The organism is Lujinxingia vulgaris (assembly GCF_007997015.1).
Lineage (GTDB): Bacteria > Myxococcota_A > Bradymonadia > Bradymonadales > Bradymonadaceae > Lujinxingia > Lujinxingia vulgaris.
This window is the reverse complement of the sequence record NZ_VOSM01000006.1, coordinates 57,672-115,342: the sequence shown is the minus strand read 5'-3', so window position 1 is coordinate 115,342 and position 57,671 is coordinate 57,672. Positions and strand designations below refer to the sequence as shown.

The 57,671-nt window shown below is 65.6% G+C and carries 41 protein-coding genes (2 of these 41 cut by a window edge); 19 read left to right on the top strand and 22 right to left on the bottom strand.

All coding sequences use genetic code 11. From position 1 onward, the window contains the following. The 3 genes in view from FRC98_RS13355 to FRC98_RS13345 are tightly spaced (at most 22 nt apart) and all read right to left on the bottom strand, a layout consistent with a single transcriptional unit that may run on beyond the window. Positions 1 to 634 carry the 5' end (the start) of a hypothetical protein gene (locus tag FRC98_RS13355; RefSeq protein WP_146981943.1) on the bottom strand. It extends 1,568 nt beyond the left edge of the window, so 634 of the gene's 2,202 nt are visible here — the first part of the coding sequence; the start codon lies at positions 632 to 634; its stop codon lies off the left edge, out of view. A gap of 22 nt (positions 635 to 656) precedes the next feature. Next, entirely contained in the window at positions 657 to 1,340 is a 684-nt protein-coding gene (locus FRC98_RS13350) for a hypothetical protein (RefSeq protein WP_146981942.1), read from the bottom strand. Beyond that, positions 1,337 to 1,954 (bottom strand): hypothetical protein, encoded by a 618-nt coding sequence (locus FRC98_RS13345; RefSeq protein WP_146981941.1) that lies wholly within the window; start codon positions 1,952 to 1,954, stop codon positions 1,337 to 1,339. Before FRC98_RS13345 ends, FRC98_RS13350 begins: the two co-directional genes overlap by 4 nt. Before the next feature lie 68 nt (positions 1,955 to 2,022). On the opposite strand from FRC98_RS13345, the gene FRC98_RS13340 reads away from it, so the two are divergent. After that, complete coding sequence (locus tag FRC98_RS13340) at positions 2,023 to 3,135, top strand: LuxE/PaaK family acyltransferase (protein ID WP_146981940.1); 1,113 nt, start codon at positions 2,023 to 2,025, stop codon at positions 3,133 to 3,135. 17 nt (positions 3,136 to 3,152) lie between these two features. Here the strand turns inward: FRC98_RS13340 and FRC98_RS13335 are convergent, their stop codons facing one another. After that, positions 3,153 to 4,250, bottom strand: coding sequence for an acyl-CoA reductase (locus FRC98_RS13335; RefSeq protein WP_146981939.1), 1,098 nt, complete (start codon positions 4,248 to 4,250; stop codon positions 3,153 to 3,155). Then, entirely contained in the window at positions 4,247 to 5,914 is a 1,668-nt protein-coding gene (locus tag FRC98_RS13330) for a hypothetical protein (RefSeq protein WP_146981938.1), read from the bottom strand. The genes FRC98_RS13335 and FRC98_RS13330 overlap by 4 nt, the downstream gene beginning before the upstream one ends. Before the next feature lie 142 nt (positions 5,915 to 6,056). On the opposite strand from FRC98_RS13330, the gene FRC98_RS13325 reads away from it, so the two are divergent. Then, positions 6,057 to 7,433 carry a serine/threonine-protein kinase gene (locus FRC98_RS13325; protein ID WP_146981937.1) on the top strand — a complete coding sequence of 459 codons (1,377 nt, stop codon included), beginning with the start codon at positions 6,057 to 6,059 and terminating at the stop codon, positions 7,431 to 7,433. Between the two features lie 25 nt (positions 7,434 to 7,458). Here the strand turns inward: FRC98_RS13325 and orn are convergent, their stop codons facing one another. Next, positions 7,459 to 8,037, bottom strand: a complete 579-nt coding sequence (gene orn / locus FRC98_RS13320) for an oligoribonuclease (protein ID WP_146981936.1) — start codon at positions 8,035 to 8,037, stop codon at positions 7,459 to 7,461. Between the two features lie 179 nt (positions 8,038 to 8,216). On the opposite strand from orn, the gene FRC98_RS13315 reads away from it, so the two are divergent. Continuing rightward, a complete protein-coding gene (locus tag FRC98_RS13315) occupies positions 8,217 to 11,759 on the top strand; it encodes a serine/threonine-protein kinase (protein ID WP_146981935.1) in 3,543 nt (1,180 codons plus the stop codon). A 3-nt stretch (positions 11,760 to 11,762) separates the two neighbouring features. On the opposite strand, the gene FRC98_RS13310 is transcribed toward FRC98_RS13315, so the two are convergent. Then, complete coding sequence (locus FRC98_RS13310; protein WP_230467594.1) at positions 11,763 to 13,367, bottom strand: hypothetical protein; 1,605 nt, start codon at positions 13,365 to 13,367, stop codon at positions 11,763 to 11,765. Between the two features lie 201 nt (positions 13,368 to 13,568). Between FRC98_RS13310 and FRC98_RS13305 the strand changes: the two genes are divergently transcribed. Both FRC98_RS13305 and FRC98_RS13300 read left to right on the top strand, forming a co-directional pair. Further along, the gene (locus tag FRC98_RS13305) at positions 13,569 to 14,039 is read left to right on the top strand and encodes a peptidase associated/transthyretin-like domain-containing protein (RefSeq protein ID WP_146981933.1); all 471 of its coding nucleotides are present in this window, start codon (positions 13,569 to 13,571) and stop codon (positions 14,037 to 14,039) included. Next, the gene (locus FRC98_RS13300) at positions 14,036 to 15,301 is read left to right on the top strand and encodes a hypothetical protein (protein WP_146981932.1); all 1,266 of its coding nucleotides are present in this window, start codon (positions 14,036 to 14,038) and stop codon (positions 15,299 to 15,301) included. The genes FRC98_RS13305 and FRC98_RS13300 overlap by 4 nt, the downstream gene beginning before the upstream one ends. 78 nt (positions 15,302 to 15,379) lie before the next feature. On the opposite strand, the gene FRC98_RS13295 is transcribed toward FRC98_RS13300, so the two are convergent. The 4 genes from FRC98_RS13295 to FRC98_RS13280 form a co-directional block, all read right to left on the bottom strand. Beyond that, positions 15,380 to 16,795: a FliM/FliN family flagellar motor switch protein gene (locus FRC98_RS13295; RefSeq protein WP_146981931.1), complete on the bottom strand. Its 1,416-nt coding sequence runs from the start codon at positions 16,793 to 16,795 to the stop codon at positions 15,380 to 15,382. A 72-nt stretch (positions 16,796 to 16,867) separates the two neighbouring features. Further along, positions 16,868 to 17,650: a hypothetical protein gene (locus tag FRC98_RS13290; protein ID WP_146981930.1), complete on the bottom strand. Its 783-nt coding sequence runs from the start codon at positions 17,648 to 17,650 to the stop codon at positions 16,868 to 16,870. Positions 17,651 to 17,802: 152 nt separating this feature from the next. After that, positions 17,803 to 19,137 carry a DUF1015 domain-containing protein gene (locus tag FRC98_RS13285; RefSeq protein WP_146981929.1) on the bottom strand — a complete coding sequence of 445 codons (1,335 nt, stop codon included), beginning with the start codon at positions 19,135 to 19,137 and terminating at the stop codon, positions 17,803 to 17,805. A gap of 361 nt (positions 19,138 to 19,498) precedes the next feature. Then, positions 19,499 to 21,049, bottom strand: a complete 1,551-nt coding sequence (locus FRC98_RS13280) for an RCC1 domain-containing protein (RefSeq protein ID WP_146981928.1) — start codon at positions 21,047 to 21,049, stop codon at positions 19,499 to 19,501. A 1,554-nt stretch (positions 21,050 to 22,603) separates the two neighbouring features. Here FRC98_RS13280 and FRC98_RS13275 point away from each other — a divergent pair. The 4 genes from FRC98_RS13275 (at position 22,604) to FRC98_RS13260 (ending at position 27,547) form a co-directional block, all read left to right on the top strand. Beyond that, on the top strand, positions 22,604 to 23,311 hold the full coding sequence (locus tag FRC98_RS13275) for a rhomboid family intramembrane serine protease (protein WP_146981927.1): 708 nt from the start codon (positions 22,604 to 22,606) through the stop codon (positions 23,309 to 23,311). A 197-nt stretch (positions 23,312 to 23,508) separates the two neighbouring features. Then, positions 23,509 to 24,741, top strand: a complete 1,233-nt coding sequence (gene add / locus FRC98_RS13270; RefSeq protein WP_230467593.1) for an adenosine deaminase — start codon at positions 23,509 to 23,511, stop codon at positions 24,739 to 24,741. A 95-nt stretch (positions 24,742 to 24,836) separates the two neighbouring features. After that, positions 24,837 to 26,237: a bifunctional UDP-N-acetylglucosamine diphosphorylase/glucosamine-1-phosphate N-acetyltransferase GlmU gene (gene glmU / locus FRC98_RS13265; RefSeq protein WP_146981926.1), complete on the top strand. Its 1,401-nt coding sequence runs from the start codon at positions 24,837 to 24,839 to the stop codon at positions 26,235 to 26,237. A 263-nt stretch (positions 26,238 to 26,500) separates the two neighbouring features. Next, entirely contained in the window at positions 26,501 to 27,547 is a 1,047-nt protein-coding gene (locus tag FRC98_RS13260; RefSeq protein ID WP_146981925.1) for a tetratricopeptide repeat protein, read from the top strand. A 430-nt stretch (positions 27,548 to 27,977) separates the two neighbouring features. Here the strand turns inward: FRC98_RS13260 and pyrC are convergent, their stop codons facing one another. Then, positions 27,978 to 29,339: a dihydroorotase gene (gene pyrC, locus FRC98_RS13255; RefSeq protein WP_146981924.1), complete on the bottom strand. Its 1,362-nt coding sequence runs from the start codon at positions 29,337 to 29,339 to the stop codon at positions 27,978 to 27,980. A 12-nt stretch (positions 29,340 to 29,351) separates the two neighbouring features. After that, positions 29,352 to 30,674, bottom strand: a complete 1,323-nt coding sequence (locus FRC98_RS13250) for an EAL domain-containing protein (RefSeq protein ID WP_146981923.1) — start codon at positions 30,672 to 30,674, stop codon at positions 29,352 to 29,354. Positions 30,675 to 30,879: 205 nt separating this feature from the next. Between FRC98_RS13250 and deoC the strand changes: the two genes are divergently transcribed. The 3 genes from deoC (at position 30,880) to FRC98_RS13235 (ending at position 34,245) form a co-directional block, all read left to right on the top strand. Next, positions 30,880 to 31,773 (top strand): deoxyribose-phosphate aldolase, encoded by an 894-nt coding sequence (deoC, locus tag FRC98_RS13245; protein ID WP_146981922.1) that lies wholly within the window; start codon positions 30,880 to 30,882, stop codon positions 31,771 to 31,773. A gap of 85 nt (positions 31,774 to 31,858) precedes the next feature. Next, complete coding sequence (locus FRC98_RS13240; protein ID WP_146981921.1) at positions 31,859 to 33,334, top strand: aldehyde dehydrogenase family protein; 1,476 nt, start codon at positions 31,859 to 31,861, stop codon at positions 33,332 to 33,334. Further along, the gene (locus tag FRC98_RS13235) at positions 33,334 to 34,245 is read left to right on the top strand and encodes an aldehyde dehydrogenase family protein (protein ID WP_146981920.1); all 912 of its coding nucleotides are present in this window, start codon (positions 33,334 to 33,336) and stop codon (positions 34,243 to 34,245) included. Before FRC98_RS13240 ends, FRC98_RS13235 begins: the two co-directional genes overlap by 1 nt. Before the next feature lie 686 nt (positions 34,246 to 34,931). Here the strand turns inward: FRC98_RS13235 and FRC98_RS13230 are convergent. Then, positions 34,932 to 36,002, bottom strand: coding sequence for a hypothetical protein (locus FRC98_RS13230; RefSeq protein ID WP_146981919.1), 1,071 nt, complete (start codon positions 36,000 to 36,002; stop codon positions 34,932 to 34,934). A gap of 198 nt (positions 36,003 to 36,200) precedes the next feature. Here FRC98_RS13230 and FRC98_RS13225 point away from each other — a divergent pair, with 198 nt between their 5' ends. Then, positions 36,201 to 37,280 carry a hypothetical protein gene (locus tag FRC98_RS13225; RefSeq protein WP_146981918.1) on the top strand — a complete coding sequence of 360 codons (1,080 nt, stop codon included), beginning with the start codon at positions 36,201 to 36,203 and terminating at the stop codon, positions 37,278 to 37,280. Between the two features lie 11 nt (positions 37,281 to 37,291). Here the strand turns inward: FRC98_RS13225 and FRC98_RS13220 are convergent, their stop codons facing one another. Then, entirely contained in the window at positions 37,292 to 38,530 is a 1,239-nt protein-coding gene (locus FRC98_RS13220; protein ID WP_146981917.1) for an SUMF1/EgtB/PvdO family nonheme iron enzyme, read from the bottom strand. 169 nt (positions 38,531 to 38,699) lie between these two features. Between FRC98_RS13220 and FRC98_RS13215 the strand changes: the two genes are divergently transcribed. Together FRC98_RS13215 and FRC98_RS13210 are read left to right on the top strand one after the other, a co-directional pair. Further along, positions 38,700 to 39,341 (top strand): hypothetical protein, encoded by a 642-nt coding sequence (locus FRC98_RS13215; protein ID WP_146981916.1) that lies wholly within the window; start codon positions 38,700 to 38,702, stop codon positions 39,339 to 39,341. A 62-nt stretch (positions 39,342 to 39,403) separates the two neighbouring features. Continuing rightward, positions 39,404 to 39,850, top strand: a complete 447-nt coding sequence (locus FRC98_RS13210) for a GatB/YqeY domain-containing protein (RefSeq protein ID WP_146981915.1) — start codon at positions 39,404 to 39,406, stop codon at positions 39,848 to 39,850. 368 nt (positions 39,851 to 40,218) lie between these two features. Here the strand turns inward: FRC98_RS13210 and FRC98_RS13205 are convergent, their stop codons facing one another. From FRC98_RS13205 to FRC98_RS13185, 5 genes are all read right to left on the bottom strand, one after another. Then, positions 40,219 to 40,689: a hypothetical protein gene (locus tag FRC98_RS13205; RefSeq protein ID WP_230467592.1), complete on the bottom strand. Its 471-nt coding sequence runs from the start codon at positions 40,687 to 40,689 to the stop codon at positions 40,219 to 40,221. A 37-nt stretch (positions 40,690 to 40,726) separates the two neighbouring features. Beyond that, the gene (locus FRC98_RS13200) at positions 40,727 to 41,905 is read right to left on the bottom strand and encodes a hypothetical protein (RefSeq protein ID WP_146981913.1); all 1,179 of its coding nucleotides are present in this window, start codon (positions 41,903 to 41,905) and stop codon (positions 40,727 to 40,729) included. A 671-nt stretch (positions 41,906 to 42,576) separates the two neighbouring features. Continuing rightward, on the bottom strand, positions 42,577 to 43,956 hold the full coding sequence (locus tag FRC98_RS13195) for a hypothetical protein (protein WP_146981912.1): 1,380 nt from the start codon (positions 43,954 to 43,956) through the stop codon (positions 42,577 to 42,579). A 120-nt stretch (positions 43,957 to 44,076) separates the two neighbouring features. Further along, positions 44,077 to 44,592: a 1,2-dihydroxy-3-keto-5-methylthiopentene dioxygenase gene (locus FRC98_RS13190; protein ID WP_146981911.1), complete on the bottom strand. Its 516-nt coding sequence runs from the start codon at positions 44,590 to 44,592 to the stop codon at positions 44,077 to 44,079. A 242-nt stretch (positions 44,593 to 44,834) separates the two neighbouring features. Further along, entirely contained in the window at positions 44,835 to 46,163 is a 1,329-nt protein-coding gene (locus tag FRC98_RS13185; protein ID WP_146981910.1) for a carboxypeptidase-like regulatory domain-containing protein, read from the bottom strand. Positions 46,164 to 46,496: 333 nt separating this feature from the next. Here FRC98_RS13185 and FRC98_RS13180 point away from each other — a divergent pair, with 333 nt between their 5' ends. Both FRC98_RS13180 and FRC98_RS13175 read left to right on the top strand, forming a co-directional pair. Further along, positions 46,497 to 48,446, top strand: coding sequence for a CRTAC1 family protein (locus tag FRC98_RS13180; RefSeq protein WP_146981909.1), 1,950 nt, complete (start codon positions 46,497 to 46,499; stop codon positions 48,444 to 48,446). Between the two features lie 528 nt (positions 48,447 to 48,974). Next, complete coding sequence (locus tag FRC98_RS13175; RefSeq protein ID WP_146981908.1) at positions 48,975 to 51,692, top strand: hypothetical protein; 2,718 nt, start codon at positions 48,975 to 48,977, stop codon at positions 51,690 to 51,692. Positions 51,693 to 52,091: 399 nt separating this feature from the next. Here the strand turns inward: FRC98_RS13175 and FRC98_RS22050 are convergent, their stop codons facing one another. Next, on the bottom strand, positions 52,092 to 54,179 hold the full coding sequence (locus FRC98_RS22050) for a class I SAM-dependent rRNA methyltransferase (protein WP_283809654.1): 2,088 nt from the start codon (positions 54,177 to 54,179) through the stop codon (positions 52,092 to 52,094). Positions 54,180 to 54,490: 311 nt separating this feature from the next. On the opposite strand from FRC98_RS22050, the gene FRC98_RS13165 reads away from it, so the two are divergent. Continuing rightward, positions 54,491 to 55,333 carry a CPBP family intramembrane glutamic endopeptidase gene (locus FRC98_RS13165; RefSeq protein ID WP_230467591.1) on the top strand — a complete coding sequence of 281 codons (843 nt, stop codon included), beginning with the start codon at positions 54,491 to 54,493 and terminating at the stop codon, positions 55,331 to 55,333. Here FRC98_RS13165 and FRC98_RS13160 read toward each other — a convergent pair. Beyond that, the gene (locus FRC98_RS13160; protein ID WP_146981905.1) at positions 55,330 to 56,598 is read right to left on the bottom strand and encodes a hypothetical protein; all 1,269 of its coding nucleotides are present in this window, start codon (positions 56,596 to 56,598) and stop codon (positions 55,330 to 55,332) included. The genes FRC98_RS13165 and FRC98_RS13160 overlap by 4 nt on opposite strands. Before the next feature lie 428 nt (positions 56,599 to 57,026). Between FRC98_RS13160 and FRC98_RS13155 the strand changes: the two genes are divergently transcribed. Further along, a protein-coding gene (locus FRC98_RS13155) for an FHA domain-containing protein (RefSeq protein ID WP_230467590.1) crosses the window boundary here: on the top strand, positions 57,027 to 57,671 show its 5' portion. Its footprint extends 339 nt past the window's final position; 645 of the gene's 984 nt are visible here — the first part of the coding sequence; it begins with the start codon at positions 57,027 to 57,029; the stop codon falls past the right edge of the window.

The window sequence follows — 57,671 nt, the reverse complement described above, 5'->3', positions numbered from 1 at the left end:
CGCCATCGACATAGACCACCGGCGCAAGCTCCATGCCCGGCGGCACATAGTAGTCGAGGCGCTGCGCCTCTTCGCGCACCTGCTGGCGAACCTCCGCCTCATACTTCGCGCGGCGCTTCTCCCCCACCTCACCGTGCACAAAAGCCATCACCGACTCGCCGGCATCTTCCTCGGCGACCACAACTTCGGCCGGGGGTGCGCCGAAGTCGAGCGTTTCGCCAACCTCAATGGCCTCGGGAGGCTCTTCGTCAGCGCCGCGGAGCATATCCGCGCGCAACATCGGCGTGCGCTGCACCTCACGCCCCACATGCTCCACGCGACGCTCCAGCTCCTCGGCCTCCTCGGCACGCTGGCGCGCCACGTCGCGAAAAATCACGCCGACACCCAGGCTGGTCATCCCCCCGAAAAAATACAGCGCCGCGCTCCCCAGCGGATGCCCGCCCACACACTGACTCCAGCCGGCCCGCTCCAACTCCAGATACTCCGGCATCACCCCGGAGAGCGCCGCCGGAAGCAGCCCCTCACTGCCCAGCCAGCACCCCATCACCGGCACCAGCCCCACGGCCATCAGCAGGGCCCCCAGCCCCAGACAACGCCGCGTCCACGCGCGCGCTCTCTGCTCTGCCACACCCATCTTCAACTCCCGACCGCGCCGTTCAAAAGCGCCTCCTGACAAGCAACCACGCCGACATCACCATACTCGCCATGCCCATTATCGCCACCGCAACCAGCCGGCCCGCCCCGGCGAACACATCGACCGCTTCTCCTCCAAACGCCTCTAAACTCGCATAAGCGCTGGAAACTGGCACCCACCAATTCCCCCCTCCCCACGCCACGAGTGCTGCCTGCACACCCACCACTCCGGCCACCACCGCCCACGCCGCCGGCTTCCCTCGCAAAGCCACCCCCACGAGAAGTCCGCTGCCCAGGCCGCTGAAGAGCGCTCCCAGCAACGCCAGCGCAAGCCACCCCACCGGCGGCGAAGACGCTCCCATCACGACCGCCACCGCCACAAACCCCGCCGTGGCCAACACCCCCACAAGCCCCGTGGCTCGCAACGCCCCCATCACCTGCGAGCCGGCGCCCACCCCCAACGCCCCCTCACGGGCCCAACGCCCCCACTCCGACCGCACCTCCCCACAGGCCAGCAACGCCCCGGTCCCATAGACCACCGCCGACATCGCCCCCCACGCCTCCTCCCCCCCCGGCGCAAGCCCCATCACGCCTGCCGCCAGCAGCGGCCCGGCGCACACCCACGCCCCGCTCCGCACGCCCCCGGCCAACAACGCCTCCAGCCGGCGGTCCGCCAGCACCGCCGCTTCATATCCGTCCCACTTCATCGCGCCACCTCCAGCACCGCGCCGGCCGGCGTCGTCACCTGCTCCACATCCTCCAACCCCACCGCGCTGCTGCTGATCACCAGCGCCGCACCGCTCGCCAGGATGACCTCCCGCATCACCTTGAGCTTTGCCCGACGAGCGACCTCATCCCCTTCGATCTTCACCACCCAGTCCCGCGCGCCTAAGAGCGCGCACTCCCCGACCTCCACCTTCCAGCGCGCCAGTCCGTCGAGTTCACGAAGCCGCCGCGTGCGCACCTCGCTCAACCCCAGCGTCGCGATCATCGCCTCGACCCGCTCCCCTCGCACCTCCACCGGCTCCGTGCGTAGCCCAAGCTCGGCGGCGTACCCCAGCATCCGCTCCACCTGAAGCCCCTCATAGCGCTCGCCACCCTCGCCAGACACATACCCCACCGCATCGCGCCGGCCCGACTCCCCCCGACCTCCTTTCGCCGCAGCCCGCTGCGCCCAAAGCCCCTTCATCACCGCATCAAAAGTCGCATCACTCCCCCCCACAAGCGCGCGCACCTCCCCGGCCGCGACCTCAAAGCTCACCTCGCCAGCCCGGTCTCCAGCCGCCTGGTCCACCCTGAGTTTTGTTGCCCGAATCACCATGTTACCCTCCGCCGCGCGCCGCATCGGCCGCGCCGACCTTAACTCCACACGCACACAACCTGCCTGCTATGACCTCTCGCGACCAGCTCCTCAACACCCTCCACGACGCCATCGCCGCCTGGAACCCCACCGAAGACCCGCTCACCTGGCCCGAGGATCACCTCCTCGACCTCGCCAGGCCACTCTTCGACTACCAGTACACCCACAACCTCGCCTACCGCACCCTCTGCCGCAACCGCGGCGTGAGCCCCTCGGCCGATCTGCGCCTGGAGCAGATCCCGGCGGTGCCCACCGACGCCTTCAAGGCCCTCGATCTCTTCAGCGGCCCGGAGCGCGCGCGCACCTTCCGCACCAGCGGCACCACACAGGGCGCGCGCGGCCAGCATCATTTCGCGACGCTCGAGCTCTACCGCGCGGCGATGCACCCGACCTTTGTGCGCTTCTGCAACCCGGAGAAGTCCGCGCTGCGCCTGATCATTCTGGCCCCCTCCCCGGCCGATCTTTCCGACAGCAGCCTCTCGTTTATGCTCGGCGAACTCATGGAGCGCTGGGGCGCCGGGGGAAGCGCCTTCGTCATTAACCTTCGTGACAACGCCTGGCACCTCGACCCCACCACCCTGGAGCGCGCCCTCGATGAGGCCTGCGCCGACACCACCCCCACCATGCTATTGGGCACGGCCTTCGGGTTTGTAGAACTCCTCGATCGCGCCGACGCCTGCTGGCAGCTCCCCCCCGGATCGCGCCTGATGGAGACCGGCGGCTTTAAAGGGCGCTCGCGCACCGTCGACAAGGCCGACCTCTACCGCCTCTTCGAGGAGCGCCTGGGCATCCCGGCGGGGCGCTGCATCAGCGAATACAGCATGACCGAGCTCTCCAGCCAGACCTACACCGACGCCCTGGCCAGCCCCGAGCCCACCGGCCGCCTCTTTGCCCCGCCCTGGCTCAACCTCTCGGTGGTCGACCCGCTCACGCTTCAACCCCTGAGCGAGCCCGGCGCCACCGGGCTGATTCGCTTTATCGATCTGGCCAACCTCGACAGCGTCATGGCCGTTCAGACCTCCGACCGCGGCATCCTCCACCCCGACGGTTCGCTGGAACTTCTGGGGCGCGCCCCCGATGCCGAGTTGCGCGGCTGCAGCCTGACCATTGAAGAGATCGTCGAGGGCGTCGACCCGCGCTGAGGCCGCACCCACCCGGCTCAGAGCTCGGAGCACTCCACCACCCGGGCCCAGCTCAAGAGGTTGGCCCGGCCGTCGTGCCACCAGCGCAGCGGCACGGCCTGCATCTGGCCGGCCGGCGCCACGCGCGTCGCCCCCAGCGACGCGACACGCTCCACAACGCCCGCCCTCTCACGCCACGCCCCGGCCAGCGCCACCCCCTGCACATGCCCCACCGGCACCCCCACCGCCTGAGCGATGTTCTCAACCTCATCGACCCGGTGCAGGCTCACGGCGTGCGGCGAGGACTCACCAGCCTCAAAGGCCCCCGCGGCCAGACGCACATAGCCCACGCCCCGCACAAAGACCTCCCCGGTCATCTGCGCAAGGCTCAACGCCTGAGCCCGCGCCGACGCCGCGCCCTCCTCCATGCGATCGGCGCCCAGGCGAGCCTCAACGTCGGCGATCGCCTCCGCAAGCTCCTCTCCGAAGAGCCGGCAGCGGGAGGCATCGCCCACAACGATCACCGCCCGCACCGAGAAACACCCGGCCTGACGCCACATCACGACATCCTCGGCGATCTTCTGCGCCTCACTGCGAAGATCGATCGTCGGCCCATCGACCATCACCGCAAAGCTGACCCGATGGCCGTAGCCCACCACCCGCACGCCGGGCACCCGCGCGCGCACCTCGGCCAGCGTCGCATCACTGCCGCTGACAACCACCACCGGCGCCTCTTGCCAGCGCTCCCCCTCCAGCACCTCCCAGCCCGCAAGTTCGCATAGCGCGCGCCCGAACGCCTGGCCTCGCCGCGACACTTTCACCCCCTGGCGCACACCCGCCATCGCCCCGAGCAGCGCAGGCCCCACGCCCGCGCCGGGGAGCGCCGGCCAGATATGATGCACCCGATCCGGCCACATAAGGTGCTGGCCCGGCCCCACCGCCTCAAGCTCGCGTCGCAAGGCCTCGGCGGCTGCATCCACCTCCCAGCTCCGCATGTGCAGCTGAAGTCCCTCGCGCGCCATCGCCTCCGGCCACCCGTCGGTGACCATCGCCTCAACCAGCGCTTCTTTCCCCGCCTCAAAACACGCCAGAATCGCGCGCCCCGCCTCAACATCCACCCGCTTTGCGACACTCACTTCGGCTCCTCATCACCGGTCGCCGGGGGCAAGGTCTCGTCGACGCGAGCCTCCGGCTCACCACCGGCCCAGGCATCTTCGAGCCACAGCACCACCTGCGCCCGATCCACGCGATCGCCCACGCCGGCGCGCACTTTCACCGCCTCAAAAGGCTCCAGCCAGCGCGCCAGATCCTCGGGCCCCTTCTCCTCAAAGATGCCGCGCAGCGCCCCCAACTCCACATAGATGCCGCCGCCGCTGCGTCCGGCAAGCATCCCCTCAAGCTCGCGCCCCTCCATAAGACCGCCCTCGGTCTGCGGGCTGCGCTCCCAGCGGTTGGCGTGATCAAAAGCCACCGCGCTATCGACCAGGAGCACGTGATCATCGCCCAGGATCAACGCCCATTTGAGCTCCCCATCTTCGATCCAGGCGTACTGAATCATGTGGCGAATCACCTGCCGCTGCAGCTTCCCGCGGCTGACCTGGGTGAGCGAGTTGAGCATATCTTCGACCGGGCGCCGCTCCTTAATGGGCAGCAGGACCGCATCTCGCGTGCTCTTAAGGCGCACCAGGGTAGCGAGCGCCGCGATGCCCTCCTGCTCAAAAAAGCTGCTCTCCAGGCCGTAGATCACCACCAGCGCCTGGCCGGTGAGCTGGCCGACAACATCGCCCATCACATCGACGCGAAGCTCCTCATTGAGCTCCTCGATCCACTGGTCGAGGCGCTGGCGATCCTCGGCCGAAAGCGTCCCGCGCACAAACTCCACAAACCGCTCGGGGGAGGCCGAGATACGCACCGCGCCGAGCACCCCGGGGCGCACCAGCCCGCCGACCGGGGGAATATCGCCTGCGGCCTCTCCCAGATCTTCGATGCTGGTGGCCACCCCACTCACACCCGGAGTGCCCACCTCCAGCTCCACCTTGCGCCGGGTCGCATCCAGCCCCGCGCGAAGATGCACCCACCCCAGCTCACGGGCCATCCTCTGCGCCAGCACCCCGGCCTGACCCTCCCCGCTCAGCCCCTCGGCCAGCCGCCCGGCCGAGATCATCGCCGAGATTGGCCGCGCCTGACTCGTCGTCAGAAAACGCCGGTGCGCCCCCACCTCCAGCGCTCGCTCCCCCAGCCCCAGCACAACTTCATCAAGACTGGTCTTCGCCTCCTCGCCCACAAACCAGCCCACCGCCCAGCGCCGCGCGTCCATCACCGCCCAGCCCTTAAGCGCCCCCTCAGCGTCATGCAGGCGCAACGCATGCTCCGCCCCTTCCACCTCAAACCCGCGCGCCTCAAAGCCCCACAACGTACGTGCCGCTTCAACATCGACGCCCGGCTCGCGCCAGCCGGCGAGCACCACCTGCCCGTGCGCCAGATACCCCACCGCCGGCAAACGCTGCCCGGCTCCCATCGACGACCACACCTCGCCAGAGACCACCCCTTCAAGCGCCTCACCGACCACCGGCGCCCGATCCATCATCCCGCCCAGCGCGCTCTCCAGCGCCGCGAGCTCCTCGGCAAAGACCACCACCTGCGCCGTCTGCGGGATCATCTCCCCCAGCATCAACGCCCCCTCCTGCCCTGTCGGCGGCGCCGGCGGCTGGCATCCCTCACACCCCGCCCCGGCCAGCATCACCAGCAACAGCAACGCCCCCACAGCGTGCGCCAACACCCCGGCTCTTCTCTCGTTCATCGTGTCCTTCAATCGCTCTTGGGACCATTCTCCTTTCCGACTATACTACAGGGAAGAACACGCCGACCACCGCCCCTGTGCATCCCTCGGTCGCCCCGCATCGCGCCCTCGGCGCGCCGATTTCCTCCACCGCGAGCCCCCCGTGAAGAGCACCCTGATCGAGCTCCCCCCTGACTCCCAGGGCCTTGACGAGGACAGCATCGACTTCATCCGCGCCAACTCCGTCGAGGAGCTCGCTCAAAAGACCGCCATCGACTCCCAGGCCGTGCTCAACCGCGTGCTCCTGCCCGGAAAACGCTTCGGCGCCTACCACATCCTGGGCTTTGTCGCCGCCGGGGGCATGGGCGAGATCTACGCCGCCCAACGTCTCAAAGACGACGGCTCCCGCTCCCAGCCGGTCGCCCTCAAGGTCATCACCGCCGAGTTCGCCAACGACTGGCGCATCATCGAGCGCTTCAAACGCGAAGCGCGCATCTCCAAAGCCATCCGCTCCAAACATGTGGTGCGCGTCTACGAGTTTGGCGAATCCCCCGACGGCCACGCCTTCCTCTCCATGGAGCTGCTCACCGGCGAGGAGCTCTTTGACAGCCTGCACCGCAACAAAACCATCCCCGCCGACGAGCTCGCCAGGCTCGCGCTGCAGGTCCTCAAAGGCCTCCACCAGATCCACCAATCGGGCTTTGTGCACCGCGACATCAAACCCGAAAACATCTTTTTGGCTCGCACCCCCGAGGGCGATGAGATCGTCAAAATCCTCGACTTCGGCATCGCCAAACGCGCCGATCAGAAGTCCGATCCCCTCTTAAGCGTCGTCGGCCAGATCTACGGCACGCCGCAGTATCTGGCCCCCGAACAGGCCGTAAACCCCGACGTCGACCACCGCGCCGACCTCTACTCGCTGGGCGTCGTCCTCTACGAATGCATCACCGGCAGCCTCCCCTTCGATGGCGACTCCTCCTACGCCCTGATCCTCGCCCACCAGAGCCAGGATCCCCCGCAACTTCCCTCCTCGGTCGACCCGGAGTTCGCCGCCATCATCACCCGCGCGCTCGCCAAAGATCCCGACGACCGCTTCCAGAGCGCGCTGGAGATGGGCCAGACCATCAAGCGCTGGCTCGACACCGACCACTGGTCGCGCCCCCGTCACGCCACCGAAGCGGACCACATCCCGCCGGTGATCGACACCTCGATGGACGATCTTCTCTCCACCTCACCGCGCTCCCCCAACACCGACGACAACCTCCAACCCACCCTCATCGGCTCCCCGATGTCCGCCCGGCAGGCGCCCGCATCAGAGCACGCCCCCACCGCGGTGATGGCCCCGGCCCATCGCGAGCCCGACCTGACCGACTCCGCCGATCTGATCGTCGCCCCGCCCCCCGAAGACTCCACCGAACTTCGCTCGCCGCAAAACGAAGCCCCCCTCTCAGCGGCCGACGCCCAGAAAGCTCAGATCATCACCGGCATCGCGCTCGGCCTGATCATCCTGGCGATCGGCTACGCCTTACTCACCTTCTGATCGACCTGATCGACTTACCTTCTGATCAGCGTCGCGTCGCAAAGGTCGCGCTGCCCCCCGGCGCCACAAAGACCTCCGATCGGTAGAACTTCAACTCCTCGATCGAGTCCTTGATATCGTCGAGCGCCCGGTGGCTCTGCTCCTTACGCGGCGGCATCGCCACCCCGGCCGGATACCACCGGCGCACCACCTCTTTGACCGACGACACATCGATGATGCGGTAGTGCAGGTAGTCCTCCAGCCGCGGCATGTACTCCGCCAGAAAACGACGATCCTGCCAGATCGAGTTCCCGCACAGAGGCGCGCTGTTCGGTCCGCAATGCTCCTGCACAAAGGCCAGGGTCTGGGCCTCGGCCTGCGCCAGCGTCAGCTTCGAAGCCTTCACCGCCGCGGTCAGCCCGGACTTGCCGTGGTGCTCGGTGTTCCAGGCATCCATCGCGTCGAGCACCTCGTCGCTATGATGAATCACAAGGTTGGGCCCCTCGGCCACAATCTGCAGCTGAGAGTCCGTGATGATCGTGGCGATCTCCAGGATCGTGCACGTCTTCGGATCCAGCCCGGTCATCTCCAGGTCCACCCACACCAGATTTCGATCACTTGCCATGCGCCCTGCTTTTTCAATGGTCAGTCGTCCTGCCGCGCCCGCGACCATCGCCGGCGCGCTGCCCCCTGCCCTACCAGCCCCCCCGCGACCTGCGCAACCTTCGCCATTCCATCCCGACCCCGCATCCTCTACACTACGTTACACCACAGCTTCTCACCCCCTTGCGCACGGCAGCTCCTATGGCGATCTCCCTGGCAGACTTCACCCTCAACCGTCCCCTGGGCCGCGGTGGCATGGGCGAGGTCTGGCATGCCACCCATAACCCCACCGCCACCGAAGTTGCGATCAAGATCATCACCAGCAAGCGCGCCACCGATCCTCACTTCTTAAAAAGTTTCCACCACGAAGTTCGCTCGGTAGCCCGCTTAAGCCACCCGGGCATCATCCGCGTCTTCGACACCGCCACCGTCACCGCCGCCGAGGCCGCCCGGGCGCCCTCCCTCCTCACCCCCGATTCGCCCTACCTGGTCATGGAGCTCGCTGCCGGCTCGTTGCGCGAGCTCTCCGAACACGCGCTGAGCTTCGCGCAGCAACGCGCCATCCTGCTGGCCATCCTCGATGCCCTGGCCCACGCCCACGCCCGCGGGGTGATTCACCGCGATCTCAAACCCGAAAACGTCCTGATGGTGCACGGCCCCGACGGCCCCACGCTCAAACTCTCGGACTTCGGGCTGGCCCACGCCCTCGACGATCACCCCGACGCCGGGCAGAACACCCGCGTCGCCGGCACCCCGCGCTTTATGGCACCCGAGCAGATCCTGGCCCGCCTGCGCGACCAGGGCCCGTGGACCGATCTTTACGCGCTGGGATGTCTGGCCTTCTGGCTGGCCAGCGGCAGCCCGCCCTACTCCGGCGCCACCACCGAAGACATCCTCCACGCCCACCTGCACCTGCCTCTGCCGCCGCTGGAGACCGACACCGATCTTCCCGCCCCCTTCGGCGCCTGGATCGGGCGTTTGCTGGCCAAACATCACGCCGATCGCTACCAGTTCGCCGCCGACGCCGCCTTCGATCTGGAGCGCCTCAGCGACGCCTCCCCCGCCCCACCTCTGCCCTCGATCCCCACCACCCCATTACGCCCGACCTCCGCCCCCCCCGGAGAGCCCACCGAGCTCGACGCCACCCTCACCGCCCTCTTAGAGACCGCCGCCCTCCACACGCCTCAAGACCTCCCGCGCGGCCCCCTCGACACCTCCCACACCCACGCTCACGGCCCGCTCTTCCCACCCACCTGGGAGTCCCCCCGCGACCGCGTCGCCCTGCGCCCCGACCACCTCCGCGGCACCGGCCTTGGTCTTTTCGGACTTCGCCCCATCCCGCTCGTCGACCGCATCCCGGCCCGCGACGCCCTCTGGCGCGCGCTGCGCGAGGTTCACACCACCGCCACACCGCGCGCGCTTGTGCTCAGCGGCCCCTCCGGCGTGGGCAAAACCCGCCAGGCCACCTGGCTCTGCCAGCGCGCCCACGAGCGTGGCGTCGCCTTCGATGTGCACGCCCCGCACAGCCCCATCGCCTCCCGACTTCAGGGCTTACCCGCGCTGCTCAACGACCTCTTCCGCTCCCATAACCTCCCCCACGACGCCCGCATCGAGCGCGTGCGCGACACCCTCAGCCGCACGGGCCCCCTGGGCCCCGACGAGCTCGCCGACTGCATCGAACTCGCCAGCTTAAGCGACCCCGGAGATCGCCACCGCGACCACCACGCAGCCCAGGCAAGCCCCGGGCAGCGCTACGCCCTGATCGCCCGCACCCTCAAACGACTTTTCCCTCACCGCCCCCTCGTCCTCCACCTCGACGACGTCCACTACGGCCTCGACACCCTGCGTTTTGCCCTCTTTCTGCTCGACCTCCCCGACGAGCTCGCTCCTCCCACCCTCATCGTCGCCACCTCCCGCGACGATCTTGCGGCCACACGCCCCGACGAGGCGCTGCTGCTCGACCGCCTCAAAGATCATCCCCGCACCACCGCCCTTGAGGTTGAGCCCCTGGCCGAAGACGACCACCGCACCCTCGTCCAGCACCTGCTCGGCCTCGACAGCGATCTTATCGAAGAGCTCGTCGACCGCACCCGCGGAAACCCCCTCTTTGCCGTACAGCTTGTCGGCGACTGGGTCGCTCGCGACATCCTCACTCCCTCCCCCGAAGGTTTCCACCTTCGCCCCGGCGAGCAGGCGCCGCTGCCCGACTCCATCGACGCGCTGCTGCGCGACCGCGTCTCACTGCTCATCGCATCGTTGGGCTCGACCCGCGAGAAAGACGCCCTCTTCGCCCTGGAGATCGCCGCCGCACTGGGCCAGGACATCGACCCGGATGAATGGCGCGCCGCCTGCTTCAACGCCGGCGTCACCATCCCCCCGGAACTTCTCGAACACCTCACCCTGGCGCGCCTGGCAGAAGCCGACCCCAACCGCTGGCGCTTTCTGCACGGCGCGCTGCGCGAATCGCTCCAACGCCTGGCCCATGAGCACGATCGCTGGAGCACCCATAACCTTCACTGCGCCCGCGCTCTGCAGGCCATCTTCCCCGACTCCACCCCCGAGCTCGACGCCCGCATCGGCCGCCACCTGCTGGCCGCCGGCCTCCACACCGCCGCGCTGGAGCCCCTGCTCCGCGCCGCCGAACACAACCGCCTCACCAGCGACTTCGCCAGCGCCCTGCAGCTCTTCGATCTGGCCGAAGACGCGCTCAACAACCTCAGCGAGCACGATGACGCCATCCACCTGCGCCTGACCACCGGCCGCGCCCGCACCCTGGCCAAACAGGGACACACCGACACCGCTCAAACCCTGCTCGACGCGCTTCCCCCCCACGCCGACCCGCAACTCGACGCCCAGCGCCTCTTCTCGGCCGGCGTGATCGCGCGCACCCGCGGTGAAGTTCGCGCAGGCCTCAACCTCGCCACTGCCTGCCTGGAGCGCCTCAAACCCCTGGCCACCCCTGACGCTTCCTCCGAGGTCGCACGCGACTTTGCAAAAGCGCTGCAGCTCTTCGCCGACCTCCACTACTCCCGCGGACATCTCGAACAGGCCACCGACGCCTACCACCGCTCCCTCCCCTGGGCCGAACGCGCCAACTCCCCCTCCGACCAGGCCTCCAGCTGGCTCGGACTCGCCGCCGTCAAACTCGCCAGCGACCACCCCCGAGACGCCCTGGACCCCACCCACAAAGCCCGCCAACTCTACGACGAAACGCGCAACCTTCACGGCGTCGCCCAATGCGACAACGCCCTCGGTGAGATCTACCGCTTGCTCAACCAACCCCGCGAAGCCCTGCACTTCTACCAGCTCGCCATCGACACCCTTCAGCGCATCGGCGTCTCCCAGACCGGCTCCATGCGTTTCAACATCGGGATGTGCCTGGCCTCACAGCGCAACTTCTCGGCGGCCCGGCCCCACTTCGAGCATGCCCTCAAAGCCATGCAGGCCGCCAACGTCTCGGGTTACCTCGGCGTCGCCCACATCGCCCTGGCAGCCTGCGCCTCACACACCCCCGACTGGGACGCCTTCGACCACCACCTCCAGCGCGCGAGCCTCGCGCTTGTGAGCTCCGGGATGGTCAACCTCGACACCGCCGCCCTGGCCGAGCTCACCACCGAGCAATGCCTGCGCCACCACGATCATGAACGCGCACAGGCGGTCGCCTCCATCGCCCTCGACCACCTGGAGCGCCTGGGCCTCGACGGGCGCGCCCGGGCCCTGCGCGCCACCCTCCCCCCCTCCTGAAACTCAGAGGTTCGGGAAGCCCGCATACACCCGATCCTGAATCTCAATGGTCTGCTGCGGCCAGCGAATATCCCCGACCTCCCAGAACTGACGGTTGGTCAGACGCCGACGACGCATCTCCAGCTGCAGCTCCCCGCCCAGATAGATCCTCACCGTCGCGTAGCTCTCCCCGTAGCCGTGATCCGCGTAATAATACACGCCCACCCGGTACCTCACCCCGCTCTCCGGCTCATCCAGATTGATGTTCTCGGGCCCCCACCCCGTCACATTATCAATATCCAAGCCCGGGTTATCGCGCGTCACGCCCGGCTGACCCCAGTCCGGCGTCTTATTCTGCCAGTGGCAGTCCCACGGCGAGCTGTTCCAGGCGCCGCCGAGCCCATCTCGCAGGAGGTGCAGATCCACGTCGCTGCCGCTGCGATCATCGCGGGTGCTGTCCCGCGGCGTATCCCAGACAAGCTGCACGTGAATGTCGCGATCGGTGCGCGTCTCGATCACCATCCGCGCCGGCTCGCAGGAGCGCGTGCCCTCCGCATCCGTCACATGCAACTCCACCACATAGCGGCCCACAAGCTCCAGGTAGAGCCGCTGCAGCGAGGGATCGCCGTTCTCGGCGAGCGTCACCGCCGTATCGCCCGGTCGCTCCGCCAGTGTCCACTCATAGCCCACCACCGGCTCACCGTTGGCCGCAATGCTCCCGCGCCCGGTCAGCTCCACCGTCTCCAGCGGACGTCCCAGAAACTGCCCGCGCGGCGCCGCCTCGGCGCTCCCCTCGATCCCGCGCACCCCGATCTGCGCGATCGGGCAGGCCGGCGGCGCGCCCTCACCCACAAGCTCCACCTCACGCTGCGGCTCCAGCAGATCATCGCTGTTCAACCGCACCAGACCCCGGTACTCCCGCGACTCCGTCGGCGTAAAGGTCACCGGAATCAGCACCGTCTCACCTGCCGCAAGCACCCGCTCTTCGCCGCGCGCATCGGCCGCATCGGCCATCTCAAAGCCGTCGTCACCCTCGAGCTCCTCGACCCACACCCGCGTCTCCACCTCGCGGCTGCAGTTGGTCGCCCGCAGCGCCCGCTCCACCGGCCGACCCCGCTCCACCATCCCGAAACGCAGCGGTCCCACCGGCAAGAGCTCCAGGCAGGGAAGATCGGTATTGGCCAGAAGTTGAACCTCATGCTCGGACTTCTCCGGATCGTTGGTCCGCACCCGCATCACCCCCTGCACCCCCTCGTCGGTCTCGGCCCGGTAGCTCACCTGCACAAGCACCGACTCCCCCGGCAACAGCTCTCCGGGAAGACCGTCGAGAAACTCCGGATAATGCAGCTCAAAGGGCCCCTCCACGCTCACCGAATCCAGCGCCAGCCGCGCGCGTCCCACGTTGGTCAGCTCCGCATCGCGAACCTCCACCTGGCCCGGCGCCACGTCCGCAAAGATCAGGCGCGCCGGCGCCTCCAGCTCGGGCTGCCCGTCAAACTCGTAGGGGCTCATATCCCAGGGCACGAAAAAATCGCTGTACGACACCACCACATCATCGGAGGGACACCCCGCCAGTAGCAGCGCCATCATCCCCAGAATCACACCCGAAACTACGCCCGGCTTGTGCATTATCCGCTCCATGCTCATATCGTCTTCACCCGCCGGTGATCCGGCGCGTGACTTCTGCTCGCGTTGACATCCTGCCACGGCTCAAAAACGCTGCAAATTTCATTCCCAACCGGCATCTTCATGCCCGCCCTCGCCGCGCTTCCCGCCACACAGACCTTTTAGTAAGGTCTTATACCACATCGACAGTCGCAGGGATAAAACATGCCGCACCCCGGCCACAGCCACACCCACATCACCACGCGTCTCGCTGCGCTCGTGCTTTTCGCTTTGAGCCTCACCTGCGCTGCTATCTTCGCCGGGTGCGCGCCCAACTACGCCTCCACCACACCTTCAAAAGATGCCCCGGCGCTGCTCAAACTCGAAGTTGAGCCCGACCACGCCGAGATCTACTTGAACGACGACTACCACGGGGTGATCAACCGCTGGCGCGATCACACCTTGAGCCTAGCGCCGGGCCAGTACCGCCTCGAACTCCGAGCTCCGGGCCACATCCCCCAGCGCTTCGACCTCGATCTCCCCCCCGACCAGATCACCCGGGTGCGCCTGACCCTTGAGCCCGAACTACACAGCCCCGAGCCCACCGACCCCGACGCGACCACCCCAGGCTCCCCCTCCAGCAGCCCGCTCGATCCGCCATCTCCTCCCGACTCCGGCTCCCCCGATCTGCCATGACCTCCTCCTCGCTCGACGCCGACATCCGCTCGCTCCCCGCCCTGGCACAGGCCCTGGCTGATCCGCAGACCTCCCTTATCATCCTGCGCCCCGATGGCCACTGGCACCTCGAACAGGCCGGCACGCTCTCCTTCCAGAACACCCCGCTCTTGCCGGCCACCGTCAACCGCATCTTGGAGCACCTCGACGCCCGCGGCCCCTCCAGCTGCCTGACCCGCTGGTGGATTCAACCTCTGCCCGGCTCCCCCCAACCCTTTGCGCTGCTCACACCCCGGCCCGACATCGCGCTCTGCCCCCTGGCCCAGAATACCCGCGAGCTGCTCCGCCCCCGGCTCAGCTCCCCGATCAACGGGCTGATCTTCAGCCCCACCGCCCCCCCGCGCCAGAGCCTACTCCTCTGGCTGACCACGCGACTTCCCCGCGAACTTCTCCTCTACGTCTCACCAGTACCGCCGATCGCGCCCTCCAGTGTGCCGCTGATTCATCTTCAGCCTCCCCACGATCCCCACAGCCGCGCCCACCTCGCGCGCCTCGCTCACAGCGCTTCCGCGCTGATGTGGGACGCCCCCATCGATGCCGCCGACCTCCCCCTGCTCTATGCACCGCACAGCCCCAGCCACCGCTGGCTTGCCACCGATCTCGATCTGCTCCCGGCCCGGCTCCGAGACGCCATCCTCCCGCATAACCACCTGCAGATCGGGCTGCGTGCAGACCACAACACAGCCACCATCACCTACCTCGCAAGCCACCGCCCCGAGGGCTGGGCCACCCTTCTCGATCTCGAATCCCGCGACCTCCCCGCCGAGATGCCCTCGCCAGCGCGCAGCACATCCGAGCACACCTCCCCGCTGACCCACACCCACCCCACTCGCGCCGAGATATCACCGGCCACCATCCTCCAGAGCGGAGAGATCGACCTCGACGCCCTGCTCGGCGATCCCCTCGATCGCCAGGCCACCCTCCAGAACATCTCCTCCCCCAACCTCCAGGGCGAACGCCTCGACCGCGCCCTCTCCCACCTCCAGGCCGACGTGGACATCGACGCCCTCGAGATCCCCGAGGTGGAGCTCGATCAACTCCGCCAGACCGTCGAAAGCGACGTCGCCCTCGACTCGCTCCGCGAGCTCCGCGCTCAATCCCTCCACGATGCCATCGATCGCAGCGACGACACCACCGACGATACCCCCATCGAAGCCACCGATGAGATCGACGTCCCCGAGGCCATCGCTCGCCTCCACCACCAGCGCGCCTCCAAAGACTGAGACGACGATCGGAAAACAGAGGCCATAAACTGCGCCGTGAGCAGAAACCGATGCCGTACGCTCACGGCGCAATGCGACTCAGGAGCCGACCTGCTCCACACGCACTCCCAGCCTCCCCTCCACCTCCACAAGCTCCCCGCGGGCCACCTCCCGCTCTCCCACCATCAGCCGCACCGCCCCGCCCACCGGCGCCCCCGTCTCCAGCACCTGCCCCACCATTAGGCGGCTGAGCTGCCCGAGCGCCATGCGCACCTCACCCACCACAACCTCCACCTCAACTTCCGCACGCTCCACAGCTTCACTCATCGCATCCTCCCGGGTGTCATCATCGTTTGTCGTCGTGCTCTCCTCAGGCTCAGCGTCCTGCGCCTCACCCACTTCAAACATCCACGCACCGCCCTCCCCCGCCCGCAGCGCCCCCGCCCAGCGCGCCCGCGGGCCAAAACTCAGCTGCGCCTCAAAGCGAACCTCCTCCCCCCTGCCAACCTCCCCTCCCATCACCACCACATCACCCGGCCCCAGCCCTCGCGCCTCCTCCAACCTCAACCCCACTCGCCCCACACTGAGTCGGCCCACCCCGGGGATCGCAGCCCAGCGCGCCACCTCGACCGCCGGGGCACGAAGCTGGCCGTGTACCATCCGCACAAGTGACCAGGGCATCGCCAGGCGCAGCTGACCGCGCACCCCGCCATGCTCCACCTCCAGCACCCAGGCCACATAGGGCGGCCTCGACGCCCGCATCAGCTCCACCTTCGCCCGCCCCGGCAAAGGGTTCACCCCCCAGGTCACCTGCGGCCAACCGCAGCGGCGCATCGCCCCGGAAAACACCTCCCCGAGCACCGCGCAGACGGCACCATGGGCCTGCTCTCCCCCCAGATGCCCCAGCTCCAGCGCGCTGAGCCACCGACGCGCCAGCGCCTCGTCGACCCACACAAGCCCCCGCTCCCACCCCGGCATCACCCGCCACCAGGTCGAGGCCCCGCCACTCAACACCTCCCCATCATCGTCCCAATGCACCCCCACCCGGGCCCTCCCAACCCCGCGCCAACCCTCGGCGATCGAGCCCTCCATACCCCGGAGCACCTCCGCGCTCATCCGCTCCCCGCCGAGCACCTCCACAAAATCCGCCAGCGCCCGCGCCTGGGCCTGCGTCACTGAGGCCAGCCGCATCCGGTCCCAGGGCCGCACCTCGCGCGTGGCCTGCACCGCCTTCACGCGCCGATGCGCGGCCTCCCCGGCGGCGGCAGCATCGATCACCGGACGCGTCTTCGCGTCGAGCGAAGGCATCGTCACCGTCGCCTCATCCGCGCCGGCCTCCTCCACCCCGGCCCGCGCCGGCCTCCCGGGGCCGGCCACCGCTTCCACCCGCACCGTCACCGCCTCCAGCGCCTCGGAGACCACCACCGTCGGCTCATCGTCAGCCCGGGCCTGATGCTCCCTGCGCATCTCCTGAAACCACCCCGGCAACTCCAGCAACTGCGTCTTCTCATCCACCTCAGACCTCATCTCTTTCGTTGACCATCCTTGATCACCTCACACCCACCACAGGGCCCCGATCCCCTCGACCTACGTCACAATCTCCACCGCATTTAAGCGCACCCCGCGCGCCCCGGCGCCGCGCACCATCTCCGACTGGCTGCTCAAAAGCTCCCGGGCCAGCCCCTCATCGCTGGCCCGCATCCGCACCGCGTACCCGTCGTGCTCTTTGAGCAGCCTCACCCGCAACGTCCCCCGCCCCGGCACATCCAGCTCCAAAAACATCACCTTTCGCCCCTGGGCGTCCTCGCCAACCTGGGCGGCCTTGACCATCGCCTCCACGATCTCCCCGAGCTCCGCCGGCCCCCCGCCAACCTCCTCGCTTTTGGCCTCACCCACCTCCACCACCCCGCGCTCCGGCTGAAAACCCTCCTCGACCACCACCGCCGCATCCTCCTCACCTCTCACATCGCCCCCCTCCCAGCCCTCCTCCGAGCCGGCCTTCGCCCCCTGCGTCTCCTCGCCATTCTGCGCGCCGCCACGGGCCTGTACGCCGGCATCGCTCCACCCCTTGTCCCCCCGCTGCACCGCCCCCTGCTCCACCGCCCGCTCGTAATAATCCCCCTCCAGCCTGGCATCCTGCTCACCCGCAAGCCCCGCAGCCTCATCGAGCAGAGGAGCATCCTTCAACACGCCGTCTTTCAAAGGAGCATCCTTTATCGCTGAATCCTTCATCGGCGCTTCCTTCAACAACGCCGCAAACGCCCCGGGGTCCCCACCCCGACGCGCAGCCTTTGCCCCGGCAAGTGACGTCGCCGACTTCTCTCCCGCCCGCGCCTCAGGTGCTGCCGACTGCCCGATCTTCATACCCATCTGGCCTCCTCGCTACCGCGCTCTCACACGCACGCTTCCCACCTCCCTATTATCGAGCCCCGCTCGCCAGTCTTGCGTCCGACCCCCGATCTTTTTTCAAAAAAAAAGCGAGGCCCTCTCGGGCCTCGCCATAAAACACCGTGCGCCGGCGCTTAAAGCAGGTTGATCACAAGCCCGCTTAAGACCTTGGGATAAAAGAAGGTCGACTTCTGCGGCATCTTCCCGCCCGAGAGGCACACCCGGTTGACCTGCTCCACCGGCGTGGCGTTCATAAACACCACCATCTGATGGCCCGGCTCATCGAGCGCCGCCCGCGCCTCGGCCCACCCCTTGACATAACCCAGGTTGGATTTGGCCTCCTGAGCGGCCCGATCGATGCCCAGCATCCGATCGAAGAGCGCCTCATGCAGGATCGCCACATCAAGTCTGCGCACCTCCTCGGGCGTCTCCTCATCGAAGACCGGCGCGTCCACTCCGCCCACATACTGCACCAGCAAGAGGGCCTCATCGGACTCCATCGCCACCACAAAGCTCGGATACTCCCGGCCGGCCGCCTCCAGCCGCTCGCGCAGCCCGTCGAGATCGTCCAGAAGATCCCACCCCAGATCCTCCACCCGGTAAAGTCCCGCGCTCTCGAGCTGCGCGCGCAGCCTCGCCCCGTCAAACCCTTCGACCGAATGCACCACCCGGTGGGTCGGAAAGACCTGCAACCCCGGGTCGTGCATATTGACCAGAAACCCCATCACAAACTCATAAGGCGCATCCGCATCGGCCTCCTCGGCCACCTCCCGGCGAAAGTCCCGGTACGCCAGCGCCGTCTCGTAGCGATGATGCCCGTCGGCGATCAAAAGCGGCCGCTCTTGAAGCCCCTGCGCCACGGCCCGATGCACCACCTCATCGCGCACCGCCCAGAGCTGATGGCGAATCCCATCCTCGGTGCGAATATCCAGCGCCGGCGCCTCCCCCCGGGTCGCCCCGTAGAGCGGTCCGTCGACCTCCCCTTCCTCATCATCATAAAGAAAGAAGATCTGACTTAAGTTGGCGTCGGTTGACTTCATCAGCTCCAGCCGGTCGGCCTTGGGCCCCTTCAGCGTGCGCTCATGCGGCAGCACCACCCGCTCCTCGTACTCGGCGAGCCGCACCAGCGCCATAAACCCCTGACGCCGATACACCGTGCCGGCCTCATCCTCAAACTCCTGCACGTGCACATACACCGCAGGCTCCGGCTCCAGGATCATCACCCCCTGTGCCAGCCAGTCGAACATGTAGCGGCGGGCGCGCGTGTAGCGGTTATTCTCCACATTATCACTGGCCTGACGGCGGTTCAGATCCAGACGCACCACGTTCTGCGGATGCCGCCGGTAAAGCTCCCCCAGCATCGCCTCGTCAATCACATCATAAGGCGGCGCCACAACCTTTGACGCCTCCTCCGGCCCCATCGACTCCCACCCATACCGCACGCCTCGAAACGCCTTTACTTCCGCCATCGCCTGTCCGTCCTCATCTTTAGTCTTCCGCTCAGTCAGGGTGCAGCACCACGACCACTTCTTCGCATCTCCCGCCACTAACACACCCCCTCCCACCCCGTCGACACTCGCCAGCCCAACACCCGAGTCCCCCCAGACCTTCCAACCGGGTGCCAGGCACTCGTGCAGATTCGGCACTCGTGCAGATTCGCCCGCGTGCCAGGCACTCGTGCAACTTCGTCCGGGTGCCAACTTCGTCCGGGTGCCTGGCACTCGTGCAACTTCGTCCGGGTGCCTGGCACCCGCACACCTCCCCTGAATGAAAAAACCGGCCCTCACAGGCCGGCTTTTCTTCAATCATCCTCTCTACGCTCTCTACGCCTCAGAAAGGCCAGACGATTTCAGCCCCTTCAAAGAGGGCTTCTTCACTGACGTTTCCGCGTCCCAACGCCCCGGCCGAGTTGTCACCCCAGCACAGAAGGCTCTTATCCGAGGCGCGCACCCCGCAGCTATGCGCGAATCCAGCGCCCACCGTTTCCCAGACTTCTTCACTGACCTGAGCCGGGAAGGGAAACTCAGCGGTCACCGGATCAAAGCCCAGTTGGCCGCTGGTATTGCTTCCCCAGCAGTTCAATGTGCCCTCGGGCGCCAATCCGCAGCTAAACGTCGCTCCGCTCACCACCGAGCTCAGCTCCACCGAGCCCACCGCGCGCGTCGTCGGGCTGTTCTCCCGGCGCGTCTCCCCCGTTCCCAGCTGATACGCGGCGCCTTCACCCCAGCACTGCACGTCATCGGGAGACTCGCCACCGTCCACCACACCACACGCGTGCACAAGCCCGGCCGAGATCGCGGAGAACTCAAGCTCCCCGGCGTAGGCCCGCGGCTCGGACACCGTGTCGCCGTTCGGTCCCACCACCGCGGCGTCGGCGCGACCCCAGCAATAGAGGGCGCCGGCGTCGGTCAACGCGCACGTAAACCCATCGCCCGCACTCACGGCCGACCAGGCGCTCACACCATCGGCTTCCACAAGCACAGGCTCGGTCGCCTCACTCACCTCACTGCCCAGCCCCGTGGCACCCTGGGTGGAATCACCCCAGCAGTAGAGCGCACCACCGGCGCGAATCCCGCAGCTATGCGAGCCGCCGGCGCTCACGCTCTCCCAATCACTCTCGGTGCCAACCTGAACTGGCGAGTTGGAAGAGGTTTCACCCGTGCCCAGCGCACCTTCAGCGGAGGTGCCCCAGCAGTAGAGCGCACCCTCCTCAGAGATCGCGCAGGTATGGCTGGCCCCGGCATCCACCGCAGACCACGTCCCATCCACCAGGACGGCCTCCGCCGAAGACGCGCCTGCCCCATCTCCGAGCTGCCCCTCATCACCATCGCCGAAACACACCAGGTGCCCGTCGAGCAAGATCGAGCAGGTATGACCCGCTCCCCCACTCACCGACGCCCATTCTGGCGGATGCACCTCAAAGCCGCGCGTGGCCGCAACCTCACCATCGACCACCACGCCAAGCTCATACTCCCCGTACTCGAGCCCCTCCAGATCAAAGGCCTGCCCCTCCTCACACGCCACGGCCTCTGCCGCTGCCCCGTCCAGGCTCAGCTCACACGCCACCTCACAGCCCTCCTCACAGGTCACGACCACACCGCTTACGCTGCGGAAATAGGTGCGCCCCTCGGGAAGCCCCTCCACCTCCACGCTCACATCGCCGCCGCCGACGTCGGTGTCTTCATCCCCACCATCGGCGTCCTCCTCAACATCGGCATCCTCCTCCCCACCAATATCACCGGCATCCTCCTCCCCACCCACATCACCGGCATCCTCTTCCACCCCCACATCCTCCACCGGATCTTCCTCCGGCTCTCCGCATCCCCACGCCGCACACAACCCCACCGAAAGCCCCAACGCCACCAACAGTTCACGCTTCATCTCGTCTCCCTCGACTCGAAGTTCTCCATCAACACACACGCTAAAAAGGTCCCCATCCTTATCGCCAACCCGCGCTCCCCACACAAGTTTTGATTCGTAACACCCCGATCGAATGCCTGGCACCCGGTCTTTTCGATCATGCTCGACTGCCTGGCACCACGGTGAATCTGTACGACTGCCTGGCACCCGGTCTTCTCAATCTTGCTCGACTGCCTGGCACCACGGTGAATCTGTACGACTGCCTGGCACCCGATCTTCTCGCACCCGAATCTGTACGACTGCCTGGCACCCGATCTTCTCGCACCCGAATCTGTACGACTGCCTGGCACCCGGTCCGAACCAACTCGCTCGACTGCCTGGCACCCAATCTTCTCAATCTTGCTCGACTGCCTGGCACCACGGTGAATCCGTACGACTGCCTGGCACCCGGTCTTCTCAATCTTGCTCGACTGCCTGGCACCCGGGTGAATCCGTACGACTGCCTGGCACCCGATCTTCTCGCACCCGAATCTGTACGACTGCCTGGCACCCGATCTTCTCGCACCCGAATCTGTACGACTGCCTGGCACCCGGTCCGAACCAACTCGCTCGACTGCCTGGCACCCGGGCGAATCTGTACGACTGCCTGGCACCCGGTCTTCTCAATCTTGCTCGACTGCCTGGCACCCGGGTGAATCTGTACGACTGCCTGGCACCCGATCTTCTCGCACCCGAATCTGTACGACTGCCTGGCACCACGGTGAATCTGTACGACTGCCTGGCACCCAATCTTCTCAATCATGCTCGACTGCCTGGCACCACGGTGAATCTGTACGACTGCCTGGCACCACGGTGAATCTGTACGACTGCCTGGCACCCGGGTGAATCTGTACGACTGCCTGGCACCCGATCTTCTCAATCTTGCTCGATTGCCTGGCACCACGGTGAATCTGTACGAGTGCCTGGCACCCGGTCCGAACCAACTCGCTCGACTGCCTGGCACCCGATCTTCTCAATCTTGCTCGATTGCCTGGCACCACGGTGAATCTGTACGACTGCCTGGCACCACGGTGAATCTGTACGACTGCCTGGCACCACGGTGAATCTGTACGACTGCCTGGCACCACGGTGAATCTGTACGACTGCCTGGCACCCGGTCTTCTGCACCCGGGTGAATCTGTACGACTGTCTGGCACCCGATCTTCTCAATCTTGCTCGCCTGCCTGGCACCACGAGATACCCCTACACCCCCATCACCTCCTCAGGGCGAAGTCCAGCAAGGAGCAAGGATGAAGCTGTAGCAACGCTACCGCGAATCCGCAGCGACACCGCTGGCTTTGTCCTGAACATGCCCCTCCCCACCATCACCTCCTCAGGGCGAAGTCCAGCAAGGAGCAAGGATGAAGCTGTAGCAACGCTACCGCGAATCCGCAGCGACACCGCTGGCTTCGTCCTGAGGAGGTGATGCAGTGATGCAGGCTTGCGATCCCGGCAACCTCCCCTATGGTCAACCTCCCCTTTGGTGGTCACGTTCTCCTCAACACTGTGACCGCGACGCACCCCTGAGAGGCAGCCATGGCCCAACAACTCCAGTTCTACTGGCCCCCCTTCACCCGCAACATCAAAATCACCCTGGTGGGCCTCTTCACCCTCTGGTTCGCCTCGGTCATGATCGCCCCGCTGGGTGCCTTCGTCGACGACTACCTGCTCATCTCCAGAAGCGCCGTCATCGACCAGGGCCAGGTCTGGACGCTCATCACCTACGCCTTCTGGCACGCCGACTTCACCCACCTGCTTTTTAATGGGTTTGTCCTCTGGATGTTCGGCGCCGAGCTTGACCAGCGCTGGTCGGGCACCCGTTGGTGGCGCTTCAACCTGCTCTGCGCCCTGGGCGGCGGCCTGACCATTCTGGCAAGCCAGCTCCTCCTCTCCACAAACTTCCCCACGCTCGGCTTCTCCGCGGCCGTGATGGGCGTGGTCGCCGCCTTTGCCTGGCGTCACTGGAACGACCGCCTCAACCTGCTCTTCTTGCCCGTCACCGGCAAAACGATGCTGCTTGTCTTCATCGGCCTCGACATCCTCTTTGTCGTCGCCGGCCGCGAAGCCATCTCCATCGCCGGACACCTCGGCGGCATGGCCACCGGCCTGCTCATCGCCAGCGAATACTGGCGCCCCTCCCGCATCAAACGCGCCTTCATCCGCCGCCGGCAGCGCCGAAATTTAAAACTTCTGCGCTCCAAAGAGCCCGACAATAAACCCTCCGACCGCTCCCATTTCAACTGATCTTCAACGGATATTCCGTCCGCTACAACCTTTGACGCCCCGGCGGGAATCTTTACTCCCGCTCGCCCCTTCTCCCCTCTAACCCGGGCCCTGCCCCCACTCGACAAAGCCCGACACTATCAGTAAAACCCTGCAACTTCGCGAAGCGCCCGCGCGGACGCCAGCGCCGGCCCGCACCTAAAAAAAAGGATGGCACTATGAAAATCACCCGTGACTTTATCCACCGCATGCCCAAGACCGACCTGCACGTCCACCTCGACGGCAGCATGCGCCTCTCCACCATCCTTGAGCTGGCCGAAAAAGAGGGCATCGCCCTCCCCGGTAACCCCCAGACCGAAGACGAGCTCGCCCGCGCCATCAACATCGGCGCCATCTGCGAAGATCTCACCGACTACCTCAAAGCCTTCGACGTCACCTTGAGCGTGATGCAGACCGAGGAGTCCCTCTACCGCGCCGCCTTTGAGCTCGGCGAAGACGCCGCCCGCGAAAACGTCAAATACATGGAAGTGCGCTACTCGCCACTTCTGCACACCCGCAACGGCCTCTCCTACCCGGTCATCGTCGAAGCGGTAGCCGAAGGCCTGCGCGAAGCTAAGCGCCGCTACGGCCTGATGAGCGGTCAGATCATCTGCGGCATCCGCCACATGACCCCCGAGAGCTCCCTGCGCATGGCCGAGCTCTGCGTCGCCTTTAAAAACCGCGGCGTCGTCGGCTTCGACCTCGCCGGCGCCGAGGCCGACAACCCCGCCAAAGATTATCGCGAAGCCTTTTATCTGATTCGCAATAACAACGTGAACCTGACCATTCACGCCGGCGAAGCCTACGGCCCCGAGTCCATCCACCAGGCCATTCACCTGGGCGGCGCCCACCGCATCGGCCACGGCACCCGCCTGCGCGAAGACGGCGACCTGCTCAACTTCCTCAACGATCACCGCATCCCCCTGGAAGTCTGCCTGACCAGCAACGTGCAGACCCGCGCCGCCAAGAGCTTCGAGTCCCACCCGCTGCCCTTCTACATGAGCTACGGCCTGCGCTGCACGATCAACACCGACAACCGCCTCATCACCGACACGTCCATGACCGACGAGTTCTGGCGTGCCGTCCAGCACTACGACCTGAACATCGGTGACTTGCGCAAGCTGATGATCGACGGCTTTAAGTCGGCGTTCATGCCTTACCGCAAGAAGCGCACCGTCACCGCCCAGGCCTGCGCCGAGTTCGACGCCCTGGTCCGCGACTTCGAGACCTCGTCCGGCGAAAAGGCCACCACCGACCCCCGCGTCGCCCAGGAGATCGCCTTCCAGAAGGCCAGCGCCGATGCCCGCACCCCGCTGATTTACCACATTCAGCCCGAAGATCGCCGCCCCGAGTCCAGCGACGTCGACGCCGACATCGACTCCGACCAGGAGCAGCCCTCGCCGGCTGAATAAGCGAGCAATATCAAGAACTTAGCACAACACCACCATAACCCCACCGTCGGGCAGCGGCCGTCGAAGAGCCCGGCGCTTTTCCCTCCGGGAGAGCCATGAACCCTTCGACCCCTTTTCAGTCGCTGATCCTCGCCGCCGGCATGGGCACCCGCATGCGCTCGGACACCATCAAGGTGCTCCACCCCCTGCTCGGGACCCCGCTCATCGGACACGTCACCCGCGCCGCGCTTGATGCCGGCGCGGCACGCGTCGTCCCCATCCTCGGCCACCAGCGCGAACAGGTCGAAGCCTGGCTCCGCCCCCAGAGCTACGCCGACGCCATCCACCCGGCCTTTCAGGACGAGCAGCTCGGCACGGCCCACGCCGTGGCCTGCGGCCTGCCCGCCCTTGATGCCGACATCCCCTACACCCTGATCCTCTCCGGCGACGTCCCCAACCTCGACGCCGAGACGCTCATCAGCATGGTCAACGACGCAGCCTCCGCGGGCTGCGACCTGGCCGTGATGACGGCGATCCTCAAAGATCCCGCGTCTTACGGTCGCATCATTCGCTCCGCGCAAGGCCGCCTCAACGCCATCGTCGAGTTCAAAGACGCCACCGAAGATCAGCGCGCGATCACCGAGATCAACGCCGGCATCTACCTGGCGCGCACCTCCTTTTTGCTCGACGCCATCCCCGCCATCATGGCCGCCGGCACCGACAACGCCCAGAACGAGTACTACCTCACCGACCTCGTCGCCCTGGCCGCCAAAAACGAGCGCGCCATCGCCTGGCCCGTCGCCACCCCGGAGCTTGTGCAGGGCGTCAACGACCGCCTCGATCTGGCCCGCGCCACCGCCTTTGTACGCCGCCGCACCCTCGAGCGCTGGATGCGCGCCGGCGTCACCCTCATCGACCCCGACCGCACCACCATCGAGCCCAGCGCCACGCTAGAGCCCGATGTGACGCTGGAGCCCGACGTCACCATCTGCGGCAGCTCGCACATCGCCCGCGGCGCCTACATCGAGCAGGGCTGTCGCATCACCGACAGCCACGTCGGCCCCGGCGCGCGCCTGCTGGCCTACTCCTACCTCACCGACGCCCGCGTCGACCAAAACGCCTCCATCGGCCCCTTCGTCCACCTGCGCCCCGGCGCCGACATCGGCGAAAATTGCAAAGTCGGCAACTTCGTCGAGATCAAAAAGACCCGCCTCGACAAGGGCGCCAAAGCAAGCCACCTCACCTACCTTGGTGACGCCCACGTCGGCCAGAACGCCAACGTCGGCGCCGGCACCATCACCTGCAACTACGACGGCCAGAACAAACACCGCACCACCATCGGCGAAGGTGCCTTCATCGGCTCCAACACCGCCCTTGTCGCACCCATCGCCATCGGCGATGGCGCCTACGTCGGCGCCGGCTCCACGCTCACCGACGACGTCCCTCCCCGCGCGCTGGGCATCGCCCGCGGACGCCAGCGAAACATCGAAGACTGGGCCGATCCCACCCCCGAGTGATCACCCCGATCGACCTCCCCGGGAACAACTTTGGCGCACGCTCCGGTTGATCTTCTCGGGTGGTCCAAATGGCCTCGCGCTGGCATTCGCACTGGAACTGGCAGCATCCCGGCTTAGCTTCTACCGTGGCACAGCACCTCTGCCATCGGGCCCCCCGAAAGAGAAATGCGCCCGGAGTTTGAGATAACCCGGCCATTCCTCTATCTTTTTAAGGTCGCTTCGCCGGCGAGTTCTCGACCCTGTTAGCGTAAGGAGATTTGACTATGGCTATCACCCCTCGGACGATCCTCACCAGCGCGGCACCTGCCACCGTCGCTGTCGTCTCGCTCTACGTATTCACCGTCCTGGGAACAGCCGCCTACCACGCGGCAAAGTCTTCCCCTTCGCCACAGGTCGACACCCCCTCAGCCCAGGCCCTCGCCGGCGATCGAAGCTGCGACATCGTCTTTGATCACTTCGGCTCCGACCAGACCTCCTGGTCGGAGAACGCCTGGATCCACTTCGCCGCCTGCTACGACCACCAGGATCGTTCCGACATGGTCGTCGAGGTCACCCGCGAAGGCCTGGTGCATTACCCCCGCTCCGAGGTTCTCTACAACTTCCAGGGCTACCACCTCATTGAGCAAGGCCTCTACTCCCAGGCGATCGACACCCTCCAGCGCGGCCTGAGCATGGTTCAGGTCCAGCGCACCGGCACCATGGCCAACAACCTGGCCTGGGCCAGCCTCTGGGACCAGCGCACCCTCCCGCTTGATGACGCCCGCGGCCTCTACCTGCGCGCCCTCTCGCTCAACCCCAGCTCCTGCGAGACCCTCCACACCGGTCTCTTCGTCGAATACGCCATCGCGCAGAAAGCCCACGGCCTCGATCGCTTCGAGTCCCTCAAACGCTTTGCTGACCTTCGCCAGAAGTACAACGGCTGCCTCAACCGCCTGGACAACGGCGATGAGAAGACCGCCCTGGAAATCGTCGGCGCTTCCGTCCTCTTCGAGAGTGTCGACTCCAACAACCCCTCGGTCGTCTCGCCACTGACCCGCGAGAGCACCGCGAAACTCTCCGAGTTCTTCCGCGGCCAGACTGTTGACGTCATCTGCCGCGACGCCATGCCCATGGCCGACATGCACCACCACTGCACCGAGACCCTGACCACCGCCGTCCGCGCCAACCGCGCCGACAAGCTGGCCCACGCCGAGCGCAACGAGCGCGCCCAGCGCCAGATTCAGGTCCTCAACCAGAACGGCCAGAACGTGCGCGTGATTCGCTCGCAGCGCTCCGTACCGACCTCCATCGAGTGCGGCACCAATCGCTAACGCGACACGCCCGCTCAACAAAAAAGCCCGCCCTCATCACGAGGGCGGGCTTTTTTGTGGTCTGAAATTCTGCACGAGTGCCTGGCACCACGGCGATTCAAACTTGCTCGAGTGCCTGGCACCACAACGATTCAAACTTGCTCGAGTGCCTGGCACCACGGCGATTCAAACTTGCTCGACTGCCTGGCACCACGGCGTTTTAAACTTGCTCGACTGCCTGACACCACAACGATTCAAACTTGCTCGAGTGCCTGGCACCACGGCGATTCAAACTTGCTCGACTGCCTGGCACCACGGCGATTCAAACTTGCACGGGTGCCTGGCACCACGGCGATTCAAACTTGCTCGAGTGCCTGGCACCCGATCGTTTCAAACTCGCTCGACTGCCTGGCACCCGGTCGTATCAAACTTGCACGAGTGCCTGGCCCCCTCACCCCTCAAACGCCATCCACATCCCCTCCCCCCCCTTCCCCACCACCTCGCCCGCACCTTCATCCAGGCGCCGGAACACCTCCTTCCCGTTCACCCATGTGCGCACCGGCCACCCCGTCAGATCGCGCCCCGCATAAGGCGTCCAACCACAGCGCGAACGCTGATCCTGATCCAACACCCGCCGCATCATATGCGGATCGATCAGCACCAGATCGGCAAACGCCCCCTCCACAATCCGCCCCCGATCCACGACCTGATGCACCAGCGCCGGCCCCTCGCACATCCAGCTCAAAACCTCCTCATAGCTGCACACGCCCCTGAACGCCGCGTCCAGCATCAGCGGCAGGCTCAGCTCCACCCCGGGCACCCCGCTGGGCGCCTGCCCGTAAGGATGCGCCTTCTCCTCGGGGGTATGCGGCGCATGGTCGGTGGCGATCATCTCGACCTCCCCCCGACGCAGCGCCTCCCACATCGCGTCCCGATCGGCCTCCTGGCGAAGCGGCGGATTCATCTGCACCCGCGTCCCCCAGAACTCATAATCATGCACATCCAGAAAAAGATGATGCGGACACACCTCACAGGTGATCCTCCCCCCGCTTCCCAGCTCCTCCATCCGCGCTCGCGCCTCCTTCAACGCCGCAAGCTCCGCGCGCGTCGAGAGGTGCAAGACATGCACCCGCCGCCCAAAACGCGCGGCGAGCTCCCCGGCCACCTCCACCGCCCGCGCGGCCGTCTCGGCGTCGCGAATCTCCGAGTGCACGCCCGGATCTTCGCGCCCCTCAAACATCGCCTCCCGCTCGCGCATCCGCTCCGCATCTTCGGCATGCACGCAGATCCGCCCCTCATACCCCTCAAAGATGCGCTCTAAATCCTCATAACGATCCACAAGCAGGTCGCCCGTCGAATCCGCCATAAAGATCTTCAGTCCGGCCACCGCCTCCTCGCCATGCGAGGCCACAATCGCATCCAGGTTTTCGGGATTCGCCCCGAAATACAGCCCCACGTTGCATCGCGACTTCGCCCGCGCCACCTCGCGCTTCTCGCGCAACCTCGCCAGCGTCGTCGTCGACGGTGAGGTGTTGGGCATGTCGATCACCGAGGTCACCCCACCGCTCACCGCGGCCGCGCTCCCCGAATCCCAATCCTCTTTATGCGTTGGGCCCGGCTCTCGAAAATGCACATGGGCATCGATCACCCCGGGCCACAACCATCTCCCCTCCGCGCGAACCTCCTCGGCTCCGCCCGCATCCCCCACATCGCCCACCCGCGCGATGCGCCCCTCCTCCACCAGCACATCCCCCTCCACCCGCTCGCCAGCTTCAGCAAAGACCACCGCATCCCGAATCACCCATCGCGTCATCACTCCCCCTTTTTAGCTCTCAAGTTCCTCGATCACCTGCGCAATCTTTCCATCCCACGCCTCGGCCTCTTGAGGCTCACCGAGCAGATACCCCTGCCCGAGCGCCACCCCCATCTCTTCTAACACTTCCAGATCATCAAAGGTCTCAATGCCCTCGGCAATGAGCTCCGCCCCGCTTCGTTTGGCCAGATCGTGGAGGTACTGCGCCAGCGCCCGCTTGCGCTCGCTGCGCGCGATCCCGCGGGTCAGCTCCAGATCCATCTTGATATAATCCGGCTCCAGCTCCGCCAGAAGTCGCAGGTTCGCCGCCCCCGTCCCCACATCATCGAGCGCAAAGCGATAGCCCTTCTCCCTCAACTTACGCACCGTGGGCATGATCCTTAGAAACTGCTCGTACGTGATCTGCTCGGTCACCTCAAACACCAGCTGATCCGGCCTCATCCCCGCCCCTCGCCAGCTCTCGAGCATCGCCTGCAGCTCCGGGTTCGACGCATAAAAGGTCGGCGGAAGGCAGTTGAGAAACAACTTCCCCTCCTCCCCGATCGCCGGCCGCCGCTCCACCGAGAGCGCCCGACACGCCTGGTCGAGCTCCCCATCGAGCTCCGCCCGCGACGCTGCCACAAAAAGATGCACCCCCAACCGCTGCGCCGCCCCACCCTCAGCCCGGCTCAACGCCTCAAACCCCTCCACGCGCCGATCCGAGAGGCGCACCACCGGCTGAAAGAGGGTGCGAATCTTTCGCTGCGCGATCAGATGCCCCACCACCCGACTGCGCCGCCGCTGCTGATCATGATAGCCCACCTGCGCCTCAGCCCGCGCCCGGCGAATCGCCCGGTAGATCTGCCGCCGCGGATCCACCGACGCATTGGCCAGCACCATCGCGCTCCCCAGCGCAATGCGCTCCAGCGCCTGCTGCACCGCCATCTGCGCCCGATCAAAAGCCCCCAGAAGTCGGCCATTCACCACATCGAGCGCCCCCTCCTCCACCAGCCCCTCCCCCATCACAAACACCACCAGCGTGTCGCTCCCCTCAGCCTCCACACACGCCACATCCTCGGCGCCCTTAACCCCCTCAACCGCCTCCGAGAGCCGCCCCATCAGCGCGTCAAACGCCCCGGCCCCCTGCTGTCGCTCCCACCCCTCAAGCTGGCTCGTATCGACCACCCACAGCCCCGAGCAACGCCGCGCGGCCACCGCCTCGCCGACCTCGTCGAGCACCTCCCCCAGCGTCGGCAAACGCCCCCGAAACTGCGACGCCTCCTCATCGCGCACCGCCTCCGAGAGCTCCTCTAAAGCTTGCTGCTCCATACCCCCGAAGGGATCTTCTTCCCACATCGATCCGGCTCCCGTCGCGTCGTCCCGCCATCGTCTCAGATTGAGATTGTCGTCCCCTCCGACGCTAGAAAGTGCGCCCCCCGCTGTCAATCCACACCTTCACTTCCCCTCGCCGCCACCTTGTCACCACGGCGCCGCTCGGCTACCTTCCCCACCGGTATTCGTAACGTTTACTTCCCACTCCCCCTAAGACTCAGGGTGTCCCATGACCCACTCCTTTGTGGTCCCCCGCGTCCCCTCGGTCGACGCCGTCGCCGTTGAGGAGCGTGCCGCCAAGTTCCGTACGCGCAGCATCAAAAAAGACGCCAAGATCAAAGGCCTCAAGCTCGTCGCCTCCATGATCGATTTGACCACCCTGGAGGGCATGGACACCCCGGGCAAAGTTCAGATGCTCTGCCAGAAGGCCATCTCCCCGGGCTCAGACTGCCCGCAGGTCGCCGCCATCTGCGTCTACCCCACGATGGTCCCCGTGGCCAAAGCCGCGCTCAAGGGCACCTCCATTAAAGTTGCGTCCGTGGCCACCTACTTCCCCAGCGGCCAGGCCTCGCTTAAAGAGCGCACCGACGAGGTCCGCCGCGCCGTGGAAGCTGGCGCCGACGAGATCGACATGGTCATCAGCCGCGGCGACTTCCTGGCCGGCCACTACGCCAAGATCGACGAAGAGATCCGCGCCACCCGCGAGGCCTGCGGCCCGGCCCACCTCAAAGTCATCCTCGAGACCGGTGAGCTGCAGACCTACGATAACGTGCGCCTGGCCAGCCAGATCGCCATCGACGCCGGCGCGCATTTTATCAAAACCTCCACCGGCAAAGTCTCCCCCGGCGCCACCATGCCGGTGACGCTCGTGATGCTGGAGGCCATCCGCGACCACTTCATCAAAACCGGCAAAATGGTCGGCATGAAGCCCGCCGGCGGCATCCGCGACTCCAAGCTCGCGATGCATTACCTGGCCATGGTCAAAGAAACCTTAGGCGATGCCTGGCTCTCCCCGGACTGGTTCCGCTTCGGCGCCTCCTCCCTGCTCAACGACGTGCTCATGCAACTCGAGAAGCAGCGCACCGGCCGCTACCACTCCGACCGCTACGTCAGCCTGAGCTAAATCCCCCGCATGCAACGCGCCGCCGCGAACAGCCCCCGGCGCCGCTCGCAAGATATTCTGCCCGACACGCCACGGAGAACCACCTATGGGTAAGACGGCCAACACTTCAGTGCGCGACCTCCTCTTCGGCGACCTCTGGGACTACGCCCCGGCGCCCGAGTCGCGCGATCACATCACCATCAACGAGCGCTACGGACACTTCATCGACGGCAAGTTCGTCGAGGGCGAAAATCACTTCCCCTCGATCAACCCCGCCACCGAAGAGCAGCTTTTTGAAGTTGCCTCGGCCGATGAGGCCACCGTCGACCTCGCGGTCAAAGCCGCTCGCAAAGCCTACGACAAGGTCTGGGGCAAGATGCCCGGCGCCGAGCGCGCCAAGTACCTCTACCGCATCGCCCGCATGATCCAGGAAAAAGCCCGCGCCCTGGCCGTGGCCGAATCCCTCGATGGCGGCAAGCCCATCAAGGAATCCCGCGACATCGACATCCCGCTCGCTGCCGCGCACTTCTTCTACTACGCGGGCTGGGCCGACAAACTCGACTACCTCCTGCCCGGCGCCTCCCCCACTTCCATCGGTGTGGCGGGCCAGATCATCCCCTGGAACTTCCCCCTCTTGATGGCTGCCTGGAAAATCGCCCCGGCTCTGGCCGCCGGCAACACCATCGTCATCAAGCCCGCCGAGACCACCCCGCTCACCGCGATGATGCTCGCCGAAATCATCCAGGAAGCCGACCTTCCCCCGGGTGTCGTGAACATCGTCAACGGTGCCGGACAGACCGGCGCGGCGATCGTCAACCACCCCGACATCAACAAGATCGCGTTTACCGGCTCCACCGACGTCGGAAAGATCATCCAGCGCGCCCTGGCCGGCTCCCGCAAAAAGCTCACCCTGGAGCTCGGCGGCAAAGGCGCCAACATCATCTTCGACGACGCCTCCCTCGATCAGGCTGTCGAAGGCATCATCAACGGCATCTTCTTCAACCAGGGCCACGTCTGCTGCGCCGGAAGCCGCCTGCTCGTCCAGGAGAACATCGCCGACGAGCTCATGCACAAACTCCGCCACCGCGTCTCCACGCTGATCGTCGGCGACCCGCTCGACAAAAACACCGACGTCGGCGCCATCAACTCCCGCGAGCAGCTCCTGCGCATCCAGGAGCTCGTCGCCGCCGGAAAAGACGAGGGCGCCCAGATCTTCCAGCCCTCCGCCCCACTCCCCGAAAAAGGCTTCTTCTTCAAGCCCACCGTGTTTACCGAAGTCACCCCCTCGCATCGCATCGCCCGCGAGGAGATTTTTGGCCCGGTCTTGAGCGTGCTCACCTTCCGCACCCCGGAAGAGGCCATCGAAAAAGCCAACAACACCCCCTACGGCCTGGCCTGCGGGGTCTGGACCGACAAAGGCTCCAGGCTCTTCCGCGTCGCCAACGCACTTAAATGCGGCATCGTCTGGGGCAACACCTACAACCGCTTCGACCCGACCAGCCCCTTCGGCGGCTACAAAGAAAGCGGCTTCGGCCGTGAAGGTGGTCTCCACGGGCTTCTCCCCTACCTGGAGGTGCGCTAATGGCCAAATCAACCCCCAATCGTCTGCGCGTCCTCAAGACTTTCAAGCTCTACATCGGCGGGGCCTTCCCCCGCACCGAGAGCGGACGTTTTCTCCAGGAACACAACCCCAAGGGGCAGCTCGTGGCCAACTTCTGCCGCGCCTCGCGCAAAGATCTTCGAAACTCCGTGGTCGCCGCCCGCAAAGCCCAGCCCGGCTGGGCCGGTCGCACCCCCTTTAACCGCGCCCAGATCCTCTACCGCATGGCCGAGGTCCTCGAATCGCGACGCGAGTCTTTCGAGAGCGCCCTCGGCGAGCGCGCCGGCATCAAAGCGGCCGACGCTCAGGCGGAGGTCGACGCGGCCATCGATCGCCTGGTCTGGTACGCCGGCTGGGCCGATAAGTTCGTGCAGATTATGGGCACCACAAACCCGGTGGCATCCCCCCACTTCAACATCACAAGCCCCGAGCCCACCGGCGTGGTCACGGCCTTTGCGCCCCGCACCGCTCCGCTTCTGGGCCTCATCACCGCCATCGCGCCGGTGATCGTCTCCGGCAACGCGCTGGTGCTCGTCGTCGAAAACGAGCACCCCTCCATCGCCATCGACCTGGCGGAAGTCTTCCACTGCAGCGATCTTCCCGGCGGCGTCGTCAACATCCTCACCGGCCTGCGCGAGGAGCTCGTCCCCCACGCCGCCAAACACATGGACATCGACGCCATCGCCACCTTCGACGCCACCGATGAGGAACGCCGCCTCATCGCCCTGGAGGCCGCCGAGAGCGTCAAGCGCGTCCACAACTTCGAGAGCCCCGCCAAGAACGACTGGTCGATCGCCAGCGCGCAGAGCCCCTACAACATCCTGCCCTTCGTCGAGTTCAAGACCGCCTGGCACCCCATCGAGAGCGGCGCGGCCATGGGCGCCAAGTACTGAGCAGCCCCCCACACCGCGGTGCCAGGCCTTCGATCATGCTCGAGAAGATCGGGTGCCTGGCACCCGATCTTCGCCCGAAGCTCCCGCGACGATCGCACCCACAAAAAACGCGACCGCCCACCGGCGGTCGCGTTTGTTTCTTACCCTGTCCCGACGATCCGGGTGCCAGGCATCCGTACATCTCTAATCCGCCCGAGTGCCTGGCACCCGTACATCTCTGAATCGCCCGGGTGCCTGGCACCCGTACATCTCTACATCATCCGAAAAACCGAGTGCCAGCCTCCCGTACATCTCTGAATCGCCCGGGTGCCTGGCACCCGTACATCTCTACATCACCCGAGTGCCTGGCACCCGTACATCTCTACATCGTCCGAAAAACCGAGTACCAGCCTCCCGTACATCTCTGAATCGCCCGAGTGCCTGGCACCCGTACATCTCTACATCGTCCGAAAAACCGAGTGCCAGCCTCCCGTACATCTCTACATCGTCCGAAAAACCGAGTGCCAGCCTCCCGTACATCTCTGAATCGCCCGGGTGCCTGGCACCCGTACATCTCTACATCGTCCGAAAAACCGAGTACCAGCCTCCCGTACATCTCTGAATCGCCCGAGTGCCTGGCACCCGTACATCTCTACATCGTCCGAAAAACCGAGTGCCTGGCACCCGTACATCTGCACCCACACACCCTACCCCTGCTCGAAAAACCCCCACGCCCTCCTCACCGTCTCCGCGATGCGATGCGCCGAAGGCTTGCCCGCATACCCGGCCTCAGGAATCGGACTGCCAATCCAGGGCAACACCAGCCGCGAAGCCACAATCGCCCCCTCGGTATGCCGCTCCTGATCTTCCTCCACGCCGGTCGACTTGAGCACATCCACCAGAAACTGCCCCAGCACATGCAAGGTCAACAAGGGCGCCAGCCGAGCCGCAAAGACGGCGGCCTGGGGGGCATAAGGATCGCCGTGAATGACCATCGCCAGCAACGCGCTGGCCCGCTCGCTTAAGCCCTGGCGCACCGCCAGCGCGCCGGCCACGAGCTTCGCCTCACTCCCTCCCCCCTCCAGCGTACGCCGCACCACACGCTCCGCCGCCCCATCGAGGCGAGCGACCAGATCAGCAAGCAGCCCGTCGAGACGTTGTGCGTCGGCATCGCTGAAGTTCTCCCCGAACGCCAGCAGCTCCAAAAGCTCCGCGTTGCATAAAAGCGCGCGGTCCTCCTCACTGCGGATCGCCTCCGCCCGCCCGTACGCCTCCCCAAACTCCCCCTCCATCTTACGCGCGAACATCGCCGCCGGCGCCGTATCCAGATAACGCGCCAGCACCTGCGCCCCGCCCTCCACCGACTCGCGCTCCAGACGCTTTCGCACCAGCTGATACTTATGCAGCTCCGCATCATAGCGCTGACGCAGCCGCTCGGCGCGCTCCGCCAGTGGCGCGGTCATCCACCGCCCGAAAAGCGGCGCGAGCTCAGCGAGCGCCTCCGTCAGACGCGCCTCCAGCGCCGCCGGCACCTCGCCAGCACGCAGCGCACCGGCCACCACCGGATGTTCCACCACGCAGAGCACCACCCGCACATCGAGCCCCTCCCCACTTCCCCGCTCTCCGAGCACCTCCAGAAGCGCCCCGACCGCCGCCTCGTCCAATCTCCCTGCCCCCAGGATCGCATCGACTGCGTCCATCAAGCTCTTTGCGTTCGCCTCATACTTCACATCGTCCTCGCCAGTCGGGCTTTTGTTCTCGTCGTTTTTTCGCGTCACTTCACCCTCGTGGATTTATGCGCAACCGCATTATCGCGCACCTCGGAGGCGTCTCTCTTAAAAAAATCTCGCGCTCGCACGCAACTTCTCCCCGCAGGTCTCGACAACAAAAGGCAGGCGCACCGCGCTCGCCGTCTCTATCGACTTCGGACCCGCAGGCCAGCGCCCGAAAGCGCTCGCCATAAAGGAGGACATACCATGCAACGCATCATGTGCACGTCTGCAATCCCCCTGGCCAACTGCAATCTCCACGACGATCGCGGCCCCTCGCCAGACACAAGCCCCTGGCGCGCCACCCTGGAGCGCCTGCGTATCCTCACCGCGCGCCACTCCGACCTCCCCTGCGAGTGCGCTCACCGCCTCGACCACCTGGCCCTCGACGGCCCCCACCAGCAACGCTCCCTGCCGGCGCTCATCCTGCGCCACGCCCGCACCCTCACCCCCGAAGATCGCCACTGGCTGGCCGCGCTCACCACCGCACACCTCGACATCTTCACCATCGAGGGCTTCGACGGCCCCACCCCCGTCGCCCGGCAGATCCTCCACGACACCCTCTACCCGCTCCACGACTGGGAGGATGATCTCCCGCTGCCTCCCGGCCAACTCTTCGCCGCGCGCGTGGTGCGCGCCCCGCACAACCACGGCTGGATGGCCACCTCCCCCATCCGCATTCCGCTTGCCCTGGCCGACGATCTGCTCGCGGCCCTCTGGCGCGCCCTGGCCGCAGGTCCCCACCCCGGCTGGCGCCCCTTTATGCGCGACCTCGGCGCCCGCATCCTCTTAAGCTACCTCAACGCCGAGCCACCTGAGCCCGGCGACTCCGACATCGTCGCGGCAGACTGGCGCGCGCTGGAAGACGCCTTCCACCTGCTGGAGAGCGCCATCTTCAACGCGCAGCTCACCCCGCGCCTCCCCGCCAACCTGGGCTTTGGCCGCCAGGCCCGCATCCTCGATCTTGCGCCGGGTCCCATCCTGCTTTTGCAACACCATAACAGCACCGCCGCCCGATCCCCCTGGCTGCGCGCGCGCCGCGCCGACCCGCATAACCTCGATCCCGACGCCCTCGACGCCCTGCTAGACGCCGGCCTAGACCCCTTCGATCAGGGCGCTCTCATCGTGGAGGCCACCGACTTGCTCGGCCATCGACGCGATCTTCTCGGCGATGACCTGCGCGCGCTCACCGCCGCCTGCCTCACGCTGCTGGCCCGCGCGCCCTTCGCCCCGCACCGCACCGACTCGCACCCGGATCGTGTCACACCGGCCCACCGCGCCGCCTGACACGCCGGATGTTACCTGCCGCCGTAGGCGCACCGAAACCCCACATCGGTGCGCCGCGCAGTGGCCTTGCGCTCCACCCGCGCGGTGGAGCGCAGCTCAAAGGGATTGCTCACCCAGCTCCCTCCCCGCACCGCGCCCAGAAGGGGGTCCTCTCCCTCGACCCACTCCGCCACATTGCCCGCCATCTCCCAGACCCCGGCCGGACTCACCCCGCCCTCATAACGTCCCACCGGCGCCGTCCACACATACCCGTCCAACGCCCCGGCCACCGGCCCGCCCACCACGTCACGCTCCCCCCAGTTCGCCGACTCGCTCTCCCAATGATCCCCCCACGGATACACCCCGCCATCCACACCCCGCGCCGCACGCTCCCACTGATCGTGGGTGGGAAGCGCCCCGCCGGCCCACCCGCAGTACGCCCGCGCCTCCTCCCGAGTCACACACACCACCGCACGCCCCGCCTCCTTGAGCACCCGCGGAACCCGCAGGCTGACCTGCAACCCCCGCGGCGTCCACACCTCACACCCATCATAATCGATCGCCTCACACGCCCCCTCATCCACACATCGCTGATACGCCCCCACGCTCACCTCCAGCCGGTCGATCGCGTACGCCTTGAGCGTCACCGTGCGCTGCGGATACTCCCCGGCCAGCAACTCCTCCTGCTCGCAACGCTCCGGCTCATCGCGCTCAAGCTGATGACAGCTCAACATCATAAACGACTGCGCCTGCTCGCTGAGCCCCCGAAGATAAGGCCCCGCCTCAACTTCTACTCGCCCCGGCTCCCCGCGCCGGACCTCCTCCACCGCCCCCTCGACCACCGCCGCTCGTTTTAGATACATCCAGCTCATCGACGCCATCGCCACCAGACACACCGCCGCCGAACCCCACACCACCCCGCTGACCCGCCCTCGCCAGGCCCGGGGGGCCTCCTCCCCGCCCCGCGCATCCTCGTCGCTCTCAGCATCAGCCGTCCCCTGCGGCCTGTCCCCCGCCTGGATCGCCTGCATCCCCTCCATCACCGTGCGCCCCTCCTCCACCGCCCACAGGCCGCTGCCACCCGGGCCTGTTTGAGAGGCACGCGCCGGACGCTCCTGCCCGCCACTCTGCGACGACCGCCGCACCGGCGCCATCCCCTCACGCACCGTCTCGGCCGGACGCATCCGATAGCCGCACCGCCCGCAAAAGGGCGCCCCCGACGACTGCTCCGCCCCACACTCCGGGCAACTCACCTGACTGACTTCGCTCATCGGCTCATCGCTTGCGCCCCTTAAGGCGACCGTCTACCATGCCGCCCGGCTTCCCGGGCACCTTCTGCGCTCTGCTCGCTCCCCTCCCGGGGCCGTCTCCATCCAATGTCCTTTGTAGAACCTCTCGATAGCTCGCGGCAACCGCCCGCCTTATTTTTAGGAGCCTCCCATGCGACTTCCCCTGCGCGCCCTCTCCCTCGCCATCATCCTCGGCACCTCCTCGTTGGCCTGCGAAAGCAAGCCCGCCGAGGAAGCCCCCGCCGAGGCCAGCGACCAGGCCCCGGCCGCCGAAGAGGAAGCCACCACCGATGAGGCCGCCGAAGGCTCCGAAAACGCTGAAGCCACCGAAGAAGAAGGCGAAGAGACCATCGAAGAGCTCGCCCAGGGCCAGTGGGTGCAGAGCGATCTCTACGCGGTGCGCTTCCGCGTCCCCGGCGACTGGAACATCCGCCGCACCGCCGAGGCCGTCTCCGCCACCGCCCCCGACGGCTCCACCACCGTGCTGCTTGCCGGCTCCGAGTCCGACAGCACCATCCAGGCCGCCATCAACGATCTTAAAACCGAAGTCGAGTTCAAAGACATCAACTTCGACAACAGCGGCCTGACCACCATCAACGGCATGCCCGGCACCCGCGGCACCGGCTCGGCCGTCGTCGTCGAAGACGAAGGCGACCGCGAGATCCAGTTCCTGGGCTACGCCGTGCGCGTGGGCACCAACAACGTCACCCTGATGGTCTTCAGCGACGCCGCCATGTACGAAGCCCAGAAAGACATCATCGACGGCATCGCCCAGACCCTCACCCGTATCTAACTTCTACGAGGGGCGCCCACACAGCCCCCCTCAACATCACCGAAACTACAAGGCACATCCCCATGTCCGAACTCTTTGCCCGCATCAAAGACGACGTCAAAACCGCCATGAAGGCCCGCGACACCGAGCGGTTGAGCACCCTGCGCATGCTCCAGTCCACGATCAAAAATCAAGAGATCGAGCTTAAGCGCCCGCTCACCGACGACGAGATCACCGACGTGCTCGCCACCGAGATCAAAAAGCGCCGCCAGTCCGCCGAGGTCTACGAGTCCGGCGGCCGCCCCGAGCTGGCCGAAAAGGAGATCCAGGAGATCGAATACCTCCAGGAATACCTCCCCGCGCAGCTCTCCGATGACGAGGCCGGCGCCATCGTCGCCGACGCCATCGCCGAAGTCGGCGCCGAATCCCGCAAAGACATGGGCAAAGTCATGGGCGTGGTCATCCCCAAACTCAAAGGCGTCTACGACACCTCCAAGGTCAAAGATCTGGTCCTCGCCAGACTCGGCTAATTCGTAGCACCAGCCCCAACACCAGAACCCCCGGTCGCTCTCAACGGCCGGGGGTTTTGCGTAATAAGCGCCTGCTCGAATGCCTGGCACCCGATCTTTTTGACCTTGCACGAGTGCCTGGCACCACGGCGATTCAAACCTGCACGAGTGCCTGGCACCACGGCGATTTCATCGTGTTCGACTGCCTGGCACCACGGCGATCTCATCATGTACGGGTGCCTGGCACCACGGCGATTTCATCGTGTTCGACTGCCTGGCACCACGGCGATCTCATCATATACGGGTGCCTGGCACCACGGCGACTTCATCGTGTACGAATGCCTGACAATTTCGGCAGGAGTCCCACCTGGCCACCCTGATTGAAAAGATCAGTGCATGCCGTCGTCGCCGTAGTCCGGCGTGCGGAAGTTCACCTCATCGAGCAACCCGAAGATCTCCGAGGTGCACTTTAAGCCGCTCGAAGGAAACTGAATCCCGCTCCCTTCAAAACGCGCCAGAAACAAAATGGGGTCCGCGCCCCGCGTATACCCCAGCTGCACCAGCGTGGCCTCCGGGATGAACTCATCGCGTGAGATATGAATCCGCTCCCCCAGCACATAGAGCCCCTCCGGCTTGAGCGGGGTGAGCGTGGAGACGTAGGCCGGCTCGCGAATCAAATACCCCTTCTCATGAAAACTCCACCGGTTATGCGCGTTGGCCGCCGGAAGCAGCAAAAGCGGCGGCCCCTGCTGAGAGTGGTTATGAAAATAGACCAGCAGGTTCTCCCGAACCCACTGCTCTTTGCCGGGCAAGGCCTCGGTCGTGCGGTACAACCCGCAGGGGGGTAAACTCACATGCATCAGCTTGGTTCTCGCGTCAGGGGCAAAAAAGGCAGGCTTAACGTCCACCACGCTTGTTGACCAGCGACTTGGCCATGCGCTGGACCTGGTGGGAGACGTTGCGGTTGCGCGTCAGATCGCGCAGATCTTTGGTGCGAAGATGGTTCAAAAAACTCATCACATCGCTGAGCGGGGTCTTCGGGTTCATCGTCAGACTGACCATCACATCGTAATGCCGCGTCCAGTCGCGGTTCATCGCGATGTATTTAATGACACCCTCGGGGATCGATTTATTCGAGGCCAGCTGCCGAATATCCGCCGGACGAAGGCGCGGTGAGCGAATCGCTGCCTGGTGCACAAGCTTGTTGGAGTCGCGCACCAGAATGTTGATGGCCTCTTTGCTCCCCACCGACGCCAGACGAATCTTCTGCGAGAGGTTCATCTGCGCGATCTGGCTGTAGAGGCTGCCCTTGCGGCGGCGCTCCTCCACAACTTCTTCTTCCTCATCCTCATCCTCGCCCATCAGCTCGCGCTGCATCCGCTCACGCTCCGAGCGCGTCAGATTCGGGTCATCGAGCTTCGAGAGCATCTCTTCTTCGGACTTGCGACGGGTCTGCTCCTGCTGCAACACCCCGGCAAAGGCCTCATCATCGAGCCCGCCCTCACTGGTGAGGGCTTCCCCGCTGCGCAACGCCTCTTGAAGGCCGGGAAGCCCGGAGAGGTCCACGTCGTTTCGCCGCGCCAGATCGATGAGCTTATCGACCGTCGCCATCCGCGCGCGCGTATTGGTGTAGAGCGCCTCGATGATCGCCGGGGTGCGCAACACCCGCACCTGGTTGTTGGCGATGATCTCGCAGACCTCCGCGCTGGCGTCCTGCGCCAGGCGCACAATGGTGAGGTCGTCGGTGCCCTTGTTGAGCGCGATGGCCTGAGCCACCGCCTCGCTCTCCCGAAGCTCCGCCACCCAATCGAGCACCCCGGCCGGCTGCTCGGCCTGCAACGCAGGCAACAACACCGCCTCCGGCATCCCATCAAGCGCCTCGGTGACCGCCTGGGCCAACGCCGCATCAAAATGCAGCTGATAAAACACCCGGATCAACTGATCCGGCGGCGCCGGCACCATCCCGCGCGCCGCCATCATCTTCATCGGCGCCGGCGCCTGCGGCCCCACGTGCGTGCGCAGATTCGCTGCAAAACTCTCAAGCGCCAGCGGCTGGCGTTCAAACTCCTCACTCATCGAGCATCCCGGTCCTTAAATAATACGTTCCCAGCGGGCTTTGGATTGCTGCCTCCACCTTAAGTGCGCCCCCCACCTTTGGCAACGCACCATCCTTGATCGGTTGCCTGGCACCACGACGACTCACACCTGCACGAATGCCTGGCACCACGGCGATTCACACCTGCACGAATGCCTGGCACCACGGCGATTCACACCTGCACGAGTGCCTGGCACCACGGCGATTCACACCTGCACGAATGCCTGGCACCACGACGATTCACATCTGCACGAATGCCTGGCACCACGGCGATTCACACCTGCACGAGTGCCTGGCACCACGACGTTTCACACCTGCACGAGTGCCTGGCACCACGACGTTTCACACCTGCACGAGTGCCTGGCACCACGGCGATTCACACCTACACGAATGCCTGGCACCACGGCGATTCACACCTGCACGAATGCCTGGCACCACGACGATTCAAACCTGCACGAGTGCCTGGCACCACGACGATTCACTTCTGCACGAGTGCCTGGCACCACGGCGATTCACTTCTGCACGAGTGCCTGGCACCACGGCGATTCACATCTGCACGAGTGCCTGGCACCACGACGTTTCACACCTGCACGAGGGCCTGGCACCACGGCGATTCACACCTGTACGAGTGCCTGGCACCCGTACATTTCAATCATACTCGATCGCCTGGCACCCAGACGGCTCGACCTCGCCGCCCCAGCCAGAAAACCATCCCCACCACCCACACCATCCCCCCCGGCACCCCGCCACCACCAGCCACCGCACACCCTCCCTCACTCCCCCCCTCTGCACCGGTGCCAGGCACCCGAACATCTTCTTCCTCCACCTCCAGCCAGAACTCCCTCAAGCTCTCATCGACCGTAATGTACGTCAGCACCACCGGCTCCCCCTGCGGCCCACTCACAAGCCCCAACTCCACGCCGACGGCCAACATCTCCCAATAATCCACCGCCAGCCTCTCCCCATCCTCGACGCTCCGAAGGTCGAGCACCCGCTGCCCATCCGAGGCCTGCCGCAACGCCGCGATGAAGCCGGACCCCACCCAGCCCCGCGCCACATCGCTCAGCGGCACCCACCGACCCTCCAGCTCACCATCAAACTCCAGCTCGCGATCGAAGATCACCTCCTGACCACGCACCCGCGTCACCCCGCTGATAGCCTCCCCGCGCACCCGCCAGAACACCACCACCGAGCCATCCTCAAGCCCCCGCACAGGCCCCACCACCTCGCGCGCCCCCCACCCCTCAATCGACGGCTGCAACGCCTGCCAGCCCCCCGCCCCGTCATAGCTCCACAGCCGCCTCCCCACCCCCTGCAACTCTTTGAGCGTCACCCAGAACCCACCCGACGCATCCGCTGCCACATCATCGATCACCTCCCCCTGCACCCCATCCGGGCGCGCCCCCACCACCAGCACCTCGCCATCTTCCACATCGACGCCATGCAGCTGCACCGTCTCCCGCGGACTTCCCCCGACCGACTCCTCGGCCTGCGTGAGCACCGCCACCATCCCGCTCATCGCGTCAAAGGCCATCCCCCGAGCAGTCGCCTCCCAGGCCCCCACATAGTCCTCATCCTGAGTCACCTCGCAGTCTTCCACCGCCCAGGCCTCTTCGCCGCTGCGGTTAATCCGCGCCACAAACCCCCGGGCCAGCCCCTCCGGAAGATCCATACGATCGCCGCGCACCACAAAGCCCGCCCCGTCGGGGAGCACCACCGCGTCCTCACAACGCGAGGGCGCCCCGGCCCGGCGGTAGCGGTAGCTCAACGCCTCATCCTCATAGGCCACCACCACCACACAGCGCGACGCGAGCTCCTCGCCCTCACTCATCACCAGCAGTGTGGTGCCCGCCCCATCGTCGCGCACCTGCGCAAGACGCGGATCGACGTCGGCGGGCGCATCCCAGCTCCGCAACGAGCGCGAGCTCAAGGTCTGGGCCTCGGCCGCACTCCCCGCCAGCATCACCGCCGCCAGCGCCACGCCCCACACCCCGCGTCGCCACCCCGCCAGATTGACCTTCCCTGCCACCATGCCCATCCCTCAAATCACCCAATAAAAAAGCTCGCCGGCATCTCGCCGACGAGCTTTTATCATAACCTCATCACCCCCGGGGGAAACCAGCAACATCACTGCCGCCCACCCCCACGAGGCTCAGTCGCGATAATGCGCCACCCAGCCGTCCTTCGACTCAAAGACCCGGATGCACGTGATCGTCTTATCTTCACACAGGTCGAACCAGTGCCAGGTCCCCTGCGGAACCACCAGCAGATCGCCCGGGTGAACCTCCACATCAAAAACCTTGTCGTCTTCGCCGTGAATGGTGAACACCCCGCGACCATCGACCACAAAGCGCACCTCATCCTCGGTGTGCTCATGCTCCTTGTCGAACTTCGCCAGCAGCGCGTCCAGGTTCGGCGTCTCGGGCGTCAGCGCGATCACGTCGGCCGACTGGTAGCCCCCGCGCTCCTTTAGTGCGGCGATCTCGTCTGCGAACACCTTGAGGATGCGCTCCTGCTCGCTCTCAGCCTGCATCGCGCGGGCCTCCTCGGTGTGCAGCTTCGAGATATCCCAACGCTCGTAGCCCAGCCCGTACCCCTTCACAAACGCGTCAATCGCGGCTGCGTCCGTCAACACTTCGTCCGTCCCGCGCACTCGCAACTCGGCCATCGCCTTCCTCCTCTTCACATCGTCTATGACCCGCCTGCGCGGGCCAGGTCACCCTGATCCGGGCGCTCGGTTAATCCCTATCACTCAACTGGGTTTTACCTGCAGCAGCACACTCGCCGCAAGCCATGCGCTCAAACTTTCAACCTCCCCCCACTCTTCCCCCGTCCCCCCAAAAATAAACGCGCCGCCGATGTACACCGACGACGCGTTTTTTCAATCCCTATTCGCAGCGCAGGCGCCGATCAGAGCCGGAAGATCAAAAACTCCAGGATCCGCTGCATATCTTCGCCCAGGTTGCTCTGCTCCTTATTATGGAAGGAGGTAAACACCACCGTCCCATAATTGGGCTGCTCGCGCTGGGTTACCAGAAGCGGCGAATCCTGCACCACAGATGTGCCCGTCTGAGCCGCACCACAGCTCGGCGAGCATCGCGTCACATCCGCGCTGAAATGCACCTGGGCGTTCGGCCCGACCGAGCGCGCCACCACCCACTGCACGTCACCCGACGAGAACTGAATGCTCGCCGTCGAACCGTTCAACAAGGTCTGCATCTCCGTCGAATCCACCGACGCATTCACGGTCTGCGGCGCCGAGCCCACGCGGGCGCCGGCAAGGTTTGTACCCTCAAACTCGATCATCCCCTCAAACACCTCATTGATGAAAGGATGCGCCCAGTCCGAGGCGTAGATGCTGTTGCCATTGGCCACAAACTGCCGCAGGTTCTGCGCGATCAGCTGCATATCCGCCCCCCGCGACTGCAAGTCCATCCAGAGCGTGCCGCACTCAATAAAGAGGATCCGGAAGTGGTTGAGCTGCGCCGGATTCTCCAGAAAGAGCTTCGCTCGCTCCACACCCGTCGAGCCAAACACAGAGGCATCCTGACCCATCAGCGTGTACTCCAGATCCAGGCTCTGTAAGATCTGTCGCACATTATCGTACTGCCCCTGCAGCACCGCGATAGGCACCTCACTGGCGTCCACACACAACTTATCGGCATCGGCCGTCAGGTCAGTGGTCTGCCCGTTGTACACCGTCACCTGGCGAGTGTTCGAGAACGACCCGGAGCTCACCTCTACCTCATGCAGACCCGCCGGCACATCGGCGAACTCGAAGGTGCCGTCGCTGCCGGTGCGCGTGCTCATCTCAAAGGGCTCGCCATCACAATTGACGCCGCGGATCGTAGCGTTGGCCGCCGCCAGCACCTGCCCATTGGTCGCACACGCGCGGGCAATCAGCTGCCCGGGGCCGCAATCCTCCGGCGGCTCCACAACATCGCCGCCATCCGGCTCGCCAGCATCAGACCCACCATCGGGGTTACCCGTATCTTCCGGCGCATCCGTATCGGGCTCCTCATTGGGGGTGCCGCTATCATCATCACCGGCGTCCTGCTCATCGCCGCCAACATCCTGGCCCGGCCCCGCCGGCACGCACAGACCGCTGACCGGATTGAGCTGCATCCCCGGCTGACACGCGTCCTGATCACCATCGAGCACATCTTCGGCGCATCCCGCCCCCAGGCTCAGCGCTCCGGCGCAAACAAGCCCGATCATCCACCGCTTCATCACCTTCATAGCTTCCTCGTAACATGTAGCATCAAGCCACCTCTCGGCTGCGCGCGCTTTCGGTTCCAGCACATCACTCACCGGACACCTCGGCGCAGCATCGCCGGGCGGCGATCCTCATCATTTTTTTCCTGCGCGATCTCAAGCGGCGTAGCTTAGCAAATCCTTAGTTTCGCTGCAATTCCCCCGCGAAATTCGCCACTTATCCCCTCCTCACCCCCTGACCGATCGATAAGTCGTGCTTGAAACCCCGGCGAGTCACCCTCACCATAGGTGGCATCGCTTATGTGACGTGCTTTGAGCACCGCGCCACGCCCACCTCCCCGACCGGCTGAGCCCCTTATGCACACCCCCGCCCTGCGACTCGCCAGCATCGCGCTCTTTGTCAGCGCCGCGCTCCCCGCCCTCTCCTGCTCCTCCGGTCCCGAAGCCTGCGCCGACGACGACATCGCCTGCCAGCTCAACATCGCCCCGGTCTGCGAGACGTCCAGCTCCGCCTGGTCGCCTGGCACCCCGATCTTTGAAGACGTCTCCGCCCGGGCCGGCACAGAAGCAATGGGCGCCATCGGCACCCGCATCTCCGTAGCCGACGTCAACCACGACGGCCTGCCTGACATCCTCGCGCGCCGCCCCGGCGGCGCCTCCGACGATTTTTCCGAAGAGGGCACCCGCCACACCTGGCTGCTCATCAACCAGGGCGACGGCACCTTTGAAGACACCACCGAATCCTCCGGCCTCCTCACAAGCCGCGATCCTTCCGACCCGCCGCGACCGGTCGAAACCGTCGCCTTCGGCGACGTTAACAACGACGGCTTCCTCGACGTCGTCACCGCCTTTACCAACACCGCCCCTCTCTCCTCCCAAGGCGCCGAGGTCATGCTCGGCGACGGCCAGGGCGGCTTTGAGATCGGACCGGTCTCGCTCGCCCTGCAGCAGGCCGGCGAATTGGCCGTGCGCGGCGGACTTTCGCTCACCGACATCGACCGCGACGGCAACCTCGACCTCTGGATCGCCAACGGTGCCGCCGGCGCCAACGGCCCCCAACAAGACCAACTTCTCAAAGGCGACGGCCAGGGCGCCTTCACCGACATCACCGCCGAGGCCGGCCTCAGCACCGAGCCCTGGACCCTCGGCGCCCTCAATGAGGCCCGCGCCCACTCCAACGCCTGGTCCGGCGCAGCCTGCGACCTCAACAACGACGGCACCCCGGAACTTCTGGCTGCATCTTACGGCCGCGCCCCCAACCACCTCTGGCTGGGCGCATCCACCGGCGGCGAAGTCTCCTTTACCAATCACGCTATCGCCTCGGGCTACGCCTTCGACGACCGCACCGACTGGAGCGACAACGAGTCGGCCCGCTGCTTCTGCAAACTCAACCGCAGCGCCGAAGACTGCGCCGAGGTCCCCGAGCCCCGCGTTCGCTGCGAATCCGAGGCCGACATCCTGCGCTGGAACCACGCCCATGACCGCAACCCCTTCCGCCTGGGCGGCAACAGCGGCACGACCCTCTGCGCCGACCTCAACAACGACGGCCGCCTCGATCTTCTCACCACCGAGATCGTGCACTGGGACGTCGGATCTTCGTCCGACCCCTCCGAGATCCTCTACAACACCGCCGGCGACACGCTCACCTTTGAGCGCCCCGGCCCCGAGGCCACCGGCCTCGACCGCCCCCGCGAGACCACCTTCGACGACGGCGACATCACCGCCGCCACGCTCGACTTCGACAACGACGGCCGCCTCGACATCCTCATCGCCTCCACCGACTACCCCGGCACCCGTGCGCACCTCTACCACCAGCAACCCGACGCCACCTTCGCGCGCGTCTCCCCCGAAGACGGCATCGACCTGACCAGCGCCCACGGCGTAGCCACCGCCGACTTCAACCGAGATGGCGCCCTCGATCTTGTCATCGGCCACTCCCAAAACCGCTGCTCCTCCGGCGACCACTGCCAGGAGTCCGCCCACGTGCGCGTTTTTGAAAACAAACTTCCCCCCAACAACTGGCTGCAGATCCAGCTCGAAGGCGCCCCCGGCATCAACGCAGACGCCATCGGCGCTCAAATTACCGTAGACACCCCCGAGCTTACCCGGCTCGCCGAAGTTCAGGGCGGCCACGGCCACTACGGCATGCAGAACGACCTCACCCAACACTTCGGCCTGGGCAACCACTGCCAGGCCGAGGTCACCGTGCGCTGGCCCGACGCCAACCTCACCACCGAGACCTACACCCTTCCGGCGGGCTATCGTTTCGTGCTGAGCCCCGGAGCACCTCCCAGGGTCGCGCCCTGAACATGTACAGGTGCCTGGCACCCGATCTTCTCAAATACGTATGAGTGCCTGGCACCCGGGCCTCTCAAACATGTACGGGTGCCTGGCACCCGGGCTTCTCAAACATGTACGGGTGCCTGGCACCCGGGCGTTTCAAGCATGTACGGGTGCCTGGCACCCGGGCGTTTCAAGCATGTACGGGTGCCTGGCACCCGATCTTCTCAAATATGTACGAGTGCCTGGCACCCGATCTTCTCAAATATGTACGGGTGCCTGGCACCCGGGCGTTTCAAGCATGTACGGGTGCCTGGCACCCGGGCGTTTCAAGCATGTACGGGTGCCTGGCACCCGATCTTCTCAAATATGTACGGGTGCCTGGCACCCGGGCGTTTCCAATCATGTACAGGTGCCTGGCACCCCTGCATCCTACACACACCTTTCATTTGTAACTTTACGTTAAAAGAAGTGACCTCCCCTCAGCCTCACAAAATATCCTCTCGATCCTCGCACGCCCCTCCACCGCCCACCCTTTGTTCGCGAGGTACCACCATGCACGGACTCTACCGCGGCATCCCTCTGACACTCCTCGCCGCACTCCTGGGCGTAGGGTGTGGAAGCGAAGTTCAGCAGTCCCGAGATGGAGGCGACCGCTACGCCCTATCCGCCGCGGAGCTGGCTGACGTGGAAAATCGCCAACTTACCCTCCATCTCCCCGATGCGTGTTCAGAGGGCCAAGATCCGCTCCTCTGCGAGCGCTGGCTCGGCCATCGCGATGGCAGCATCGGCGTGACTCACCATCACCAGCGCGTCTCCTTTTCCATCGAAGAGGTCGACGAGCAGGGCCGCTTCCGCATCGCGGCCTACCCCGACTGCAACCGCGACGCGCGCATCGCCGCTGCAGAAGAAGCTCGCACCCCGGAGCCCCACGAAGGCGACATCGAGATCCACCCTTACGAGGGCTCGGAAACTGGCGAGGAAGGCATCGTCGAAGTGGAGGGCGAAGCCCCCCCGCTTCTGGGCGACGAAGCTCACCAGGTCGTCGCTCCTCCCAGCGACGGGGTTGGCAACCGGGAGATCGTCCGGGAGGCCCTGGCGTTCTCTCCCTTCGAAGAGTGCCGCCGCCTGGTCGTCCCGTCGGCAACGCCAGCCAGCCCGGTCGAACTCGTCGATCCAGCCACGGCCGACGCCGGAAGTTGGTGGCAGGTTCGCCGGGTCGAGGAGGAGCGGCCTGTCTTCGTAAACACCGACGACTGCCCCGGCGGCGAGTGCCAGATCGGGCTGGTTCTCGACGAAAACGAGATGCTGGTCGCCATGCATCGCGATGAGGCGCAACGACGCGCTCAACAACTCATGAACCTCTCGTGGTGGTCATCTGCGGTCAACACCGTCGGCGGAGCGGTGGAAGACACCTGGAACTCCGGCGTCGCAACGGTCTCTCAGGCCGCCCAATCCGTCGGCACGGTCACGCAGGTCACGAAACTCGGCAACAAAAACCTCTATGTATCAGCCGCCACTCCGGCCGCGCGTCTCTACGACGCCGCCGCCCAGGAAGGCCCCCAGGCCCTCTCCCTGGCCAACGGCGTGGTCAATGACGGCGCCGTCTACGCGCAGATCGGCGCCAGCTACGCCACCATCGCCGGCGACGCAATCCTGGAAGGCGCGGTTTATATCGGCGAGTACATCCAACAAAACGCGTGTTTTCTGGGTGTGGCCACCGGCCTGAGCACGGCCGTGGCCGACGAAGCCGCATTCTACGAAGCCCCCCTTGAGGTCATCGCCCAGACCTTCGCCGAGGAGCTGGCAACCTCTGCGGCTGTCGACGCCCTTATGGCCGATCATAACGGCGTCTTCTACCAGACCATCAACACCGCCGCCTCCGCCATCGCGATCCCGACCTCCCTGGTCTCCAGCCGTTTCAACACCGCCGAATGGCGCGACATCCTCATCGACATCCTCATCTCCGCGTTAAGCGGAGACGTTCGAGGAGGCTTTGTCGGCATCATTATCGGCAAGTTGTCCCAGGCCATCTGCAAAGGCCTCAGCCACGCCCTCTCACCGGCCGACGCCGTCACCAGCGTCATCCACACCAACGGCATCGGCGATGCGTGCCTCGACAACATCAAGACCCTCGCCCTGGAGCGCACCAACCGCGGCGATGACCTGTGTTGGGCGATGCGCGACGAGATCACCATCGCCGCCGCGCAACAAGCCGCCCGCAACGCCGCGCCCAGCTCTCCAAATGACCCTTTTAGCCATATGATGCACTCCATCAACCGCGCCATCCGTTGCCCGGCTAACCCTGAAGCCCACGGCTATCAATCCCTGCTTGAGGGTGTGGGATGCACCACGTCCGAGGTCTACCTCTCCACCGAGACTCCCGTCGATCCTTCGACGGTGCTCAACACCGACCATCAATGGACCCGCACGGACAACTGGTTCGCCACGCTGAGCTGCGGCTCGGGCAAGGCCGCCGTCGGCATGTGCTCCAGCGGGGGAAATCCCGACTGCTACGGCAAACCCAAAGAACTTCTCTGCGCCAGCCGCCCCGGTGGCGGATCTCTGGTTTCAAACTCGCACTACGTCGACCTGCGCCATAACTACGACAACACCGGCATGGGCATGTGCCCCAACGGGTACGTCATGACCGATTTCTGCTCCTCGGGCGGCAACAAAGATTGTGGGGGGGATAGCCAGGCCATGCGATGCCGCCCCCTCGCTGCCGATCTGCAAATCGACTACGCCGGCTGCACGGTCAAAGAAGCCAAAACCTGGGATGCGCGCCTGCAGGCCACCTCTCCCAACGACGTGATCGTCGGCATCTGCACCTCGGGCAGAAATGCCGACTGCGGCCTCAACAGCGACCTCACCAAGAGCGCCCTCTTCTGCCCCATCAGACCGGCAACGAACGACGGAACGCACACCCTCTTTCAGTACTTCAATGGCGGCGACGATCTGCTCACCAAATACATTGGCGAGAGCCCCTGGCGCTACCACTACACGGGGAGCTTCCAGGTCTACACCAGCCCGGGAACCAACCGCATTCCCCTCTACCGATGCCTCATTGGTGGGGATCACTTCGCTTCGCTGGTGTCCAGTTGCGAAGGCCAACGCTCCGAAGGCCTTCTCGGGTATATCTCGACGGTGCAGGGCCAAGGGCAGCCGATCTACCGCTGCACCGGTCATGGCAACCACCGCATCACGACCGACCGCGCGTCGTGCACCGACAACGGCTACAACATCGAGGGAACGCTCGGCTACACCCCCTGAGCTGAGGTTGGAATCACGCGCCGGGGCTTTACCCTGGCGCCTGTACGGTGGCCTGGCGCCCGATCGTTTCAAATTGGATCGGGTGCCAGGCACCCAAACATCGAGCCTTTTCAAATCGGATCGGGTGCCTGGCACCCGGTCTTTTACACCCGATCTTCTCGAACATGTCTGAATGCCTGGCACCCGATCTTCTCAACCTTGTCCAAGTGCCTGGCACCCAAACGTCCGGTCTTTTCAAATCGGATCAGGTGCCAGGCAACCGATCTTCTCAATTTTGTTCAAGTGCCTGGCACCCAAACATCGAGCCTCTTCAAATCGGTTCGGGTGCCTGGCACTCGATCTTCTCGAATATGTTCGGTCGCCTGGCACCCGATCACACCATCAGCGCAGCCTGTATCTTTAGTCACACCGAACCCACCCCCCCTCAAACGAATCCCCCTCCACAAACCCCTTCAGCCGCGGATAGTCCTTACCCGGCCCGGCCTCCTGCCAGTCCGCCACCCGGCGCCCGGCATCTCTCGCCGCCGCCTGCACAAGCTCTTTGAGCTCAACGTTGCGCTTGCGATCGTTTCGACACACCAGCATCGATCCGCGCGACTTCAGCAACTCAAAACAATCCGCCAGCACCGCCTGATAGTCGCGACGCACCGACCAGAACGCCCCGCTCCCTGCGGCCGCCGTCGGCGGATCGACAATGATGCCGTCAAAAAGCTCTCCCGCATCCACGGCCTGTTTCAGATAATCGCGCGCATCCATCGCCTCATTCTGATGCTCCTCCAAACTCAGCCCGTTGAGCTCCAGATTCTCATCAAGCCAGCGCAAATATCGCTTCGATAAGTCGACATTCACCGTCGCGGCCCCCACCTTCGCCAGCGCCACACTGAACGCGCCGGTATGGCAAAAAAGGTTCAACCAGCGCTGCCCCACACCGGCGCGCCGCTGCGCCTCCAGACGGTTGTCGCGCTGGTCAGCAAAAAAGCCCACATCGATCCCCTCCCAGGGCTCCACCCGGTATTTCAGGCCCGACTCCTTCACCACAAGGCTTCCCCCCGCCTTCAGATACCCCCCGCCGCGCCGCACCACCTCGGCCTGGGGCAACTTCCCTTCGGCCTCACGCACATCGCGCATATGCTCCACCGACAGAATCATCGCGTCGCGATCGTGGACCGCCAGCGCCTCATACACCGCCGGCGCCAACCCCCGCCCACATCGCCCGGTGATCGTCACCCGCATCACGCTGCCCATCTGGTCGACAAGCAGCCCCGGCAACCCGTCAGCTTCCCCGTGCACCACCCGAAACACATCGGTCTTTCCCAGTTCCCGATACAACCCGCCCCGCTTTGCCACCGCTTCGTCGACCCGAAGCCCCACCTCTTCGTCGATCTTCTCCGCGGCCTCGGCCTCATCGCTCCAATAGCGCGCCACAATCTCGCCAGTGCCATCGACCAGCGCATACACCTTTGATGGCCCCTTCGGCCCCACCAGCCGCACCGGCGCACCGGCCTCCATCCCCTCGATCGAGCCCGTATTTCGGTCGCGCAACACCCAGGGATGCTTGCCCGCCTCCAGAAACTCCAGACTTTTACCCGAAACCTCGAGTTTCCCGACCTTCGCCGCCGCCTTCACCCCCTTTTTGAACGCCTGCGGCGTCGGACACACCGGGATCGACGGTCGCCACGAACGCAAACTCGGCCAGCTGTTCGCAAAATCCTCCCCGCCGTAGAGCGCGCCCAACCTCAACCTCACTCCGCCTTCCACCGCATAACCGCCCCGCTCCACATCTCCCAGCGCCGGCGATCCGCCCTGGGCCAGCGCCTCAAGCACGCCCTGGTAGATGCCCCGCTCGGGAGCCTTCCCAAACTCCACGCTGAGCTGCACCTCTGCCAGCCCCTCCCACGTCATCGTCACCGCATAACTGACCTTCGCCCCCGAGGCCTCCCACACCCCGGCGGCATGCAGCGGCCGGGGCACAATCGCCACCCAGGTCTGCTGCACCTCCCCCTGCCACAACTTCGCCTCCAGCTCCTCGGCCCGCGACGCGCCGGTCGCCAGCAACCACGGCCCGCCCGCATTGCTCGGCGCCTCCCACACCGGCGTAAACCCCTCCCGATCCACCCCCAGCATATCCGCCAGAAAGAGCACCGGATCCATCGGATCCTCCGGGTTTATCGCCCCGGCCATCCCCACCGGCTTCTCCACCACCACCCACCCATCGCCCCACAACAACGCCTCGGCCTCCGGAAGCCCGTAAACCTCCTCCCCTTCCCCGACCTCCACATCGACCTTCGCCCCAAAACGCACGACCTGATCGGCCTTAAACCAGGTCGCCCCATCAACCTGCACCGCCCCCGACGCAAAGAGCGCCTCGACCTGCTCGCCAGTCCCCTGCGGCCACGCCCGCTGCACCCACTGCCCCACCGGCGTGCGCTGCTCCTCCCCCTCCATCGGCACTAAAAACGTCAGGCTCTTTCCCATCTTCTCACCCATCGGCGTCGGTTCACATCCCGCACCCTCGCCAGCGCCGCCGCACCGGCAGCGCCGCAAAGAGCGCATCCCCCGGCGTCATACCCCCCACCACCCAACCTCCACAAGATCCCGCGCCCCACCCGATGACTTTTCCTCAGGGCCGCCCTGCCCTAACTTCAATGGCGAGCCGGACCACAGGTGATCGAACGCCTGGTACCCGTACATGCCACATCGCCTGGCACCCATGTCAGCACCCGTTCACGCCCCCTTTCCCCCCGGCACAGCTCGCGCTAACCTCCCCTCTTCGATCACCCCTGCCGCCCGGCCCGCCGATGACCCCCGACCAAAAACGCATCCTCTACTGGCGCCCCATCGCCCTCTTTGTCGCCGCCTTCATCGGCCTCAACGTCTTCGGCGTCATCGGCTACCTGGCCAGCCTCAACACCTACGTCGTCCTCATCCTCTCGCAGGTTCTTGTCGTCCTGGGCATCGCGCTTCTCTACCGACGCTTTGTCGCTACCGACGCCCCCGGCTGGCCCACCCTCTCCCCGCGCGGCCTCTCCCCACTGACGATCGTCCTCACAATTTTAGGCGCCGTCACCCTGGGGTTTTTCTCCAACCTTCTGGGCGCATTGATCGTCGAAGTCGTCCCCGGCATGCGCGAGATCGCGGAGAACTACCAGCAAACCGTCGAAGACCTCCTCCTCCCCGACGATGCCTTCTCCCAGGTCCTGGGCGCATTCGCCGTCGCCCTGGTCGCCCCCATCTGCGAAGAGTTCCTCTTTCGCGCCACCATCCTCCCCGAACTCACCCGCACCCGCCGCGCCCGCAACGCCATCATCCTCAACGGCCTGCTCTTCGGCGCGATGCACGCCAACCCCATGGCCTTTATCCCCCTCTCGATCGTGGGCATCTTCCTGGCGCACCTCACCCTGAGCAGCGGCGGCGTCTTCCTGGCGATCCTCGCTCACGCCGCCCTCAACACCGCCAACGGCGTCGTCCTCCCCCGCATCGCCCACCTCGCTGAAACCGCCCCCGAAGACGCCGGCCTGCTCAGCACCCTCAAAGCCCTGGCCGTGGTTACCCCGCTGGCCGCCTTCTTCTGGTGGTCGGTTCACCGCGAGCTGCGGCGCATCAAACCAACCACCAGCAGCAACGCCCCATCCCCACACTAAAACTCGTCGCTGGCCTCTTCGACTGCCGCTTCAACCTCATTGAGCTCCAACCACTCCACATAGCGCGAGACGACAAAGTCGTCGGCCAGCACATCCGCCATCGCCCGACGCCCGCCCGTCCAGCGCCGCGATCCGCATAACCACAGCGGCATCCCCTCCTGCTGCTCACACATCCCCAGCTCCGAGAGCTCCGAGTACGCATAACGCGGCTGCATCTCGCGCTGCGCGTCAATCACACCCAGGTAGGGGAACATCCGGTCGTCGTACTCCTGCCGATCCCCAAACATGATCCGGCAGGTCTTCAACCACCGGTAATGCACATACGCGTCGGTCGGGCGAAGCCCCACCTTTGCGATCGTCGCCAGGCGCTGCGCCACATCGTCACGCACCCGGGGGTCCGGCGAGTTCATCAGCCGACACATGGAGAAGAGCGCCCCCTGGCGCAGATCCACATCATAATCAGGAAGCCCCTGGGCCTCGACCACCCGCCACGCCTGCGGCTGACCATATTCAGCTAACCTCCCCAGCGCCGCGCTCATCTCCAGCACCACCTCAACCTCGGGCGCCCCCTCCAGCTGGCGATCGATCATCTCCAACACATCTTGCCCCTGCGCCGGCGAGAGCTGACGCGTGAGTTTTAAACAACTCGTGGGAAGACTCCCCTGCTGGCGCGCCGCACATCCCCGCAACCACCGGTAAAAACGCTCCGTCTCCGGACGCTCCCGCTCCTCGCGCATCGTATCAACCACCGCCGCCACCAGCAGCTGATGCGTCCCACCCTCAACTTCGCTCCAGAACCCCTCCATCTCACGCTCAAGCTCCCCCTCAAAACGCGCTCCGAGATACCCCCGCACAAGGCACGTCCACGGCGCGCGCTCGCTGCGCCGGCTCACCGCCAACGCCAGCGCATCCGCCTCCGGCCCAGCCGCCTCAGACTCCTCCACATGCCAGCTGCAGATCTTCTCCGTCAGCGCCCGCGGCCCATACTCAATCGCCCGCAATCGCTCCTCTTCTGCCAGCGCCCCCACATCAAGCGCGCCCACATCCCACTTCGAAAACGCCTCCGACGCCTCCCGCGCCTGGCGCTCCGCCGGCGAGAGATCCGCCAGCGGGTCGACCGGCTCACCCTGCTGCGGCACCACCCACAAGCCCCACCCCAACACCGCCACCGTCAGCGAGAGCGCAAGCCCTCCCCACAACCCGGCATCCAGCTCCCCCTCACGCTGCGCCTCTTCCCCCGGCGCCGGAATCACTAACTTCGCCATCACCTACTCCCAGAACCCGAGCTTCGCCTGATTCTACCGCAACTTCTCGTCATCGCCGCCATCCTATCGACGCCCCCTCCCGCTGTCGACCGAGCGTATCGCGTCCGAGTGCCTGGCACCCACACACAATCAACATGTGCGAGTGCCTGGCACCCGTACGCCGGATACATGTCCGAATGCCTGGCACCCGTACGCCGGATACATGTCCGAATGCCTGGCACCCGTACGCCGGACACATGTCCGAATGCCTGGCACCCGGGCGTCGGAAACATGTCCGACTGCCTGGCACCCGTACGCCGGAAACATGTCCGCGTGCCTGGCACCCGACACTTTTCTTGCCCACATCCGCCCCCACCTCTACCATCATCCTCGATCTTTCAGACACTTCTCATCGCATCATCGACCGGCCCCGCGCCGAACGGATCTTCATGACCCGCCCGAAGTCCAACGCGCCCCCCTCGCCCGATGCCTCGGCATCGCGCCCCGCGAGCACGATCGATCTCGACATCCTGCGCGGCTGGTCCGAGGCTCGCGATCCGGCGCTCGCCAGCCCCCATGCCCTCTCCGCGCTGGCCACGCTTCGCCAGCTCGATCCGAATCAGACCGCCATCGCCTCCTACCCCATCTTCGGCCCCGCGATATTGCTGGGGCGCTTTCACTCCCAGCACTCCCCGATCGATCTTCTCCTGGATAACCTCCAGGACCATCAAACCTACCGCCTCGGCTCTCCCCACGCGCACCTCGAACTTCTTCCCACCGGGCAGTGGGTCATTCAGGCGCTCGCCCCTCAATCTCCTACCCTGCTCAATGGCGAGCCCATCGACACCCTGGCGACCGCCCGGGAACTCCGGCACGGCGACCGCATCACCCTGGGCGTGACTACCTTCGTTTTCGAGCCCCACGACACCACGCTGGAAGATCATCAGCTCGAACTCGACCGGCTGCTCGCCAGCAGCAACGCGCCCGCGCTCTTTTTGATGCGCAGCGGCGCACCCTGTGGCCCCTACCTCACCCTCGACCCACAACACCCCATAACGCTCGGGCGCTCCTACCCTCCGGCGGGAACTCTCCCC

Coding starts and splice junctions, on each gene's coding strand:
- FRC98_RS13350 (WP_146981942.1), bottom strand. CDS start 1,340: ATGAAGTGGGACGGATATGAAGCGGCGGTGCTGGCGGACCGCCGGCTG.
- FRC98_RS13345 (WP_146981941.1), bottom strand. CDS start 1,954: ATGGTGATTCGGGCAACAAAACTCAGGGTGGACCAGGCGGCTGGAGAC.
- FRC98_RS13340 (WP_146981940.1), top strand. CDS start 2,023: ATGACCTCTCGCGACCAGCTCCTCAACACCCTCCACGACGCCATCGCC.
- FRC98_RS13330 (WP_146981938.1), bottom strand. CDS start 5,914: ATGAACGAGAGAAGAGCCGGGGTGTTGGCGCACGCTGTGGGGGCGTTG.
- orn (WP_146981936.1), bottom strand. CDS start 8,037: ATGGCAAGTGATCGAAATCTGGTGTGGGTGGACCTGGAGATGACCGGG.
- FRC98_RS13315 (WP_146981935.1), top strand. CDS start 8,217: ATGGCGATCTCCCTGGCAGACTTCACCCTCAACCGTCCCCTGGGCCGC.
- FRC98_RS13310 (WP_230467594.1), bottom strand. CDS start 13,367: ATGCACAAGCCGGGCGTAGTTTCGGGTGTGATTCTGGGGATGATGGCG.
- FRC98_RS13305 (WP_146981933.1), top strand. CDS start 13,569: ATGCCGCACCCCGGCCACAGCCACACCCACATCACCACGCGTCTCGCT.
- FRC98_RS13300 (WP_146981932.1), top strand. CDS start 14,036: ATGACCTCCTCCTCGCTCGACGCCGACATCCGCTCGCTCCCCGCCCTG.
- FRC98_RS13290 (WP_146981930.1), bottom strand. CDS start 17,650: ATGGGTATGAAGATCGGGCAGTCGGCAGCACCTGAGGCGCGGGCGGGA.
- FRC98_RS13285 (WP_146981929.1), bottom strand. CDS start 19,137: ATGGCGGAAGTAAAGGCGTTTCGAGGCGTGCGGTATGGGTGGGAGTCG.
- FRC98_RS13280 (WP_146981928.1), bottom strand. CDS start 21,049: ATGAAGCGTGAACTGTTGGTGGCGTTGGGGCTTTCGGTGGGGTTGTGT.
- FRC98_RS13275 (WP_146981927.1), top strand. CDS start 22,604: ATGGCCCAACAACTCCAGTTCTACTGGCCCCCCTTCACCCGCAACATC.
- add (WP_230467593.1), top strand. CDS start 23,509: ATGAAAATCACCCGTGACTTTATCCACCGCATGCCCAAGACCGACCTG.
- glmU (WP_146981926.1), top strand. CDS start 24,837: ATGAACCCTTCGACCCCTTTTCAGTCGCTGATCCTCGCCGCCGGCATG.
- FRC98_RS13260 (WP_146981925.1), top strand. CDS start 26,501: ATGGCTATCACCCCTCGGACGATCCTCACCAGCGCGGCACCTGCCACC.
- pyrC (WP_146981924.1), bottom strand. CDS start 29,339: ATGACGCGATGGGTGATTCGGGATGCGGTGGTCTTTGCTGAAGCTGGC.
- FRC98_RS13250 (WP_146981923.1), bottom strand. CDS start 30,674: ATGTGGGAAGAAGATCCCTTCGGGGGTATGGAGCAGCAAGCTTTAGAG.
- deoC (WP_146981922.1), top strand. CDS start 30,880: ATGACCCACTCCTTTGTGGTCCCCCGCGTCCCCTCGGTCGACGCCGTC.
- FRC98_RS13240 (WP_146981921.1), top strand. CDS start 31,859: ATGGGTAAGACGGCCAACACTTCAGTGCGCGACCTCCTCTTCGGCGAC.
- FRC98_RS13235 (WP_146981920.1), top strand. CDS start 33,334: ATGGCCAAATCAACCCCCAATCGTCTGCGCGTCCTCAAGACTTTCAAG.
- FRC98_RS13225 (WP_146981918.1), top strand. CDS start 36,201: ATGCAACGCATCATGTGCACGTCTGCAATCCCCCTGGCCAACTGCAAT.
- FRC98_RS13220 (WP_146981917.1), bottom strand. CDS start 38,530: ATGAGCGAAGTCAGTCAGGTGAGTTGCCCGGAGTGTGGGGCGGAGCAG.
- FRC98_RS13215 (WP_146981916.1), top strand. CDS start 38,700: ATGCGACTTCCCCTGCGCGCCCTCTCCCTCGCCATCATCCTCGGCACC.
- FRC98_RS13210 (WP_146981915.1), top strand. CDS start 39,404: ATGTCCGAACTCTTTGCCCGCATCAAAGACGACGTCAAAACCGCCATG.
- FRC98_RS13205 (WP_230467592.1), bottom strand. CDS start 40,689: ATGCATGTGAGTTTACCCCCCTGCGGGTTGTACCGCACGACCGAGGCC.
- FRC98_RS13200 (WP_146981913.1), bottom strand. CDS start 41,905: ATGAGTGAGGAGTTTGAACGCCAGCCGCTGGCGCTTGAGAGTTTTGCA.
- FRC98_RS13195 (WP_146981912.1), bottom strand. CDS start 43,956: ATGGTGGCAGGGAAGGTCAATCTGGCGGGGTGGCGACGCGGGGTGTGG.
- FRC98_RS13190 (WP_146981911.1), bottom strand. CDS start 44,592: ATGGCCGAGTTGCGAGTGCGCGGGACGGACGAAGTGTTGACGGACGCA.
- FRC98_RS13185 (WP_146981910.1), bottom strand. CDS start 46,163: ATGAAGGTGATGAAGCGGTGGATGATCGGGCTTGTTTGCGCCGGAGCG.
- FRC98_RS13180 (WP_146981909.1), top strand. CDS start 46,497: ATGCACACCCCCGCCCTGCGACTCGCCAGCATCGCGCTCTTTGTCAGC.
- FRC98_RS13175 (WP_146981908.1), top strand. CDS start 48,975: ATGCACGGACTCTACCGCGGCATCCCTCTGACACTCCTCGCCGCACTC.
- FRC98_RS22050 (WP_283809654.1), bottom strand. CDS start 54,179: ATGGGTGAGAAGATGGGAAAGAGCCTGACGTTTTTAGTGCCGATGGAG.
- FRC98_RS13165 (WP_230467591.1), top strand. CDS start 54,491: ATGACCCCCGACCAAAAACGCATCCTCTACTGGCGCCCCATCGCCCTC.
- FRC98_RS13160 (WP_146981905.1), bottom strand. CDS start 56,598: ATGGCGAAGTTAGTGATTCCGGCGCCGGGGGAAGAGGCGCAGCGTGAG.